The sequence below is a fragment of the Commensalibacter sp. M0268 genome (genome assembly GCF_016101925.1).
Lineage (GTDB): Bacteria > Pseudomonadota > Alphaproteobacteria > Acetobacterales > Acetobacteraceae > Commensalibacter > Commensalibacter melissae.
In genome coordinates this window covers 346,029-403,699 of the sequence record NZ_JACFPQ010000002.1, presented here as the reverse complement: position 1 = coordinate 403,699, position 57,671 = coordinate 346,029, and the positions used below count along the sequence as shown (strand labels likewise).

Below are 57,671 nucleotides of genomic sequence, written 5' to 3'. Positions count from 1 at the left end.
TTAAAAAAAGAAACTGAAGATAAATAACATTATTATTTATCTTCAGTTAAAATTTAAACCGATATAAATTTCAGAACATATTCAAGGTTAGTCGAGCTTCATCGCTCATTCTTGAAGGATCCCAGGGAGGGTCCCAGACAATTTCCACCTTTACTTCGGTCACCCCTTTAACTTTTTCAATAGCTTGCTGAACCATGAGGGGTAATTCTTGCGCACTTGGGCAATTGGGCGCTGTTAAAGTCATTTCAACTTGCACCTTTCCATCATCATGTAAATCGATAGCGTAAATTAATCCCAAGTCATATACATTAACTGGAATTTCTGGATCATAAATTGTTGAAACAGCATCAATAATTGCATTTTCATCAATTTCTTCCTTAGGATTGTTAATCTGTGGGTTTGAATTATCCTCAGGTTTCCAAGCCTCAATATTTTCTTGATTAACATCAGATTCAGATGTAGATACTGCTTTTCCAATATTATCTGACCTTTTTTGATCAACATTATCCATAAAAAACTCTGCCATTCATATAATTATGGGTAAAAAATCTTTATCAATGATTAGATCTTTGAAAAAAATCAATAATCATATTCAATCCATCCACAAATTTATCGATCTCATCAAAAGTTGTATAAACTGCAAAACTAGCCCGCGATACGCTTGTATAACCAAATTTTTTCACTAACGGTTCAGCACAATGCTGACCTGCACGAATGGCGATACCATTTTGATCCAACAGGGTTGCAATATCATGAGCATGAATATCCTTTATCGAAAAAGAGATTACTCCTCCCCTTACAGATGGTGATCCCAATATAGATAAACCAGGAATATTCCTCATTTTAATCAGCGCATATTCAACCAGATTTTTATCATGCTGCATTAAAATATCATATCCGATAGATAAAACATAATCTATTGCAGCCCCCAAACCGATCACCTCAAGTATGGGTTGTGTACCGGCTTCAAATTTAGTAGGAATTTTTGCCCAGGTTGACCGTTCAAAAGTCACATTCTCAATCATGTCCCCTCCTCCCATAAAGGGAGGCATTTGATCCAGACATTCTTTTTTTCCCCATAAAATGCCAATACCCGTAGGACCGTAAAGTTTGTGTCCTGTAAAAGTGTAAAAATCTATATCAAGATCCTGAACATTAACCGATTGATGAACAATTCCTTGACTGCCATCAACAAGAATTTTGGCACCATTCTTGTGTGCCATCTCAGCCAGCATTTTGATTGGATTAATCGTTCCCAACACATTGGACATATGGGTTACAGCAACCAATGCAATATCATTTTCAATTAAAATTTGTTCAAATGCCAATATATCGATATCACCATTTTCCAATATCGGTGCAATGTATAAATGGATCCCTAATCTGTCACGCAACATTTGCCAGGGAACAAGATTGGCATGATGCTCCATTTCAGTTATTAAAACACCCTGCCCCTTTTTTATCAGACCTCCATAGGAAAAAGCTACAAGATTGATCGCTTCAGTACTATTTTTAGTAAAAATCACTTCATCGGACGTAAATGCATTTAAAAAACCGGCAATTTTTTTTCGGACTGATTCATATTGATCTGTAACAGCCTCACTCATGGCATAAATGCCTCGATGCACATTTGCATATTGCGTATATGCGGCGTTTTGCATTGCTTCAATAACCTGTATTGGTTTTTGGGCTGATGCGCCACTATCCAAGAATACAAAATCTTTACCGTGAATTTTTTGTTTTAAAATTGGAAAATCATTTCTAATTTGCTCAATATTAAAAGAATAGACAGGGTTAGACATCGCAATCACTTTTCAAGTTGAGGCGGTTACGTAATAATATAATAAATTCTGCAATAGGGTATCTTCGATCTTTTCAATAGACTCGTTAACAAATGCATTAATCAACATTTCTCTGGCCAATTCATAAGAAATTCCACGAGACATTAAAAAAAACAATTGTTCTTGGTCCAATGCCCCTATTGCTGCACCATGGGAACATTTAACATCATCTGCATAGATTTCAAGCTCAGGTTTAGTATCTATTTCCGCTTTATCTGACAATAATAGGGCCTGGTTTTGCTGCTGTGCATCCGTTTTCTGGGCTAAACGATTGACTAGCACCTTGCCCTGATAAACCCCATGACTATTATCAGACAGGATATTTTTAACATTCTGATTGGATTGACAATGTGGAACACTATGAACCACTTTTGATGCAATATCGGCATGCTGTTGACCTGACAAAATCTGGACAGCATCGAAATCTGCCTTACTCCATTCTCCGGCCAAATCAATATTCAGTTCATAACGTGAAAATCTGGAACCTTTATTTAACAAAAATTGCTGATAACATGCATGATCAGACAATTTAACATAATTACTAGAACAATTATAGCTTTCTGATAATGTATGGTTGATAATGGTATAGTTTAGTTTAGACTTTCTTCCCAGTTCTATTTCATGAACGGAATTTGCAAAATAAACACCTTTCCCATAATTTATTTCAATCACAGTACATTTATTTTCTTTCTCAATATAAAATGAATACTTTGGTGAAAAAAACAGTTTTTCAGTTGTTTCAGCTTTCCCTAGATTAATACATAAAATTGTCTGATCATTGAAATTTTTATTACATTTAAATTGTAAAACGGGATTTTCAACAATTTTGTTCAATGCCGTCAAAAAATCATCGTTTGGAATTGACCAACCACTTTTGAGATTCTTGTTTAAAGAAAATTCGTTTGAATGAAGACTGATTGTTGAAAAAGTCTCTAGATATTGACCATTATAGGTGATTATTCTAGGTAAATTTTGCAAATCTACGGTTAATATTTCTTCTAAGGCCCTATGAACAAACGCTTCATCAATAACAAAATCACGCGAAAAATCTGTTTTTTGCAACCATTTCAAATCGCTGTATTTCCAAGCTTCAGTTTTACGTGTCGGGAATTGAAGAGTCAGCAATTTATCAACAATATTTCTCTTGTCTCGTAAATATTCAGATAAAGACAACCTATTTAATATTTCCAACCAATTTTCACGCTTGTTCATCGCGGTGACATTATTCATCAATTTCATCCAAAAACCGTCCGTAACCTTCTTTTTCAAGCTGAAGTGACAAATCAGCCCCTCCAGTATGGATAATGCGACCCCTTGCTAAAATATGGATATAATCAGGCTTGATATAATCCAATAAACGCTGATGATGAGTGATAATTAAAGAGGAAAATTCTGGAGATTGAAGAGTATTAACTCCTTCTGCGACAATACGCAGCGCGTCAATATCTAACCCACTGTCAGTTTCATCCAATATTGCAAAAGATGGTTGCAATAAGGACATTTGCAGAACCTCATTTCGTTTTTTCTCACCTCCAGAAAAACCGACATTTACATTGCGTTTAAGCATGTCTGTTGGAAATGAAAGCTTTTTTGCCAACTGACGGGCCAGTTTAAGAAATGACACCGCGTCAAGTTCTTCCTGTCCTCGTGCTTTACGAACGGAATTGGTTGCTGTACGTAAAAAATTGGCATTATTGACCCCAGGCAGCTCCACGGGAGACTGAAAGGCAAGAAACAATCCCGCCACGGCTCTATCATCAGGAGACATTTCCAGAAGATTCTCCCCTTTAAACCATACCTGACCAGATGTCACTTTATAACTGGGATGACCAGACAAGACATAGGAAAGCGTTGACTTACCAGAACCGTTAGGTCCCATAATAACATGAGTTTCACCAGCGGGAATTGATAAATTGACACCTTTTAAAATTTGCTTTGATCCATTTTCAACAGTGTCATCAATAACGGATGCATGTAAATTTTTTATTTCTAATAACATATTCATAGTTTAAACTAACCCACACTTCCTTCAAGACTTATCTGTAAAAGCTGTTGCGCTTCTACAGCGAATTCCATTGGAAGCTCTTTTAAAACATCTTTACAAAACCCGTTCACAATCAATCCGATTGCCGCTTCCTTGGTTAATCCACGCTGTTGACAGTAAAATAACTGTTCTTCGGAAATCTTCGAAGTTGTCGCTTCATGTTCAATTTTGGCGGAAATATTTTTACTTTCAATATAGGGAACTGTATGTGCACCGCAATTATTTCCGATCAGTAAACTGTCACATTCAGTGAAATTGCGACTGTTTCGGGCTTTTGGCATCATTCTAACCAATCCACGATATGTACTGTCAGATTTTCCTGCACTAATGGTTTTTGCCAAAATGGTGGAACGTGAATTGGCTCCTATATGAATCATTTTTGTACCGGTATCAGCCTGCTGATATCCATTTGTTACCGCTACAGAATAAAATTCCCCGATTGATCCTTCCCCTTGTAAAATGCAGGAAGGATATTTCCAGGTAATTGCCGATCCGGTTTCAACCTGTGTCCATGAGATACGTGATCGTACACCACGGCAAGCACCACGCTTGGTAACAAAATTGTAAATTCCCCCCTTACCATTTTTATCACCCGGATACCAGTTTTGGACTGTGGAATATTTTATAAAAGCCTCACTCATGGCCACAAGTTCTACAACAGCAGCATGCAATTGATTTTCATCCCGTTGAGGAGCTGTGCATCCCTCCAAATATGATACGGTAGAAGCATCATCAGCAATAATGAGCGTACGTTCAAATTGTCCGGTATTTTTTGCATTTATACGAAAATAGGTTGAAAGTTCCATAGGGCATTTCACACCTTTCGGAACATATACAAATGAACCATCCGTAAAAACAGCGGAATTCAAGGCTGAATAAAAATTATCTCCCTGTGGCACCACACTACCAAGGTATTTTTTAACCAAATCTGGATAAGATTGTATAGCTTCTGAAATTGGACAAAAAATCACTCCCGCTTTCGCAAGAGTTTCTTTAAACGTCGTGGCAACAGAGACACTATCAAAAACTGCATCAATGGCAACAGGTACAATCTCTCCATTTTCCGGTTTTTCAACCCCCGCCAAAATTTCCTGTTCTTTTAAGGGTATACCCAATTTAGCATATGTTTTTAACAATTCGGGATCGACCTCATCCAGAGACTTTGGTCCTTTTTTCTTTTTTGGCGCTGCATAATAATGCAAGTCCTGGAAATCAATTTCAGGATATTTGAACTTACCCCATGTTGGAGCCTCCATGGTCATCCACATCCGATAGGCTTTCAAACGCCATTCCAGCATCCAATCAGGCTCATTCTTGCGAGCAGAAATTGAACGGATAACATTTTCATCAAGTCCCTTGGGTAGGATATCCATTTCAATATCCGTTTCGAACCCCCACTTGTAAGTATCTGTCTTAAGCTGCTTCAACAAGGCCTCATCTTGGACATGTTTATTCATAATATGCTCTGTTTCTAAATGTTTGTTTCTTGAATTTGTTAATTCTTATTTAAGTCAAATCTGGCAGAACTCTTTTTTAAATCTGCCAAAGTTAAAGTTTCAAAAACATTTTTTATTTGATAATTCAATATTTCCCATTTTCCATATAAAATACACTCTTCATTCTCAATACGACAATCATCCTTTTTACAATCAACCAACTTAATGGGTCCCTCAATAATTCTAACAACCGTAGCAAGAGAAATTTCACTAAGCTCATTCAATAGATAATATCCACTTCCCGGTCCTCGCGAAGATTTTGTCAAGGAAGCCCTGGTCAGCATTTTCAGTATCTTGGCCACAGTAGGTTCAGGAATATGTGTTCTCGCAGCAAGTGTGGATGAAGAGACAACAGTTTTATATTGATCAAGGCTTATGATAATAATCGTTGCATAATCAATAAGTTTGGATAGTTTCAACATAATTTATCAATTCGATCAAATAAAACATATTATATAGGACTATATAAGTCCATTTTTATCGATTTAAAAGTTTTTTTTATTTTTTTATAATACAACAGTTTAAGGATTAAAAAACAGTTTAACAAATAAAAAAAAGATTATTCCGATTGAAAAACCTACAATAGAACCATTTATCCGTATATATTGCAAATCCTTGCCTATTCGACATTCAAGTCGATCAACCAACGCTTGACTGTCCCATTGTGAAACAGCAGTTTCAGTAAAACGGATCAACCCTTCCTTAAAATTTGGTAATGATCTTGAAATAAGTTTCAATATCGCCTTGTTTATTTTTTTTCTGATTTTGGGATCTTTTTGTAGCAGTTCAGAAAAATAATGAATTGAATCAATAATCACGTTCCTAAACCATCCATCCTCATTCCTGACATCATCGTGAATAAATTTTCTAATTTTTTTCCAAAGATTTTCACGCCATTCCTGTATACTTTCATGATTTACAATTTGTCTAAAAGCATCAGATATATTATTAACACGTTCAGGGTCATTCTCAATTTTATCAATTTCATCCTTTATCCACTGGCCGATTTTTTCTCTTACAGCATCATTATGTGGATCTATCCGATCCATTTCCTTATTTACAGCGATCAAAACTTTTGTCGCAATTGAATCACCGATCATCCATCCCAGAAAACGACCACCCTGTTCTTCCACTCGATTATGAATCATTTCCCTGAGGCTTGATTCCTTTTCTTTAAGCGTTTTCTTAAGAATTTCCAAAATGAATGAAATTATGTCTTGATGCTGATCGATATCAAGCATTATTCTTATGATTCTACCGATAAAAGGTGAGATTGATTCTCCACTCAAAAGACGATTTATAATTTTTGTTATTAAGTTGCTGATACGACCATCTTCAATCCGATCAAGAAAATCAGGAAGAGATTTCAACAAAATACTGCTCAGATATTCAATATTCTCTGTTTTATCCAAATATTTTCCCAAAAAACTTGGAAGATCCATTTTTTTCAAAATCAGAGTGATGTCTTTCTCAGTAAAAATATACTGAGCTATAAACCATCCCAACCCGTATCCTAGACGTTTTTTTTGTTTTGGTAGAATTGCGGTATGAGGAATGGGCAAACCCATGGGATGTCGAAATAATGCTGTCACCGCAAACCAATCAGCACATCCACCGATAAATCCAGCCTGACTACCAGCCAAAATCAATTCAACCCAGAAATTATGTTTAATTCCTGTATAAGTCGTCAGATAATAGCCTAATAAAGTTATACATCCCATGATTAACAGCAAAAAAGTTGCCAATCGATGATAGCGTAGGAAAATTATTTTTACGTGGTCATCTGGACTTGAAACTTTATTCATCGCCTTCAACATTTTTTCGTGTAATTATTGTTATCGTGAATTTATACCTTTTATTTCTCTTTATAATAATTAATCATATTAAAACAGATTTATTTATATGAAACTAGTAATGGATAATTTTGGATCATGACGGAATCAACGAACTCCTCTTCCCAGATACTTGATGAGCTGCTACAGTTAACTAATCAATTGAGATCAAAAAAAGATCACCAACCAACAGAAAATCCTGTCCTGACCTTAGCACAGAAAATTAATCAAAAATTAGAGTCAAATGATCTTACTACAGAAAATCTCAAAGAAATAATCCAGAAATTGAGAGATTCCGCTTTTTTGTCACATGCCAAACATCTGCAAAAATACCTTTACAATCCCACTAAAGATAATATTCGGCAACGTATCGAAACCGTCATAAAAAAATTGATCCAGCAATCCGATTACGCAAACGAAAAAAATAAGGAAGCAAGTTTTGAAAATTTCAAGAAATTAGTTGAAACTACCAAATTCGCCGCAATTTTTACGGCACATCCAACCTTTTCCCTCGCCAATCCAGTTTACACAGCCTTGGCAGATATGGCCAGTCATCCTATAGATGATGACACAGATATTCCCTTTTTTACGACTCACAGACGATCTGCCCCCCCTGATTTGAAAGAGGAACTTCAACTTGCCAATAATGCTATTGTTAGGGGACGAAACGCTTTGGATCTATTCAATTATACCCTTTTTGAGACAGCGAAGGAATATTGGCCTGACCATTGGACCAATCTGAATCCCAGTCCAATTTTACTGAGCAGTTGGGTAGGATATGATACGGATGGCCGAAGCGACATAGGCTGGTGGGATAGTTTACTCATACGCCTACAGATGAAAAAACTACAATTGGAACGTCTATATCAGCAATTAGACAACATCCCAAATGGTGTCGACCAATTAAAAAATACTGTTGCAATTGCCCTAAACCATGTCAAGGATCAAATCCATAACTGTCCTTTAAAGCCTGACCCTGATCAATTTTCAAATTTTTCCCGATTATTGATTGAAAACCGTCATGAATCAATTCTTTCAACCGATCAGCTTCTTCCTCTTTTTGATCAAGCCATGAACGATGTTGATGATAATTTCATTATTGATTTATTGATCGCGAAGGCGGGTTTTGTCACTCATGGTTTAAGTCTTTCACATTCTCATGTTAGACTTAATTCCACCCAAATTCACAATATGGCCCGTCAACGATTGGGAATAACCAGTAATCCTGAAAATCCTTCTCATACAAGAACGCTTTTTAATACGATAAATACAGCCTTGGATAAAATTGACCCTGTTCCTGTGGATTTCGGTGCTTTGCTAACAGAAAAGGCCTCGGCAAGCATATTAATGATGCTGTTAACCCAGATATTCAAACATATTGATAGCAAAACCCCTATTCGCTTTTTAATTGCCGAAACAGAAAGCGGTTTTACATTACTTATGGCCCTTTGGCTTGCAAGATTATTTGGGATTGAGAAAAATATCGAGATTTCGCCATTATTTGAAACAGATTATGCTCTCAATCATGGCGACAAGATTATTGAACAAGCCCTGAGATCACCGCATTGGCGTAATTACTTGAAAAAAACGGGCAAGTTATGCCTGCAATTTGGGTATTCTGATTCCGGCAGATTTATTGGTCAAATTGCAGCCACATATCAGATTGAAAAATTACGCAAAAAAATTGCTAAACTTTTGGCTAAATATCAATTATCAAATATTCAACTTATTCTATTCGATACACATGGCGAAAGTATCGGTCGTGGTGGTCATCCATTCAGCATGCAAGATCGTCTGGAATATCTATCCCCAAAAATTACTGAGCAATATTTTCATAAACTTGGTATACGAAGCAGACAAGAAACGGCTTTTCAAGGTGGAGACGGATATTTACTTTTTGGCACACAATTGCTGGCCAATGCCACAATCAGTATCATAGCAGAGCATATCTACGATTTTGATAAGGTTGACCATGATCCCATCTATGATGAAAAAGATTTTAATGCAGATTTTTTTTCAACGATCAATGCATCCATGAATGAATTGATTAATGACAAGGGATATGGAACCTTGTTAAGCACATTTGGTCCCTCCCTCATTGATCAAACGGGGTCAAGACCGGCAGTTCGCCAAAATGATACAGCAGCAGGAAGAAGTTACATAAAACATCCAAGGGAATTGCGTGCTATTCCTAACAATGCAATTCTACAACAATTGGGTTGGTGTGCTAATGTACTTCAAGGTTTGGGAACCGCAATGTCGGCCAACCCCGATACATTTGAAGAAATGTTGACAAACAGCAAACGGTTCAGGCAATCCCTCGATTTTGCCTTTCATGCCCTTAAGCACTCCGATGCATCTGTCTTGAGAGCCGGAATCTATATGCTTGATCCCGGCATCTGGCTAGATCGGGCTGCAACTGAAAAAAATCCTGTGATACAGGAATCCTATATGGCGCTGGCAAACGGATTGCAACGGCTGGATTGCTGGTCGAGTACCCAGGCAACTTTTCATCGCATACAGAAAGATCATATTATTCTTCTGTCAATTTGGAAAAATACGCCAATCATGGATGATAAGGAAATCCTATTACATGCTATCCGATTGGCATTAATTGAAAAAATCTGGATGTTATCAACCAAGATTCCATATTTCTCTCCATTTAACGGTTATAACAGAGAACATTTGGATATTAAAATCTTGTGTTTGGAAATACCCTCGGTTTTGCATATGCTCGTCAATCATATCTTTCCACAAGCATCTGAACATGTATCCGATCTATATTTTTATGAACCAAAAGGTCCAAGAAATGAAGGTGCATATGCAATGGATGACCGTCAAATATTTAAACCCATGCAATATAATTTCGATTTGGTCAGGGAAATTTCAATCGCTCTCATCCATCGATTACATGCATTCGGATAAATAAAAAAAAATAATAAATCTATTGTTTTAGTAAAAAATCGTTTACACTATACAACAAGATAGTTTTGTTCAAGGGAGTAACTTATGTTTTCTTTAATTGGCGCTATTATTGTTGGGTTTATTATTGGTGGTATTGCAAAATTACTTATGCCTGGAAAACAGCCGGGCGGATTTATTATCACCGTTCTTTTAGGAATTGCCGGTTCCGCTTTGGCAACTTGGTTAGGTGAGCTTCTTCACTTCTATCGTGATGGAGAAAAAGCTGGAATATTATTTTCAATTGTAGGAGCTGTTATCATTCTTTTTATTTATAAAAAAATTATGGAACATAAAGGGAATACCAGTTATTAAAAATATTATTTGACATGAGGCAATATTTAACTCTCATATCAATATTGCCTCTCACTTATTTTTATCTGATTTAAAATACTTCTAATATGTGAATATTCATTAATATAACTTATTTAACAAAGCGGATATATGTACTTTGACGTTTGTCCATTCACTTGAAATTATGGTGTAAATAATGGTATCGCGCTAAAGTACCATCCTGTCTAAGAATATGACCACGTAGAATTCCATCTTTTTTGCACCAAGTCGTTCAATTGCTCTTTGACTTTTGAAATTAAAAATATCAATTCGTAAAACGACGGTATTGGCTTGCAATTTTTCAAAAGCATATTCTAGCAATAAATATTTACAATTTGTGTTTACATGAGTTCTTTGAAAAGATTTTGCATACCATGTATAGCCAATTTCCAAACATCGCACATCAAGGGCAATTTCAAAAAAGCTAGTTGTACCCAAAACTTTCCCTGTATTTTCATCAATAACGGCAAAAGGGTAACGCTCTTGACGTTCCTTTGCCTCCAAAGCTTCATTAATATAATTTTTAACTTTAGAAGGATGAGGAATAACAGTAACACGAAGTTTCCATAAATCACCTTCTTGACTTGCCGCCTGCAATCCTTTTGTATGAAAATAAGTCAACGGTTCTAATCAAATCCCATTTTGACCAATTTTGATATCTTGATTTGAAAAAAGAGAAAGAAAATTCACTTTAATAAATTCCCATGAAATTTCAAAAATTATTTGATAGAAATCAATCATGTAAAACCGAAGATATTTATTTCATTACATACAATTCATAAAAAAACAGCCTTTTATATAAAAGGCTGTTTTGAATCGTATCAAATTGTTATTTAAAATCAGGCAGATTGACTAATAATTTCATCCGCAACATTACGGGGAACTGGATCATAATGGTGGAATTGCATTGTAAAGGATGCACGACCTTTGGTCATTGAACGAAGATCAGAAATATAGCCAAACATTTCTTTCAATGGAACGAAAGCGCGAACCATGACAGTGCTTCCAGAAGTTTCTTGACTTTGAATCATTCCGCGACGACGGTTCAAGTCACCAACAACATCACCAACATGATCATTGGGTGTAGTGATTTCGACATCCATGATAGGTTCAAGAATGACTGGACCAGCTTTTTTCATTCCTTCACGGAAACAGGCTTTACCGGCAATCTCGAACGCCAATGCAGAAGAGTCAACGTCATGATATTTACCATCAACAAGCGTAAATTTAAAGTCTACAGTTGGAAATCCCGCTAATACACCGGTAGATGCCTGGTTTCTGATACCCTTGTCAACAGCTGGAATATATTCCTTGGGAACCGCACCGCCAACAATTTTATTTTCGAATATAATTCCCTCATTTCGTTCGGTAGGTTCGAAAATAATTTTGACTTCAGCAAACTGACCCGCACCACCAGACTGTTTTTTATGGGTGTAGGTTTCTGTATGAGACTGAGTAATGGTTTCACGATATGCAACCTGTGGCGCGCCAATATTCGCATCAACACCATATTCACGACGTAAACGATCAATGATGATATCAAGATGCAACTCACCCATACCTGAAAGAATTGTTTGCCCCGTTTCCTGATCTGTCTTTAACTGTAGAGATGGATCTTCTGCCGCCAATTTCTGAAGCGCAAGGGTCATTTTTTCGACCGCTTCCTTGGTTTTTGGTTCGACAGAAATATCGATAACAGGTACTGGAAATTGCATGCGTTCCAAAACAACCGGATCTGCCGGATCTGCCAAAGTATCCCCTGTTTTCGTATCCTTCAATCCAACAAAAGCTGCAATATCACCAGCATGCACTTCTTTGATTTCTATACGTTTATCAGCGTGCATTTGGAAAATACGTCCAATACGCTCTTTATGACCATGGGTTGTGTTCAAAACCGTGTCACCAGAACGTAAGATACCACGATAAACACGCACGAAAGTTAGAGAACCATATTTATCATTGATGATTTTGAAAGCCAAACCGGCAAATTTGCCATTTGGATCAACGGGAATGATTGGTAATTTATTTTCATCAACCTCTTCATCTTCAGGAGGTGCAATACGAATTCCTTCCACATCATCAGGAGCAGGAAGGTAATCAACAATTGCATCCAACAAAGGCTGAACACCTTTGTTCTTGAAAGAAGAACCACAAAGAACCGGACGAAATTCACCAGAAATGGTACCTTTTTTAATACATTTCTTTAAAACCTCGACAGAAACATCACCTTTGTCAAAATATTCTTCCATAGCCGCATCATCAACAGCCAAAACGGTGTCCAGAAGATTTTGACGTGCCTCTTCTGCCTTTTCCTTTAATTCAGCAGGGATTTCAACAATATTGTATTTGGCACCAAGATCATCACCTTCCCATATAATGGCATTCATATTGACAAGGTCGATAACACCCTTTAAATTTTCTTCCGCACCAATCGGAAGCTGTAGAGGGATAGCGACAATATCCAGCTTATCTTTTAAAGTGCTGAAAGCATATTCAAAATTTGCACCTGTACGATCCAACTTGTTAATGAAAATAATGCGAGGGACATTGTAACGGTCAGCCAAACGCCAATTCGTTTCAGACTGAGGTTGGACACCAGCAACACCCTCGATAATGAAAACCGCACCATCGAGTACGCGCAATGAACGGTTAACTTCAATGTTAAAGTCAATATGGCCCGGAGTATCAATAATATTGATACGATGCTTGTTCCATTCACAGGTAACGGCAGCGGAAGTAATGGTAATCCCTCTTTCGCGTTCCTGTGCCATATAGTCAGTAGTGGTGTTCCCTTCGTGGACCTCACCAATCTTATGGGAGACACCTGTATAATATAGAATACGTTCAGTTGTCGTTGTTTTACCCGCATCGATATGCGCGGTAATACCTATATTACGGATTTTAGAAAGATCAGAATGGTCGGACAAAAGTAAAACCTCCACAAACGATAGAAAAATATTCAGAAAATATATTCATTAAATCATAAGATTAAAAGAATAATTTCCTTTTTTAACTCAAAATAACTCCCTTAAGATTAAATCAAGGAAGTTATTTAATTACTAGATAATCAATTTTTTAAAAATTTAAGCAGCTACTGCTGATTTTTTTTCCTGAGCCTGAAGAATACGGCGTTTAATCACTAAAGCCTCTTCTGTAAGCTTACGATTCGGTGTATTTAGCAGAAAATTGTCTAAACCGCCATTATGTTCAATGGTACGGAGACCATGCGTTGTGACGCGCAAATGTATTTGTTGACCCAAAATATCGGACCTTAAGGAATAATCCTGCAGATTAGGCAGGAAACGGCGACGGTTTTTGTTATTGGCGTGACTGACATTATTTCCTGTCAACACACCTTTGCCTGTGATTTGGCAACGGCGAGACATTTGTTTTCATCCTCGGATTGTGAAAGCCAAGACTTAATGTTTGGCAAATAAAAAATACTTAGTTTAGCCCTATGACTAAAATTCACGAAATAGTCAAGTAAAAATCCAAATTTTAAACCTCAAAATTAAAAATTTTCACTATTTCTAGCCTATTTATCAGAATGTTGACTCTGTATAGACCACATATTGGCATAAAAACCATTTTTTGCAAGCAGGAATTCATGAGTTCCCTGTTCGCATATTTTCCCATCCATCATAACCAGAATCATGTCCGAATGAATAATTGTTGATAAACGATGAGCTATTGTAATCACGGTTCTACCCTGAGAAACCTGGAAAAGAGCCTGCTGTATTTCTTTTTCTGTCTGACTATCCAACGCGCTTGTTGCCTCATCCAGGATTAAAATCCTTGGATTTTTCAATATCGTTCTTGCAATAGCTATCCTTTGTTTTTCGCCACCGGAAAGTTTTAAGCCTCTTTCTCCCACCTGAGTATGATATCCCTTGGGCAAACCAACAATAAAATCATGGATTTGAGCCAGCCTTGCTGCTTTTTCAATTTCTGCTTGTGAGCTTCCCAATTTACCATAAGAAATATTGTAACCGATTGAATCATTAAACAAAACCGTATCTTGAGGTACAACTCCAATGGCCTTTCTCAAATCATCCTGTTTATAAGACCGTATATCCTCATTATCGATCAATACAGCGCCGGATGTAACATCATAAAAACGGAACAGCAAACGGCTAATTGTTGATTTCCCGGCCCCTGTTGGACCAACAATGGCAATTTGCTGGGCTGGTTCCGCCAAAAAGCTTACATGATGCAAAATTTCCCGAGAGGGATCATAACCAAAAAAAACATCTTTAAATTCAATTTTGGCAGGCCCCGCATTCACCAATTCAGTTGGAAGTGATTTGGCGCATTCTTGATTATTGATATCCATTGGCTGTGCCAAAAGAGAAAACATATTTTCCAAATCAACAATTGATTTTCGCAAATTAGAATAGATACTGCCAAGAAAATTCAAGGGCTGATAAAGCTGCATCAAATAGGTGTTAATCAAGACAAATTTTCCGACAGTAAAATGATAACTGACAATGTCACGTGCTGCCATTAACATAATAAATGTCAATGCAATGGCTATAATGAAAGATTGACCAAAATTCAGGATATTGAGCGTTATTTGTGTTTTAATGGAAGCTTTTTCATAATGTGCCAATGCTTCATCATATCGTCTTATTTCATGGGTTTCATTACAAAAATATTTAACAGTTTCATAATTCAGCAAACTGTCCAAGGCACGATTATTGGCTTCATTATTAATTTCATTCATTTTTCGACGAATCTTGATACGCCGAGATGTAAACCAAATCGTAAAGAAAAAATAGGCTAATATTGCAAGACAGACAACAAGTGTATAATATCCATTATACAAATGAGCAATCACACCGAGAACCATCAAGGTTTCAATCACAGTTGGAACGATACTGAATATACCCACTCTCAAAATTGTTTCAATTCCCTCACCACCCCGCTCAATAGCCCGTGTAATTGCTCCGGTTCGTCGATTTAAATGAAATTTTAGTGAAAGTCTTTGAACATGCTCGAAGCATTGTAGGGTTATTATACGCATCACCCGAAATCGCAATGGCGCAAAAACCGTGTCTTTCAATTCCGAACATAAGCTGGAAAAAATCCTAACCAATCCATATCCAACAATAAGATAAATCGGTACATAAATTATTTCATGATTATTCTGGGAAAAATAATCCACAATCTTGCTATAAAGATAAGGAACACCCAAGGCTATGATTTTGGCAACAATCATCAAAACCATCGCAAAGATAAAGCGAATTTTCAACGTCATATGCTGACGAGGCCACAAATAGGTCAAGAGCTCTAGTAAAGTTGACCATCCTGAACGAGTGCTTTCTTTGTCGACATAGGAAAATTTAGAATATCGTGACATGTTATTTTCAAAAGATTGTAATTGTTTTATCAATATACATGAAGTGTTTACCCCAAAAATGAAAAAATACAAAAATAGATAACTTTGAAATAAAAAAACTATTAAAGCAATATAAGAGATTTTTAATGCAACATATTGAATTTAAAAATTTATTTCGTCATATAAAAAAATGTAACACCGCCAAGTTACAAAAAGATTTTTTACCTTTCAAGGCGCATAATCAGATCATAGGATGGGTTCGACCTTCATTTATGGATACTCTCCAAAAACATCATGTTGTTATGGAAGAAAATAATATTTGTACTTTACCAGCACAATATTCAATCGAGATGCTGGGTAATCAACTAATTGAAAATAATGTGGTTCGCTCCATGAATGAACTTTTTGATGTCTATCCCTCACCATATGCTAAACCGGTTGGAAAAATTGATCGTGCCGTTATTCCTGATCTTGGACTGATTGGAACTGGAGTTCATCTCAATGGTTTGGTTAAGAAAAGAAATCAAATTTATTTGTGGATCGCGAAACGGGCAAAGTATAAACGGCTTGATCCTGAAAAACTGGATCATATCGTCGCGGGAGGTATACCAGCAGGATTTACCCATAACAACACTCTAGAAAAAGAAGCACGTGAAGAAGCAAGCATTCCGCACGCCCTCATGATAAATGCGGAATATAAATCACTGATTACTTATAGCATGATCAGACCTGAAGGGTTACGGCGAGATGTTTTATATTGCTATGATCTATGGTTGCCGGAAGATTTTCAACCGGTTCCCAATGATGGAGAGGTTGAATCTTTCCAATTAAAAAAATTAGATGATGTTTACCATCAAGTGTGCGAAACAGATGATTTCAAATTTAATGTCAATCTTGTATTAATCGATCTTTTTATCCGCATGGGCATCATCGCAAAGAATTCTCAGTATGCCCATCGCATAAAAACTGGATTGAGAGGGAAATTGTTTCCCTGATCAATCCGAAAATACAACGGTTTTGTGACCATTTAAAAGAACACGGTCTTCAATATGATAACGCACGGCTTTTGCCAGAACTCGTCTTTCAATATCCCTTCCTTTACGGATAAGGTCATGAGGGGTGTCATTGTGACTGACCCGTTCAACGTCCTGTTCTATAATTGGACCTTCATCAAGATCCTCGGTTACATAATGTGCTGTTGCACCAATCAATTTAACCCCTCGTTCATAAGCCTGATGATAGGCTTTTGCACCCTTAAAGCCGGGTAAAAAGGAATGATGTATATTTATACATTGACCCGCCAATTTTTTTACCATTTCAGGAGACAGAATTTGCATATAGCGCGCAAGAACAACAAGCTCTGTCCGGGTTTCCTTAATAATATCCCACAATTTCGTTTCTTGTTCCCTTTTGGTATCCTTAAGAATAGGAAGATAATAAAATGGTACATCTTGCATATCAATATGACCATAATCTTCATATGGATAATTTGCAACAATTGCACTGGGTTCGATTGCCAGTTCCCCTATTCTCCATCGATATAAAAGATCAACCAGACAATGATCAAATCTTGATACCATCAACAACACACGTTTTTTACGTTCCCGATCATGCAAGAACCATGTCATTTTAAATTGGGCAGCAATAGCCTCCAATCTGGAATATAACCATTGATAATTTTTTTTATTGCTCTCTAGGGTGAACACAACACGCATAAAAAAATAACCCGAAAGAGCATCATGCTGCTGCGACTCAACAATATTGGCTTGAGCTTCAAATAATCCTGTGGAAATTGCGGAAACAATACCTGGTTTATCAGGACAAGAAAGTGTTAAAACATATTGATTTTGTTTTGATTTTATTGAATCACTCATCGATTTTAAAACTATATAGTTAATGTATGTCTTCATAAGAACCTATATAGAGCACTTTAAAAAATCAAACAAAAGCTGTTACGAATTCTTCAAAATTTTTTAAATTCTAAAAAATTATGAATCTAGACAATTTTACGTAAATTTTATAAATAACGAAAGATATCGTAAATTACGAATTATTATAAAAAAATTTGATAAACTATTGCCGTTGACCATAAATATTTTTGATTAGAATAATTTATAATCGCTAAAATTAAAGCAAGTCGATTTAACATTGAAATAGCGATTATTTTTTAGATAGATTTAGGCAATATGAATATGAATTACTTCATACTGACTGTAAATACTGGCATTTTTTCATTATTTTCAATGGATTTCAAAAATAATCTTGCTGTTTTCATTGCTTCTGCAATGGTTACATCCATATCAAGATAACGATAGGTTCCCAGTCGTCCAACAAATGTAATATCAGGTTCCTTTTCGGCCAATTCTATATATTGATCCAACTGATTCATTTCACCTACAAGACGTATTGGATAGTAAGGCAAATCTTTTTCTGTACATAAACGGCTATACTCTCTATAACAAACCGAGCCTTCATGACTTTCCCAAGGAGCAAAATATTTATGCTCTGTTATACGGGTATATGGAACGCTTTCCTCTCCATAATTCATTACAGCAGTTCCCTGGAAATCACCCTGATATGTGAATCTTTCGAAATCCAGGGTGCGGTATGCTAAACGACCATATTGATGATGAAAATAACCATCCAATGGACCACTATAAAATACATGTTTATAATTTTTTGCTTTTTCCTTATCAAAAACTGTATTCAAAGAAATTTTAATTCCAGGATGATCAAGAATATTATCTACCAAATCTGTATAGCCCCTTTTTGGCATTCCCTGAAATTTGTGACTGAAATAGTTATCGTCATAATTGAAACGAACAGGTAAACGCTTTAAGATAGATGCTGGCAATTCAGAGGGATGCAGTCCCCATTGCTTAAGGGTATAACCCTTGAAAAAAGCTTCATATAATTCCTTACCAACAAATTTCAAAGCCTGTTCTTCAAATGTCTCAGGCTCTTTAATTGACTTATCACCTTTTTCGGCAATAAGTTCTTTTGCTTGATCAGGAGATAATGCTTTCTGGAAAAATTGGTTAATCGTGTGCAGATTAATCGGTAATGAAAAAACCTGTCCCTTAACTGTGGTCTTCACACGATTGACATAGGGCATCATTTCTGAATATTTATTTACAAACTTCCATACGTCTTCATTATCTGTATGAAATATATGGGGACCGTAAATATGTACCATGACTCCTGTATCTTTGTCCCGTTTAGAGTATGAGTTTCCAGCAGTATGGGATCGTTCATCAATAATATGCACATTCCAGCCATTTTCTGCAAGAATACGACCAATCACAGCACCGGAAAAACCGGCACCAACAATTAAAACTCTTTTTTCAGACATTCATACCACCTTCAAAACTATTTATCAAAATATACAGAATTTACATTATCAATCTGAAATTATCAATTTTCTAATAATTAATTTTTTCATTAATCCAGATAAAATATGATAGTCTTAACTCTTATGCAAATTATTTGAAAAAGAGGAAATGTTCTAGCTTATGTCATCAATTCTTCCGCCAAAAGCACCTAAAAAAGAGAAAATCATAAAACAACTGGGATTTACAAGAACTGATCCTTATGCCTGGTTAAAAGATGATAATTGGCAGGAAGTCTTGTCCAATCCTTCAAAACTAAAAAAAGAGATAAAACAATATCTTGAACAGGAAAATAATTATGCTAATAAAATAATGCAGCAGACTAAACCGTTGCAAAACAAGCTTTTTCTTTCCTTGAAATCAAAATTGGCTGATAAAGAAAGCAGCCCTGAACTTCCTGACGGTAGCTGGATATATTATTCACGATTTGAAGAGGGAAAAGAGCATAAGTGTTTTTATCGAAAATCAATTCATGATTTTGGAGAACAATTGCTTATTGATCCAAATATTCAGGCAAGTACTATTGATTATTATAAAATAGGCTCGGTTTCACACAGCCCTAACCATAAATACTTTGCCTATATTGAAGATACCCAAGGCTCAGAAATTTGGTATTTAAAAATTAAAAATCTGGAGACAGGAGATATATTACCACAATCCATTTCACCCTGTTCTGGATCTTACTGTTTTTCACCATGCAGTCAGTATATATTTTGGGTCTATCGCGATGATCAAGGCAGACCTACCGCAATTTACAGACATCATATAGCCACTTCTCAAGATACTCTAGTTTATAAAGAGAAAGATTCAGGCTTTTTTATTAATATTGAGCGCAGTCTTTCCAATCAGTGGATTTATATAACAGCCAATAATCATGATACCAGCGAGGTCTGGATCATATCGGGACAACATCCCACACATGCAGCAATATGTTTTAAAAAAAGACGAACAGGTGTTTTTTACAAAATAACAGATTGGAACAATCATTTTATTATCTATACAAATGAAGATAATGCATACAATTTTAAACTCATGCGATTGCCCATACCAAATAATTTGATACAGGATAAAATAGAAAAAAAAATTTGGCAAAATTGGATTAATCATAATCCTGATATTTACCTAATGGAATTCAAGGCGTTTAAAAATTATTTTATAAGATTGGAACGTCATGAGGTTAATACAAAAATAATCATCACCAATACAAACGATGAAAATAAAATTATCTCAGGTGATGAAGATGCATACCTTCTTTCCCTGGATGAAACGCTTGAATATGATACAGAATTGTTACGATATAGTTATCAGTCTCCTACAACTCCACGTTGCTGGAATTGTTTTCATATTCCAACTGGTAAAAAAGAAATCATTAAACAGCAAAAAATTCCTTGCGGTTATAATTCAAGCCTTTACAAATCAAAAAGGATATGGGCTATTGCAAACGACGGTGAAAAAATTCCCATGACCTTGACCTATCGTAAAGATATTGAATTAAACGGTAAAAACCCAACCCTTCTTTATGGTTACGGATCATACGGATATGCCATTGACCCTGTTTTTTCCATAACAGCACTGAATTATATCGAACAAGGGTGGATTTATGCCATAGCCCATATTCGTGGCGGATCAGAAAAAGGTTGGAATTGGTTTTTGGAGGGGCGTCGCTTCAACAAAATAAACACTTTTACCGATTTTATTTGCTGTGCCGATTATCTTGTTGAACAAAATTATACACAGCCAAAAAAAATCGTTGCTGACGGAAGATCAGCAGGCGGTATGGTAATGGGATATATAGCCAATGAACGCCCTGATCTTTTTGCGGCAATCATTGCTGTCGTTCCTTTTGTAGACATATTAAACACAATGTCAGACATTACTTTACCTCTCACACCTCCAGAATGGCCAGAATGGGGCAATCCTCTCAAAGATTCAAAAGCATATCAATATATAGCCAGTTATTCACCTTATGATAATATAAAAGAACAAGACTATCCTGCCATACTTGCAATGGGAGGCCTGACTGATCCGCGTGTTACCTATTGGGAACCATCAAAATGGATTGCAAAACTAAGAGATCACAATATATCGTCCAATCCCTTGCTTTTGAAAATAAATATGGATTCAGGGCACGGGGGAGCTGCAGGTCGATATACAGCCTTAAAAGAGGCCGCCTTCATTCAGGCCTTCGCCATTTCCATTATCAAAAAAGAATTATAACGGATATTGGGGAATAATTAACATGTCCCAAGATGATCATATAATCAATAGAAAAATTTCGCGCCAATTATCACTGGCAGAGCAAATCCATAATCAAACTATAGCCCACAGTTGTTTAAGTATCGTATTGATACTATTTGGTCTATATACCATTAAAGCCTTTTTGTTTTCCCTGATTTGGGGAATTATCTTTGCCATAGCATGCTGGCCATTTTACAAAACTGTCAAGCAAGAATGGCCCTATGAACGATTTAATTTTATACTACCCTTTATTTTTTCCTGTTTTATTACCCTGGTTTTTCTTCTTCCCCTGGGTTTTATAGCACTTGAAGCAACAAAAGATTTGCAAACAGGCATAAGTTGGGTCATTAAAATTAGTCGTGAGGGTTTACCACCACCCGAGTGGCTTAATAAAATCCCAGTTATAAACAATAATATCATTCACTGGTGGAAAGAAAACCTTGAAGATCCATCTTCTGCCTCGACACTAATTTCCAATTTGCATCTAAGTCATGGAGTATATGTTACACAAAAAATAGGATCACAAATCCTTCATAGAGGTTTACTGTTTTTCTTTTCAATTTTAACCTTATTTTTTATTTTTAAAGATGGTGAATCAATTATTCATCAATGCAAATCAGGTTCGAGACGGTTGTTTGGCAAACAAGGGGAAACAATTGCTCAACAAATGATCTCATCAGTTCATGGAACAGTTTCGGGACTAGTTCTGGTCGGGCTAGGACAGGGTATCATTCTTGGAACTTTATACTATTTCCTGCATATACCGCATGCTGCATTGTTGGGCGTATTGACAGCCTTGGCTGCAATGATCCCCTTTTGCCCCCTGATTGCCATTGGTATAGTTGCATTTATCGCTTTTTTTCAAGTTTCCTATTTGATAGCTTTAACTATACTGATTGTTGGCTGCATCATTATTTTTATTGCAGATCATTTTATCAGACCAGCTTTGATTGGTGGCTCAACAAAATTACCATTTATATGGGTATTAATCGGTATCTTGGGAGGGCTGGAATCTTGGGGTATGATTGGTTTATTTATCGGTCCAGCGATAATGGCCGCCATAATTATGTTATGGAACAATTGGACAGCTGAAAAAAGAAAATATTAACGAATCGGGCAGGCGGGATTCGAACCCACGACCCCCAGTCCCCCAGACTGATGCGCTACCAGACTGCGCTACTGCCCGTTAAATCTATACAGCCATATAGCAGTCAATTTTATTTGGATCAATATAAAATTAAGCCTCAGCTATTATTTTTCTTAATTCTTGCAACTCAACCAAAACATTTTTTAATGAATCAATCAGCATTGATTTTTCATTTTTCAATTTTTCCAATTCCTTACGTAAATCTTGCTGATTATTTTCATCTATATTTGTCAGATCATCATTTGAGGATTGAGATTCATTTGTTATCGATATATCAGATTCCGATTTAAAATTTAATTGTTCATTATCCGAAACTTTATTATTCAATAATTCTTCTTGTAAAAGACGCTGAACACCTTTTATCGTATATCCTTGGATATATAAAAGTTCAGATATATACTTTAGAAGCGTTATATCTTCAACACGGTAATAACGACGACCACCACTTCGTTTTATTGGTTGAACCTGAGGGAAACGCGTTTCCCAAAAACGCAGAACATGCTGGGGTACATGAATTTCATCAGCCACTTCACTAATAGTACGGAAAGCCCCAGGTTCCTTTTTGGTAACTCCATTATCTTCTGAATCAGGATCTACTTTTTCATTCGATTGACTAATAATCTGAGCAGAGTTACCTTGGGTCATTATTTATCCTTTCAAGAAGATTTTTTAATCATACCCTCATTAACATTTTTTTTCAATTTCTGACTGGAGCGAAAACTCAAAACATATCTGGGTTCAATTTCAACCTCGACACCTGTTTTAGGATTACGCCCAATTCTGTTTCCTTTTCTTCGGACAGAAAAAGTACCAAATCCACTGATTTTAACCGAATCACCCTTTTCCAAGGTTGTAACGATTTTTTCCAAAACCGTTTCTAGCAATTGAGCTGATTCACTACGGGACAAGCCAATATGACTATAAAGTTTTTCAATTAATCCTGCACGAGTTAAAGTTTGCATAGTCTAAAATAATTACAATCCGTTACTGAAATGACAAGTCTAACACCATTCATTCAATAGTGTTACCAAATAAATTCTGTATTATTTTTAAATTAATTTTTTAAAAATATATTTACAATCTTACCAATGCAGACCCCCAACTTAAACCGCCTCCTATTGCTTCAATTACGATTAAATCACCTTTTTTCATACGATTATCTCTCACTGCTTCATTCAAGGCCAACGGTATGGATGCCGCAGACGTATTGGCATGCCGATCAACAGTTACAATCACCCTTTCAGGGGGTAATTTGATTTTTGCACCCATACGTGAAATAATCCGTAAATTTGCTTGATGTGGAACCAACCAATCAATATCACGATATATTAGATTGTGATCATTTAGCGCCTCTTCAATAACCTCGGATAGTTTTGTTATTGCATGACGAAAAACTTCCTGCCCTTTCATACGTAAAAAGCATTGATCTTGAAATTTTGCTGGTGTGCCTTCCACATATAATAAATCCGCATATTGACCATCCGTATGAAGATAGCATCCAAGAATTCCTCTCTCGGTCTCCGTGTTAACAGCACCTAAAACAACAGCACCCGCTCCATCACCAAACAAAACGCAGGTCCTTCTATCCTTCCAATCAAGAATTCGAGAATACACCTCACTACCTATCAGCAATACATTTTTTGCCTGTCCACAACGAATAAAATTGTCTGCAACTGATAATCCGAATACAAATCCAGCACAGGCAGATGAAACATCAAATCCAAAAGCCTTTTTTATTCCAAGCGCTTTTTGAATTTCAACCGCAGTGCTTGGAAATATTTTGTCAGGTGTACAAGTTGCGACAACAATTGCATCAATATCCTGCACACTCATCCCTGCATATTCAATTGCCTGTCTTGCGGCCTCAACAGCCATGGAAACACATGTCTCACCTTCCGAGACAATATGACGTTCGCGAATACCTGTACGTTCACGAATCCACTCATCAGATGTATCTACCATCAATGTCAAATCATCATTTGTTAAGATACGCTTAGGTAAATATCCACCAAATCCAACAAGTTGTGAACGATAAATCATTCCTATAGAAACCCTTTAATTTAATATAACCGCTATTACTGTGGATTTACCTGTGATAAACCCGTAAGGATTTCTTCATAAAATCCGTGCTTGATCATATCCATCGCAACATCCACGGCATATGCAAAACCTTCTTCATCCGTACCTCCATGAGATTTCACAACAACCCCGTTTAGACCTACGAAAATTGCCCCATTATAACGTTTGGGATCCAGCCACTCGCGCATACGTTCCAATCCGGGTCGAACAAACAGATAACCCAACTTTCCCCGCAAGCCAGAACTGTAAACTTGTTTTAAAAGGTGAAAAACGAGTTTGAGGGCACCCTCACCTGTTTTTAAGGCAATATTTCCAGTGAATCCATCTGTAACAACAACATCTGTTGTACCTGCCGTTATATCATGTCCTTCTACAAACCCATAAAATTGTCCGGACAAAGGACTATTCCGCAACACTTCGGCTGCATTTCTAAGACGATCATCACCCTTCAATTCTTCTGAACCAACATTTAAAAGTCCAATCGTGGGTTTAGGTAAACCAAGCACAGCTTTTGCAAAAGCGTTACCCATTATGGCAAAATCAACCAAATTTCGACTGTCACAGGAAACATTCGCCCCCAGATCTAACATTACAATATCACCTTTAGCTGTTGGAGTAATCGCAGCCATTGCCGGGCGTGCAATACCAGGCATCGTTTTAACGATAACCTGTGCCAGTGCTAACATTGCACCACTGTTTCCGGCAGAAACAACCCCTTTGGCTTGTTGCGATGCAACACTTTGCATGGCAAGACGCATTGATGAATTTCGTAATTTCAAAGCGGAAGTAGGTTTCATTTCCATTGGAACAGCCACGTCTGTATGCTGAACATCGCATATTTGGGCAGCCTTGGAATATGTTTTCAGTAACGGAGACAATTTTTCTTTATCTCCGATTAACAGTATTTTTGCTTCTGGATGTCTAACGGCTGTAATCTCAAGACCCTTGATAACAATTTCAGGGGCATGATCCCCCCCCATTGCATCAATCGCAAGATCATATTGAGGCTTCGTTTGAATATCTGATTCTGCAGTCATAAATACAGTTACAATTTATAAAAACCATTAAACTTAACATCAAAATGTTGTTATCGGTATTTATAATACGCTTTCCAGTTTTATTGATGTACTGCGGTCTTCAAAGCATCTCCGGCAGCGACGACTTCACGACCATCATAATAGCCACAGTGGCTACATACATGATGTGGACGTTTCAGTTCACCACAATTTGCACATTCACCATAAGCCTCAGTGCGTAAAGCATGATGACTACGACGCATTCCACGACGTGATGGTGACGTTTTCTTCTTTGGAACAGCCATGGGATCCCTCCTATCCTAATTTATCTAATAATTTAACCAGTATAACCAATTTCATTCGACATGATTGAACATTCAAATTGAAGCAACCTGTCTAACAGAATATCGGCTTTTAAGCAAGCTTGAAAAAGCGTGTCAAGGTTTCCCTAACACTTTTGAAAAACAATATACTTTAATTGATTAAAATAACAAGAATATTAATATACAAATATATTATGAAAAAACAATTTTTAACCCTTTTTCAATTTTTCCAAAATTTTAAATGGACTGTCCTTTTTACGTTTTATCCCTTGTATTTCCAAATCTTTCTCTTTAATTATCAGTTTTTTTTCAACATTAGGCTTATGAGGATAAGGATCCAGCAATAATGCCAGTTGCTGTGCAGTCACCTCTCCAATGTCAATATAGTCATTATCATAAGGAATAATATCTGGATCATCCAGCTCCTCCAGTTCACTTGAAACTTGAGACAAAGGTATAAAAATCAACTCAAATCCATCTTCGATATCAACCGGAAAATCCTCTAGGGAAACAACACAATTTTGTATTATGCTGCTTTTTAGTATTCCCTGCGCCCTTATATGACCACCATGAAAATAAGCCAATTTATAAAAACATGACAAAGAAAGAATTTCAGGAATTGAAAACCGCTCAGCCAAAGCCTTTCTTTCTGATTTATCTGCTTCAATGGTAACCCTGAATTCTTTTTTTTGTATTTGATTGATAAATATTTTTTTTGAAAACTCGCAACAGCTATTCATTTTTTTCTTTCTAATGTTTTTTTTTGTTGCAGTTTAATTTAAACTACAATACCTCTTTAATTATAAGATTAATTTTTCGTTTAACTTGAGGATCATGTATTCATTATGCCTTCCAGCTTCAACAAAAAACCTCTTGTATACCTTCTTAAAAGTAAATCCTGTCCTCAATTTAAGCAAAAAACAAGCAAGAATATTATTTTAGGTTCCTTAATCTCTTGCAGTCTATTATTTTCCGCCTGCTCAGTTCTCTCTCCCCCTCCAATGCCAAGAGGAACAATAATTGAAAAAAATGACCTTTCTGCATTAAAAGTTGGTAGTACCAGTAAATCAGATGTTATCGACATTTTGGGATCTCCTACAACCTACGCGACATTTAATAATAATAACTGGATTTACATATCGATGATGACTCATCTTGTCCCGCTTTCCTATCCAGGAATAAAAAAACAAAAAGTGCTTTCCTTGTATTTTAATGAGAGTGGGACATTAACAAAAATACAAGAATTGGGTAAAAGAGACGCTAAAAATGTCAGCATGGTATCAGAGGTAACTCCAACTCCTGGAACAAAAACTAATTTTTTCCAGCAATTATTAGGAAATATTGGCAAATACTCTCCACTAAGTGCAATGGGACTTGGAAGTACCTTCGGACCGAACAGTAACGGTGGTCCTTTCTCAAGCAATCCACTTACAACGGGTGGACCTGGCAGCTCAGGAAATACATTGCCATAAACCTATCTGGGTATAAATATCATTACTCTCAGCCCTCCCAATGGGCTGGTTTCTAATTTTATATCACCACCATGTCCCTGAATTATATTTTTCGCAATAGACAGTCCCAATCCAGTGCCTTTTTGTCTATTACCTGTTTCAAATGGCGTGAATACACTTTCTCTTCTTTCGATTTCTATTCCAGGACCGTCATCATCGATGATGAATTGTATTCCTTTTCCTTTCATATGAACCTTTAATTTTACATCCCCCCCATATCTTTTAGCATTATCTAAAATATTGGAAAAAACTCGACGTATGCTATGAGGTCTAATAATCAAATCTGGCAGGTCATGATCAATTTCAACTGACAAAAATCGCGTATCGGCCCGAGATGCTGCTGCAACACAATCTTTAATTAACTGAGAAACATCTGTTAAAACCGGTTCTTCCGTTCCTTCACCCCTTGCAAAGGAAAGGTAAGCAGAAATCATTTGTTCCATTTCCTCAATGTCGGTAATCATTTCCAAGATATCTTGAACCTGTTCCTCAGCATTAAACATTCCTTTTTGAGGGAGCATGGCTAAACTGAGCCTTAATCGGGTCAAAGGCGTTCTCAAATCATGGGAAACGCTTGCCAATATAACAGTACGTTGCTTGACATATCTTAAAATTCTTTCACGCATGACATTAAAGGCAATTGCTGCATTCCTTAGTTCTCTTGAACCATCAGGATGTAAATTACCTGGATCAATCCCTTTACCAAATTTTTCAACAGATCTGGATAATCTTCGAATGGCCCTGAACTGTATCCACGCAAAAACAGAAGTCATTATAAACAAAACCAACGCACTTCCCACAATCCAGAAAATAAAAAGCCAAACACTACCAGCCGTTAATTTTTTTTTGGGTATTAGAATGTCCACTACACTTTGTTTTAATTCTATGGATATCTTGACCTGATCTTTTATACTGAACCAGTCAACAACAAACCGTTCATCAAGTCGATCCGCCAGGGTTTGATTGAGAAGCTCATCAACAGGTCCGATAATATTCGATTTTTTTCTTGAGTTTCCAAGGAATATTTGACCTTTGCGCCAGGTAATCGAGTATTGAAAATATTTTTGTGCATCCTCAATAATCTGATTATATTTTACTCTCGAATTAGTTTGGTTAAACTGATTGACGATGAACTCAACCTCACTGCCAACAGTATCTGTCAAACGACGAGAAACAGTACTAAGATAATTACCATAAAACAATTCCAGTGAAATTGTTTGCGTAACAATCAATGGAATTAAAATCATCAAAAGTGAACGACTAAATAAGGAGCGCGGCAAAATTCGTCGTACAGTGCGTTCAACAATAAATTTACGATTTATAAAATAATTTGGAATTTTTAAATTCGTGTATGAATTTTTCACAATTATATTTTCTGTTATTAATTAATTTTTCAATATCCAGGTTTTAAAACATAGCCTTTACCCCTTACGGTATGTAAAAATTGCGGTTGTCGAGGGTCCGTCTCAATACGTCTTCGCAACCTTGTTACTTGAACATCAACGGCACGCTCACCAATTTCCTCCATTCCAATTTTTTGAACGATTTCCTCACGGGATAAAATCTCATTAGGTTGCGTCGCCAATACCCTTAACAAGGCTATCTCCCCCCCTGTTAAATGAATAATGCCATTTTTATCGCATAACAAATTTCGAACAGGGTCAAACTCCATATTTCCAAGACGAATTAAACGTATATTTTCCGCTGCAATGGGTTGCGTCAATCGGCGAAACTGAATTTTCAGCCGAAGCAACAACTCTTTGGGTTCGAAAGGTTTTCCCAAATAATCATCTGCACCAGCTTCCAATCCAGCTATGCGATCTTCCGGTTCTCCCCTGGCTGTCAAAAGGATGATCGGCATATCCTTGCCTTCCTCCCGAAGGGAATGTGTCAATTGCAAACCATCCTCACCTGGCATTGTAACATCCAGTACCAATGCATCAGGTTGCAAAAACTTTAACATTTGACGCGCTTCATATGCTGATTCCGCTCCACTGATCCGGAAACCATTTTCACTTAAATACCGCTGTAACAACCGGCGTAAACGCGGATCATCATCAATAACTAAAATATGTAAAATATCTTTTTCGTTTGATGATTTGTTATTTTCCGACATTATTTTTATCTTTGATTTTACGAATGGTAAGATTTTCTAGCATTTTTTTGGATTTTTTACTGATCATACCATATAATATACGCTGAAATCCTTCTATATATGTATTATTGGAAACCTCTCTGAAAGCGCGAACAAATTGTTTGCGTTGAAGACTAAAAAGTTCCTCCTCCAGTTTTTTCCCTTTTTTTGTCAAGAATAACACTTTTTTCCTGCGATCTATTGGAGTTTGCTGAAAATAGACAAAATCTTGTTCAAGCGTCTCTCTTAATACGCGATTCAAACTTTGTTTTGTAATTCCAAGCATTGAACATAGCTCACCTACCGAAATCCCAGGATAATGACAGATAAATTGCATCAATCGAAAATGAGCCAATCCAATTCTATATTCATCTAATATTGGTTCAACAATAGACATGGCTTCATAATGGATAAAAAAAAATATATCCTGCATAAATCGAATTTTATCTTCATGCAGAAATAATAACTCTTCACCAGCTTTGTATAAAGGTAAATCAAAATTTATAGAACGAGACAAATAAAAAACTTTATATAAGTTGAAAACCGTGAGACAATAATAATCTATTTTCTTTTTAAATAAAATAGAGTATGTTTGCGGTAAACTTATAACAATTATATACACTATATATCTTACTACTTAACTTTTAACTTTAACAGGAGATGATGGCCAAGTGCAGGTTTTGGTTAGAGACAATAATGTTGATCAAGCTTTGAAAGCTTTAAAAAAGAAAATGCAACGCGAGGGAATTTTCCGTGAAATGAAACTTCGTCGCCATTATGAAAAACCCTCTGAGCGACGTGCCCGAGAGGCTGCAGAAGCTGTAAGACGTGCACGTAAAATGGAACGTAAACGTTTGGAACGTGAAGGTTTTTAAACCGCAAAAGTTTTACTCTTATAAAAGAAATTAAATGATATTTCTTTTATAAGATATATTCTAAAGTAAATTTACATTTTACAATATAAGTTTTTATTACCAAAAATCCATTAATCTAAATTGAGCAAATAATATTAGATACGAATTAAATTTGCCCAAAATATTATATTGATAATGTTGATTACCAGCATTTCCTATGCTGAACATAACCTTACATATCGTTGTAATTGATCTTATTCATCCAATGAATAATAATTTTTCAAAAGTTATGTTAAAAACTTTATATTCAATATTTTTAATTTTTTCCATTTAAATGATCAAGAATAAGTTTTCCCATCTCTTGCGTGTTTACCTCTTTTTTTCCCATACTCATAATATCCGGTGTACGATAATTTTGGTTTAATACCAATTTACATGCATTTACGATTTTCTGTGAATTTTGTTGTTCATTAAATGAATATTTCAACATCATCGCCAAAGAAAGAATTTGTGCCAATGGGTTGGCTTTTCCTTGTCCAGCTATGTCTGGAGCACTGCCATGAATTGGTTCATACAATGCTGGAATAACCCCATTTGACTGTTTCTCCCCTAGTGTAGCTGAAGGCAACATACCCAAACTTCCCGTCAGCATTGCAGCCAAATCTGACAGAATATCCCCAAAAAGATTGCTGGTCAAAATAACATCAAATTGTGAGGGTTGACGGACCAATTGCATTGCACAATTATCTGCTAACATATGAGATAAATTAACATCTGGATACTCTTTTTGGTGAATCTCTGTCACCACTTCCTTCCATAAAAGACCGCTTTCCATCACATTACATTTATCAACAGAACAAACATGATTTTGGCGTTGACGAGCCAACTCAAAAGCTACACGGGCAATTCTTTCGATTTCTTTACTTGTATAAACTTCTGTATTGATTCCCTTACGAGTTCCGTCAGGTAATGTTTCAATTCCTCTGGGAGAACCAAAATAAACGCCTCCTGTGCTTTCGCGAACAATCATTAAATCCAAACCCTTAATGATCTCAGGTTTAACTGAACTGGCCTCAATCAGAGAATCAAAAACAATCGCTGAACGTAAATTGGCAAATAAACCAAGTTCTTTACGTAAACCAATAATCCCTAATTCAGGTCGATTATTAAAATCAATATTATTCCACTTCGGTCCACCAACAGCTCCAAAAAGAACCGCATCAGCTTTTTTTGCTTTTTCAATAACCTTTTGAGTTAATGGTATTCCATTTTGATCTATGGATGCACCTCCAACCACTTCATATTCAAGCTTGAAAGATAACGTCGAGTTTTTATCTACCCACTCAAGTACTTTTACAGCCTGTTCCATGATTTCTGGACCAATCCCGTCCCCTGGCAAAACCAAAATTTTTTTTTCTTTTGTCATAAAAATTCTCGCAATAATAAAAATAATTAAAAATATTTTTTTTTAACTTTATTAGTTTTAACAAAGAAAATGTAATTATCTATTACATAACCTAATTAAAAAAGCTTTAATTTTGAAAAAATAATTTTTGACCTGATTTATACATTGGTTTTTATTGTTAAGAATGAGTTTGCAAAAAAATTGTATAATTAATTTTAGACAAATATTTTTTCTTATAAAATAATTCAATCTAAAGACTAATGCCTAGTTTTGTGATTAATTAAATATAAAAAATGGCTCAGTTAAATAAATGAACCATTTATGAATAGAATTAATTATATATTATGTTCATCAATTATTATCTCAGGAAACCAGGGTTGCTTTTCCTTTCTGTTTTTTTCAAAATTTTTAATTGATTCAACATGTTGCATGGTTTGACCAATATCATCCAAACCTTCCAAAAGCAATTGACGGCGTAATGGGTCAATTTCAAATTTAATTTTTTTACCATCAGGTCGTATAATTTCTTGATGTACCAAATCAACCGTTATACGAGCATTTGCTCCCATTTTGGTATCCTCAACCAATTGTTCACAAATTTCCCTGGACACCTTTATCGGCAATATTCCGTTTTTAAATGCATTATTAAAAAAAATATCCGCAAAGGAAGGTGCAATTACACATCGTATTCCAAAATCAAGCAAAGCCCAAGGCGCGTGTTCCCTAGACGAACCACAACCAAAATTTTCATAACTGATTAAAATTTTCGCCTGACGATACGGGTCACGATTAAGTATAAAATCATTTCGTTCATTTCCATTATCATCATAACGCCAAGAATAGAAAGCGAATTTACCCAAACCACTTCTTTTGGTCGTTTTGAGAAAACGAGCCGGTATTATTTTATCAGTATCAATATTTTCTTCGGGTAATGGAGCTGCAATTGCTGTCAAACTGTCAAATTTTTCCATCACATCATATCCCTTACATCCGTTAATTCACCTTTGATTGCAGCAGCGGCAGCCATGGCTGGAGATACTAAATGTGTTCTACTGCCAGGACCTTGACGACCTTCAAAATTACGATTGGAAGTGGAGGCACACCTTTGTCCTGGTTCCAAACGATCTGGATTCATTGCCAAACACATGGAACAACCAGCTTCACGCCATTCAAAACCTGCCTCTTTGAATATTTTATCCAATCCTTCGGATTCAGCTTGTTTCTTAATTAATCCAGACCCGGGTACAGCCAGTCCCCAGACATGATCTGCAATTTTATGCCCTTTAAGAATATATGCCGCAGCCCGAAAATCTTCTATACGACTATTTGTACAAGAGCCTATAAAAACAGCGTCAATTTTTGTACCGGCAATCGGTTGACCAACTTTCAGATCCATATAGTTCAACATACGTTTTTTTCTTTTACGTTGAGATTCATCCTTCAATTTTTCTGGATCTGGCACTTTATCTTTAATAGATATCACATCTTCTGGACTTGTTCCCCATGTTACCATAGGATCAAGATTGTTGACGTCTATATCTACAACTTTATCATAATACGCCCCATCATCAGAAACCAAACTTTTCCAGTAAGCTACAGCGTCATCAAAATTTTTCCCTTTTGGTGCAAATGGACGCCCCTTAATATATTCAAAAGTAACTTCATCAGGTGCTATGATCCCGGCTCTGGCACCAGCTTCAATAGCCATGTTGCACAAGGTCATCCGCCCCGCCATATCAAGATTTCTTACCGCTGAACCAGTAAATTCTATTACATGTTCTGTTCCACCAGCTGTACCAATTCTTCCTATAACAGCAAGAATAATATCTTTCGCACTTACACCTGGTTTTAATTTACCTTCAATATTAATCTTAAAATTTTTGGCTGGTTTCTGTAGCAAGGTTTGAGTTGCCATCACATGTTCAACTTCTGAAGTTCCGATACCAAAAGCAAGCGAACCAAATGCACCATGGGTAGAAGTATGACTGTCACCACAAACAATAGTCATACCTGGTAATGTTATCCCTTCCTCGGGTCCAACAACATGGACGATCCCCTGACGGGCAGATTTTAATGGAATGAATGGGACATCAAATTCCCTAACATTTTTCTCTAAAACTTCTATCTGATGACGACTTTCTCCTTCCTCCATCGGTTTATCCCGATCTGTTGTGGGAACATTGTGATCAATAACTGCCATCATCGCTTCCGGACTGTGAATTTTACGTCCAGCCAACCGTAACCCTTCAAATGCCTGCGGGCTAGTAACCTCATGAATTAAGTGACGGTCAATATAAAGGAGTGCCGTACCATTTGGAAGTTGTTTTACCACGTGACTATCCCACAACTTATCAAACAAAGTACGAGCTTTCATTTTTTTATCCTTTTAAAATTTTATATTCAATAAGTTTATATATCCAAAATATCAAGAAACTAAAATAATTTATTCTGATAATTTTTATAAATTATCAGAATATAAAATAAAAAATCAGTTCAACCTGTTAAACAGATTCTGTTTTTTTATTAACATCGCGATTACGTTCTGCAATACGGGCTGACTTACCGCTACGACCACGCAAATAATATAGTTTTGCGCGACGAACATGACCATGACGGACAACCGTAATCGCAGAAATTGTTGGAGAATAAAGAGGAAACACACGTTCCACTCCTTCACCATTTGAAATTTTACGAACGGTAAAATTACTATTTAGTCCCTTATTTGAACGTGCAATTACGACACCCTCATAAGCCTGAACACGTTTACGTTCCCCTTCAACAACACGAACATCAACTCGTACTGTATCCCCAGGGAAAAATTCAGGAATGGCACGATCTGCTGTTAAACGAGCAATTTCGTCAACCTCATATTTTTGAATAATATCCATCATCTTTTCCTTTAACAATATATAAATTCAGTCATTATTTTTAAGGTTACTGTTACGCTGGTAACTGTCCCACAAATCTGGTCTGCGCATTCTGGTCACCATTTCAGCCTGTTCTTGACGCCATGCAGCAATTGCCCCATGATGTCCTGAAAGTAAAATCTCGGGCACGTCATATCCCTGCCACTTGGCAGGTTTCGTATAATGCGGATATTCCAAAAGACCTTCAGAAAAACTTTCTTCTTCCCCACTGGTATCAGATCCCATAACACCAGGTAACAGACGTATGCAGGCATCCATTAAAACAAGTGCGGCAGGCTCACCACCAGAAAGAATGTAGTCTCCAATAGAAATCTCCTCTATTGAATATTTTTGAAATATCCGATCATCAATCCCCTCATAGCGACCACAAATACAATATAAACCACTCCCTGATACAAACCGCAGAATATCTTTTTGTTGCAATACACGTCCTCGCGGCGAAAAATAAACAACTGGACGATCATCCTGCGGTAAAGTAGCCTGTAAGGCAGCATCAAGTATATCCACTCGAATAACCATTCCTGCCCCACCACCAAACGGCGTATCATCAACAGCCTTATGTTTGCCATGACCAAACTGACGCAAATCATGCGTTTTCAAAGTCCATTTTTCCTCTTTTAATGCTTTGCCCGCCAGGGAAAATTCCAAAAAGCCGGGGAACATCTCAGGAAATAAAGTCAACAATTCAATCTGCCAACACATTTCCCTTATTACCTTCATTAGGTGAAACCTCAATAAAATGAGGTAAACAGATTTTTACCCATCCCGCTTCAAGATCAATTACCGGTACACATTGCTTTGTAAAAGGAACAATAATGATTTCTTTGGAATCCAGTTTGATTTCAAGACTGGTACCCGCACCATAATCATGGACATGATCAATGATACCAAACGCTTCCTTTTGCTGATTGATTTTCTGAACACGAGCCTGCAAACCAATTAAATCTACCAAATAGAATTCCTCTTCTTCCAAATCTGAAAAAGAATCTCTTGTTACGTATAATTTACGGTTTGTCAGATGTTCGGCATTTGTTCTGGAATCAACAGGATTTTTATTTCCATCATAAAGGATGGCAATTGGTTCATTTTTCCAGATTAAAGACCAGCGCTCCCCATGATTATCAATCAGTTCCTTGTAATTTTGTAGATCTGTTGCCTTTTCCAGATACGAATAAACCCTTACCAGCCCGTTAACGCCATGGGGTTTCCCGATCGTTGCAACATGAACCAACTGTTTTTTCATCAAAGGGGCAACCTTATTCAATAATCAACAATTAAGCCTCAGCTTCAGCTTCTTCTTTTTTCTTAGCTGCGGCTTCAGCACGTTCCTGGGCCTTTTTCTTCGGCGCAGACTTCTGAGGCTGTTCGTTATAGACAAATTTTTCCGCCAAACCAGCATTTGCCAAAAAACGTGCAACACGATCGGTTGCCTGTGCCCCTTTTGTCAACCAATAACTAATCCGTTCATTAAACAAACGAACTCTTTCAGCATGATCGGAAGGAAGCATGGGGTTATAAGAACCCACTTTTTCAATAAAACGTCCATCCCGAGGTGAACGGCTATCAGCAATAACTATGTGATAGTATGGACGTTTTTTTGACCCTGAACGGGATAAACGGATTTTAAGGCTCATTGATTCTTTTTCTCCAGATTCTAGCCATTAATGAAAGAAACTAACGCATCATCCCACCACCAGGTGGAGGCGTCATTCCTTTAGGTAAAAGAGCAGATAACCCCTGTCGCATTAAACCTTTAACGCCCAGCTTGTTAAACCGCTTCATCATGGAAGCCATCTGATCATATTGTTTTAACAACCGATTGACTTCCTGAACTGTTGTCCCCGATCCTGCCGCAATCCTTTTTTTACGAGATGCCTTAATAATATCAGGCTTTTTGCGTTCGGCCTTAGTCATTGATGAAATAATGGCCTGATGACGTTTAAGAATCGAAGTGTCTATCTCTTTATTGCCAAGTTTTTCTTTAACTTTTCCCATACCTGGGATCATGTCCATAATGTTGGAAATTGATCCCATTTTATTTATCTGTGAAATTTGAGTCGAATAATCATTCAAATCAAATTTCCCCTTGAGCATCTTCTTGGCAAGACGTTCATTTTCCTCTGTATCGAGAGTTTCAGAAGCTTTTTCAACCAGCCCCGCTATATCTCCCAATCCCAGAATACGGCTGGCGACACGTTCGGGATAGAATTCCTGCAACGCATCAACCTTTTCACCCATACCAACCAGCTTGATTGGGGCGCCAGTAATTGCCCGCATTGATAATGCGGCACCACCTCGTGCATCCCCATCCATACGGGTCATAACAACACCCGTAATCCCAACTTTCTCATTGAAATGCTTGGCTGTGTTAACCGCATCTTGCCCTGTCATAGCATCAACGACAAGAAGGGTTTCAACAGGCTGAACCGCATCTCTGATATTTTGAACCTCCTGCATCAAAACATCATCAATCGCCAAACGTCCAGCTGTATCCAGGATAACAATATCATATCCCTCTAAACGACCGATCTCCATGGCCCGTTTGGCAATTTGCAATGGATTTTGTCCCTCGATAATTGGTAATGCGGTTACGCGTATCTGATTGGCCAATTGCTGCAATTGCAATTGGGCGGCAGGACGATAGGTATCCAAACTGGCAAGCAATATTTTCTTGCGTTCACGACGATTTAGGAAATATGCAATCTTTGCCGAAGTCGTGGTTTTACCAGATCCTTGCAAACCCACCATCAAATAAGGAACAGGTGGCGCAGCATTCAATGCAAGAGGTACAGCACCTGATCCACCCAATGCATCAATCAATGCATCATTTACAATTTTGGCAATTGCCTGACCAGGTGAAATATTGTGCAAGACTTCCTGACCAACAGATTTTTCCTGAACCTTTTTAACAAATTCCTTGACGACAGGCAAAGCAACGTCGGCATCAAGCATTGCCAAACGGATCTCACGCATGGCCTCATTAACGTCTTCCTGAGACAATGCCCCCCGTTTCGAAAGTCCGTCAAATACACCAGAAAGTTTACCAGATAAACGGTTAAACACGTTTTTTTCCTACATTTACACAATAAATAACGCGTTACTGCACGAGCCTTCGTGAGGTAACGTTTCTTAATCTAGAAAATAGAATTAACCTGATTTTTAATTGGTTGTCAATTGAATAATTGTTTAATAAGAAGCATGTTGTTCAATTCTATCTGTCACCATGCTTCTTATAAAAAGCTTCAGCTAATTATTGATTATTATTGAGCTTGGTTAGGCGCAACCATTGGTGCTGCGGTTCCATTTGTTGCTGTTTGACGCATCTGTCCACGCAATAACTGCATTTGACCATGAATGTCCTTCATCTTGATGATACGCGCTTTTAACTGAACCAACTGGTCTGGCGTCAAAATGTTACGAAGGGCAAGTAATGTCTTGGTATGATTTTCAGCAGTTTCTCTGTGAAGTTTTTCCAATTTATCCACAAATGGATCAAGATTTCCTTTTGTTACTTTACCAGGTGCCAATAAAGCATTTGCCATATCTCTATGTACAGCCTCAACTTGCTGACGAGTGGTTTCTTCCTTTAATCGAGCACTATCGACGATTACCTTGGCTTTTGCCTGTTGTTCGGCGCTAAGATTAAGATTTTCGAACATGTATCCCAATGGACCAACCGCAGGTCCAAATATGCCACCGGGAGGTGGAGGTGGAGGTGTCATTCCAACAGGTTGGGCCATTGCAGATACCATACTGCCAAGGCTTAGACCGCCGGCAACAACCAAAGAGGTTAACATTTTCTTATTAAACATAAAAAGCCATCCTTTCTTTATTGAAAAGCAATAAAAGGTTTGGACTCTTTTATCACTTAGTTCAATTTTATCAAAGTTTTAGGCAAAAGTATGAAGATTTTTTATATTTATTACAAAATAATTTTAAAAATGTGTTTTTTGAGTTTCATTGTTTTTCATGAATATATGGATTCTTGCTATCTCTGAATTGCAAACGGATTGGCGTTCCAGGCATATCAAAAATTTCACGCAAACCGTTCATCAAATATCTCTGATAATCCAGGGGAAGTTTTGAAGTTCTAGTTCCAAATAATATGAAGGTTGGTGGTCGGGCCTTGGCTTGCGTGATGTAACGTAATTTTAATCTGCGTCCATCAATCATGGGAGGGGCATGCCTCAAAATAACCTCTTCAAACCAACGGTTCAATTCCCCTGTCGGAATACGTTTGTTCCAAATATCATAGGCTTTTCGAACCGCGGGTATTAATTTATGAACCCCTCGACCTGTAAGAGCTGAAAAAGCAATGATAGGAATGCCATGCATTTGTGAAAGCGACATCTCAATTCTATCTCTTATAATCTGGCGGGTAGCCACCCTATCCTTTAAAATATCCCACTTATTAAGCGCAATAACGCAACAGCGTCCTTCTCTTTCAATTAGACGGGCAATTTGTAAATCCTGTTCATGAATGCCCAATTCAGCATCAATAACCAATACAACCACTTCGGCCATTTTAAGAGCTTCAATACTGGCAGAGACAGACATTTTTTCAAGTGTCTCATCAATTCTGGCTTTTCTCCTCAATCCGGCGGTATCAACCAATTCAATTTCCCCTTTTTCATCATGAAAGGATACTGAAATTGAATCCCGCGTTAATCCAGCTTCCGGCCCGGTAATTACACGCTGCTCCCCTATCAATTGATTGATCAGAGTTGATTTGCCGGCATTGGGACGTCCCACAATTGCCAATCTCAATGGTTTATCTTCAGAATTTTCCAATGATATATTTAATGCCGAATTATCCTGGAACTTTTCAATTGGAAGCTCCGCCTCAATCCGGTCTACAAGATCCATGATACCTTCACCATGCTCTGCAGAAACAGGAATGGGTTCCCCCAAACCAAATTTATACATTTCCAAGGCGGCTACATTTCCGGAATGACCTTCGGCCTTATTCACAACCAAAAGAATTTTACGCCCCTGTTTTCTCAACCATTGCGCAAAATGTTCATCAACAGGTGTTATACCCATTCTGGCATCAACACAAAAAAGAATCACATCTGCCATATCAACCGCCCGTTCAGAGGATATACGCATACGACCATGTACAGTTTCGGGATCATCCTCTTCCCATCCAGCCGTATCAATTAAGGTAACGGGGCAATCGTTTAAAAGAATGTCAACTGATTTCCGATCTCGTGTCACCCCCGGCTGATCGCTTACAATTGCAAAGCGTCTTCCCGCCAGCCGATTGAATAATGTCGATTTACCGACATTAGGACGACCCGCGATCACAATAACAGGCAATTTGTGTTTAGCCAATGTCACGTATTTTATTTCCTAACCAAAAGCAGTTAATTTACCATCTTGCCCTAGGATCAGCAAACGCTCATTTACAACCACCGGAGCTAGAGCGGGAGTTATACCTGTTTTAACAATATTGGTTATTTTACCTGATGCCGGACTGAAGGTTACCAGTCCAATATCGTTAAAATCACTGATACAGATAAGTTGTCCGCCTGCTAATACAGGACCATACCAAGCAATGGGATCTTTATATTTTTCCATATTCTTGAAACGTCTCAGTTGAGTGACCCAACGAACCCGACCCGTTACACGGTCAAGACAAGCCAGTTGCTGATCAAGGGAAAGAACAAATAACCAATCGCCAATAACAACCATTGAATTTTGACCTGAAACTTCACGTTCCCAAATACGTCGACCAGACCTTAAATCCAGTGCCACCAAGATTGAGCCGATACTTATAGCATATACCGTACCATCAGCAATTACAGGAAGCGCACTGATTGCCGCAAAATCCACAAAAGCATTACGGCCATTTCGACCCAGCGTATCAGTCCAAATCTGCTCCCCGGTATTTGCCCGCAACGCAATCAAATCTCCTGATCCAAAGCCTGCGACAAGAATGCCTTCTGAATAGGCTGGTGCTGGCTGACCAAATAATTTTGTTTGAACACTGCCTGTACTATAGGACCATAACTGATTTCCCGTTTTTGTATCCAAACAAAATAACCGTCCATCTATGGTGCCAAAAAACAATAACTGGTTTACGATTGTTGGTGCGGAACGACCAGGTGTACCAACATCCACACGCCATACAACCTTTCCCGTTTCCCGATCCACCCTCAAAGTTTCGGCCACGCCATCCACAATATATAAAGCATCCTCGGTTAATCCAATACCACCTCCCAAATTACTTGATCTTGATTTTTTCTTTTTGGGATTTAGTCGCCATAGCAACTTACGTGATTGCCAATCAAACGCAGTTACCTTACCCACAGCATCCATTGTGAAAAAATGATTGCCATCTATAACCGGAGTTGTATTGATGATGCCCTGGCCTTTTGATCCCAGCGCAATATAGGATAAAGGGCTTGGTTCGGAATTTCCTGATCCGATACTGCAACTCCACATTCTACGCACGCCACCCATCGCACTGTGAATTGAGGCATGATCAGCCGTTCTTCCCTCAAGCATCCATTTCTCGTCAATAACAGGTGCTGGAATAGTGATTGGAGTTTTATCACTATGATCGACCATCAGTCCGGCACCAGTACTAAAAACGTCTATACGTTTACCAATAATAACAGGTTTATTATCCTTATGCCCGCAAGCTGCCAAGGCCATTCCAGTTGCGGTTGTCGCAAGAATCGATCGACGTGAAAATTTCTTTTTTATAGGTAGAATATCTTGCATCGTTAAACCCTTTTATTCGCTGCAATAACCTGCAACATCACATTTGCCCTTTTCCGTAGTTCTGGACTGGCATTCATATCCGTAGATAAACGTCCAAAAACCTGTTTCGCCTCTATAACTTTACCAGTTTTAAGATCCAAAATCGCCTCACACTCTCGTGCCAAAGCATACCAAGGAGTCTTGTGATCCAACAATTCTCTGATACGATTATGTAATTCACCTGGATCTACATTATCAAGATGGTTTTCAATCCACAATAAATTAGCCAGATTACGAAAATCAGGCGATGCAGTTTTATCAAATCTCAAAGCTTCCCAAATTGCGGATGCCTCTTTAAGCTTTCCCTGATCCAGTAGTAATGATGCTTGTTTTAATTGTGCCAATGCCCGTATAGATTGGGGAGAATGATTGGATATATGGTTGAATTCACCAATGATCTGGTCAACCATCTTATCATCTTTGGATTGAGGAGATAACTGTACTGTTTTTTGCATGACCTGCATATAAGAATTTGATGCATTTACAATTTTCTTATGCTTTTGCCAATGATTAAACTGTAAAAGACCAAATACGGCCAGACCAGCAATAATAACAACTATTGCCAATTTAGCATAACGTCTCATGAAATAATGCAGTTTTTCTGTCCGTAATTCTTCATCTATTTCTTTAAACAGGTCTTCTGACACTTACAGTTTCTCCTTTGTGCGTTTATTATGACTTGAATTTGGCAGTTTTTTTATTTTCCACCTGTTGCATTTTTTAATTTTTTACTTCCATCGACAATCGTGGCACGCATTTTATTAAGATTGGCAGTAATTCTAGCATTCATTTCAGCGCTAACTTTTTGGATCGATTCCATTTCATTTCTTGCTTTTTGGCTAATGGCAACCTGTTTTGCATGCGCCTGTTTTGAAATACATGCATAATACACATGAACAGCCTTGTTATAATTATTAAACTGCTCAACACTGGCATTGTATTTGGTAACATTGCTTACGTTTATCACTGGTGACTTGGGTTCATTGCCACAGGATGCAGTCCAATCCTGTGCAAAAGCAGCCACGCCGGGTATTGGAGAAAATCCAATCATAGCGGTCAAAATGAATTTTTTCATCGGATATTTCCTTTCGATGATAAAGTTAGATATGATGCAGACTCATGGTAGAAAATCTACCAAATCTCCGTCAGGTTTCCCACAAATTTCATTATCCTGCATCACGATTTTACCTTTTACGATTGTTGCAACAGGCCATCCTGTCACTTCCATTTGATTATAAGGTGTCCAACCTGCAGGTGAAACGATCCAGTCATTGGTGATACGACGATTTGTTTTCATATCAACCAGGGTGAAATCCGCATCATAACCGACCTGAATTCGTCCTTTTGTAGGCATGCCATATATTCTTGCCGGATTAGATGCCATTAAATCGACCAAACGACCAAGCGATAATCGTCCCTCACTTACATGATTCAACATGAGTGGCACGAGAGTCTGTACACCCAGCATTCCTGATGGACAGCATAGCCATGGTTTTGCCTTGGCTTCTGGATCATGGGGCGCATGATCCGAGGAAACGATATCAACCACACCATTCTCAATCGCTCTCCAGCACGCATCATAGTGTCTTTTATCACGGATAGGAGGATTCATCACCGCCAAACCTCCTAACCGTTCATAACATTCCGGTGCGATTTGGGTTAGATGATTTCCTAGCACTTCAACGGTTGCGATATCTTTATAATCAACCAACCATTCAAGTTCTTCCTGGGTCGTTGTATGCAAGATATGCGCGGGTCGACCTGTTTTACGGGCTAATTTTATGATACGTCGTGTTCCAAGAAATGCACATTCCTCATCACGCCACAAACGATGATTTTCATAAGGCATACCCTCACAGAATAACTTTTTCCTAGTCTGTAAACGATATTCATCCTCGGCATGATAACATACTCGGCGATGACCATACCGCATGATATTTTCAAGGCTTTCATCATCTTCCACCATTAAGGAACCGGTTGAAGAGCCGGCGTAAACCTTGATACCACACACCCCTTTCATTGTTTCGAGCTTGGGTAGGTTTTGCGTATTTTCCCTTGTGGCACCAACGTAAAATCCAAAATTAACCCAGCTTGTCTCCCTTGCCCTTTCTTGTTTCCATATGATCATTTCCTTATCCGCTGTGGGAGGATTTGTATTGGGCATATCAAAAACAGTGGTCAATCCACCCATCGCTGCCGCTTTTGTCCCGGTTTCAATTGTTTCAACCATATCATTTCCCGGTTCGCGAAAATGCACATGACAATCCATCAAACCTGGAAGAACATAAAGACCCTTCGCATCAATAATCTTTTCAGCAGCATCACTTGATTGAACAGACAGGGATTGAATACGCCCTTTGATTACACCAATACCGGTTTCATATTGTCCCCATGGTAAAACACAATTACCATTTTTAATTATCAGATCGTAATGCACAAGCAAAATCCTTTATCAATCCATTAAAACTTCTAAAACATTTCCCAGCGGATTTTTCCCAACAATATGCACCTGATGCCATATTGCATAAAATAGAATATTCCAAGCCATAAATCGTTCCTTGCGTCCAGATGCCTTTTCAAATAAAGATCTCACATTTGATAAGGAAATTTTGTTACCAATATCTGTCTGACAAAAAACCGCCTGAGCCAATTCATTGGCGTGCTGTTCGATCCACAAACCAATTGGAACACTAAATCCAGATTTTTTGGCAAAAGGTTGTGCTAGAGGAAACTGCCATTCAAGCCATTTGCGTAATATCCATTTCCCTTGGCCATTTCTTATTTTCAAATGATCTTCAAGATTGAAGGCGAATGCTGCAATTTTTTTATCCAGAAATGGGACTCTTCCCTCAATAGAATGAGCCATGAGACAACGATCAAGCTTGATTAGAAGATCATTAGGTAACCAATCATTCATATCAATTTTTTGAGCATTTTTCAGGCGTGAATCATTTTTATCCTGCAATTTATATTGTAATCTGAAATAATCTTGCCATTCGCTGGAAACGGAATGAAGGAAAAAATTGTCTCGTTCAAAAATACCCTTGCGATAAAGTCTTTTACCGCCTAGCCAAACAGATTTTGCTGCTTTACGATATCGTCCATAACCTGCAAATAATTCATCACCACCCTCACCAGATAAAATAACCTTAACTATGGATCTGGCCTCATTTGCAAGAAACCATGTCGGAATAATTGCATAATCAGCAACAGGATCATCCATACATGCAATAATTTTAGGTAAATGTCTGAAAACATCCTGCTGATTTATGGTGACGCAATGATGTTGAATACCTATTTCCTTTGCCAATAATGCCGCCTGTAATGCTTCATCCTTAACATAGCCAGAATCATTATTTATCTCAAAACGGGCTGTCCAGGCATGAAGACGATTAATTCGTCCCAGACGCTGCATCATTTTCAATATAATTGAGCTATCGACACCACTTGATAGAAAAAGTCCGAATGGCACATCAGAACGTTCATGAACACGAATCGAATCTTCCAAAAGACTATCAAGCTGATTTAAAGCTTTTTTCTCATCTGTAATCATAGACCTTGTTTTTGGAAAACAAGACTGTGTTTGCCGATGAATAATTTCACCATTTCGGATTATCAAGGTTTCACCAGGTAAAATCCGATAAATATTATTATAGATTGTTTTATAGCCCGGTATGAATTGCAATTGCAACAATGTATCGACTGCAGACTGATTTATATCATCATGCCTAACAAAACCTGCCTTGATAATTGCTTGCGCTTCAGAAGCAAAAACAACACCCTGTTCTACACTAGCATAGTATAAAGGTTTTATACCAAAGGGATCACGGCTTAAAACAAGCGTTTTTTCATCTATGTCAACCATGGCAACTCCATACATGCCACGTAGGGAATTCACATAATCGGCATGAAATTTCTGCCATAAGGGAAGGATTACCTCACAATCGCTTCCCGTTTTAAAAATATAATTCTTAAAAAGATGGCGTAATTCGGGACTGTTATATATTTCACCATTTGCAATCAAAACCTGTTGACTGTCATTGGATAGAGGTTGTTTTCCTCCTTCTATATCAATAATGGAAAGACGCGAATGCAACAAAACAACATGACTATTTTCCCATGATCCGTTTCCATCAGGACCCCGGTGATGCAAAGCCTCCAATAAGATCTTTTTTTGATGTTCAGAAATGCTGTGGCCATCTTTCAAGGCAATTCCTGCTATTCCGCACATCAGATTTTCTCAATTCTCGTTAAAAATTCATACCATTTTTGTAAAACAGTCGCCTGACTAAATTCCCTTTCGAATTTTTGACGTCCTGCAATTGCAATTCTTTGAGATAATGCCGCATCATTTGTCAAGGACGCGATAGCCTTTGATAAGGCTGTTTCATCTTCCAGAGGGGTTAGGAGACCATTTTTCCCATTGTCTATCAATTCCACAGGTCCTTGCGAAGCCAATGCAACCACCGGTTTAGTCGCGGAAAAACCTTCTAGAACTATATTACCCAAAGGTTCATGACGAGAGGAGCAAACCAGAATATCGCAAGCCTGGATAATACCTGATATATCCCCAATCCATCCAGGCATATGGACACGATCTTGAACCTTTAAGAATCTTGCCAAATTTTCAAGCTTCTGACGCTCCTCACCTTCCCCAGCTATAAGCAAATGGGTATTTGCAAGATTAGGCATCGCCTTTATAAGGATATCAAATCCTTTATTAACGTGCAGTCTACCCAACGCCAGTAAAAATGATACATTATTGGGAATATAAAAGGGACGTCTTGCACATGCATCGGGAAATGTTCTTGCAAAATTGGGAACATGATGAACGCGATTTTCCGGCCATCCTTGGTTTTTGATCCATTCTACAATTCCTTTGGTATTTCCAACTAGATGATCACATTGCCTGTAATATTTTAAATCATAAAACCCGCCTAAACGTCCCACGTTTATCCAATCACCCCTTGGCATAAAAGAGGCCGCCCTGTTCATCCAAGCCACCGCTACTGTTGGTGAAAAATCCTTTAGAATTCTTTTTAGTTCATACTTCGTTGACAAATCCAACATCCCACCGAATCGTAATTCATGGGAGAATAAACCAACCTCGGTAAATTTCCGTTTACGATCGGAATTTTTCCGTATAATAGGTAATACAGACAATTTTTGAAGATGCTGGGCAATACATAATCGCTCGAAAAACAATTCTGCCCCACCATTAACCGCTCCCGCCATAATGTGTGCAATACGGAAATTTGATGGATTGCTCATATTTACAAAACTTATTCCTAAATTACATTTTAATCATTTTGCCTATCTTGTTTATTATAGGTTTCCAAAAGATTCTGAAAAGCATTATAAACTTCATCAACAGTTAAGTTTTCCATATTTGCCACTCCATTTCCACTCGACGCTGACAACCCTTGAGCATGGTTCCCGGCTGGCTCATATTCAGACAATTTACTTGGTCCAAACAAACCAAGTACTGGAATTTGACAAGCGGCGGCCAAATGCATCAAACCTGAATCATTACCTATAAAACCTTTACAACGTGATAATAAAGCGGCAACTTCTGTTAAAGTATTTTGACCACCACTATCTATAACTGGCAGACTGGTCCTTTTCATGGGATCCACAAGATTAAACTCTTGACTTCCTGGCCCATAAAAAAGAACGAATTCATAATCCTTATTATAAACCAAAAGTTTTTTTGCCACTTGAATAAACCGTTCGATTGGCCAAATCTTGCCAATCCAATTTGCGGTTGGTGCCAAGGCAATATAATGGTCGGCAGGCAATTTTTCTGCAGCCATTTTTTTATTTTTTTCATCAATCCATACTACTGGTAAAGGTGTATAGGGCAGTGATAATGACCTAGCCAAATAATGCACGCGATGTTCCTTAATCCTTCCACCACGTACAATGCATTTTTTTCTTGTTCTTAAAAAATAGCCTATTCCTGAACCACGAAGATCAATTACCAAATCCCAGGATTGCATCACACATTGTGACCATAATAATAACCAATGAAAATCAAAGCGGTATTTATTCATAACCAATGTCTTGTCACGCCTTGGCATTGCATCGAAAAGACCAGCTGCCACTGGTCCGCAAGCGATTGTAAACTTTGCTTGTGGATAGGTTTGTAACAAATAATCAAGTATTCCCGTTGAAATTACGGCGTCTCCCAATCGGGTAGAGGTGATAAACAGAATTTTCCTGATTGAAGATACCGTCATGCAAACCCTTATTCTTTCAATCCAAATTAAATAATATATAAGTTGGCAATTTAAAACAGTTTAATTCAAAGCTATTTATCATTTAATTAATTAAATGATAATTAAGATGGATATTCTCAATGAACAAACTGTATTCTAACAATATGGTTTTAACAACGAAAAAAAATTATAATGCACAGTTCCAATTTCAATGAATTATTGGCCAAGATAAAATTCAATCAGGATGGTTTGGTTCCAGCTATTGCCCAACAATTTGATAGTAAGGAAGTTTTAATGATGGCATGGATGAATCAGGAAGCAATTATTGAAACTATTTCCACTGGTCAGGTCTGTTATTATTCTCGCAGCCGAAAAAAATTATGGCATAAAGGTGAGACTTCAGGTCAGACACAAAAATTGGTGAATTTCCTTTTTGATTGTGATGGCGACACACTGCTGCTTTTTGTCGATCAGAAAGGCGTGGCATGCCATACCGGTCGTAAAAGTTGCTTCTATAATACATGGCAAAACGGATCGATCAAAGAAATAAGCCGCCCCCTGATTAATCCTGAAAAATTATATCAAAATAAACATAAATAATGAACAAATCAGAAAATCCACCAATAATATGGATCTTGGCTGGTGAAACCAGTGGTGATGAATTGGGAGCAAAACTAATTAAAGCTTTGCGTCATTTTAACCCCGATCTGCAGTTTTTAGGTGTTGGGGGGCCAAGAATGCAAGAACAGGGAATGAAAATCCTTTTTCCCATGCAGGATCTTGCCGTGATGGGATTGGTTGAAGTCCTTCCCAAAATATGGACCTTGTCAAAACGCCTTAGTCAAGCTGTCAAACATATTGAAACAATTCATCCAGATATCATTGTAACAATTGATAGTCCCGGTTTTTCTTTACGATTATTAAAAAAAGTCCAATCTTTATCAATTCCCAGAGTTCATTATGTTGCGCCCCAGGTTTGGGCATGGCATGAAAATAGAGTAAAAAAATTTCCTGGACTATGGGAAAAACTTCTTTGCCTTTTTCCTTTCGAAGAAAATTTTTTTTTAAAACATGGAATAAAAGCCCAATTTGTTGGCAATCCCATTATCGAGACAGAAATTCATCATGCAAATGCCGATGATTTTCGCTCTGAACATCATATAGATCCACTTCAACCGATTTTACTTTTAATGCCTGGCAGTCGTCGGTCAGAATTGCCGAAGCTTATGCCCGTATTCAAAAAAACTTTAATTTTATTAAAACAAACAAAACCAGAACTCATTGCCGTGTTACCCACCTCTCCGCTCGCCAGACATTATGTTGAAAGAATCATTGAAGACTGGCCTGTAAAACCACTGGTTATTCATGAAAAAAAGGATAAATATAATGCCTATGCAGCAGCACAAATCGCCCTGACAAAATCCGGAACCACAACCTTGGAACTTGCATTGGCCCATATACCCATGATCGTAACCTATAGAGTCCATCCCATCACGGCAATGATTGCCAGACACATGATTCAGGTTCCTTTTGTAGCAATGGTTAATCTTCTAGCCCAAAAAGAGGTTGTACCTGAACTCTTGCAAGAAAACTGTAATCCCGTAAAATTGGCTGAGAAGGTTATCGAATTTTTAGATGATAAAAATATGGTTCAAAAACAAAAAGAAGCTTTTATTCAAATTCTAAACGCTTTAAAAGCACCACATCATCAACCACCCTCTTATGAAGCAGCTAAAGAGATATTAAAATTAATGAATAAAAATGAATAATGTTTTAGTTTACACTATTTATTCTTTATTTAACAGTGCCCTTTCTTTTCTAACCTGTTCAGCAGTTACATGCCCGTTTCTTCCCCCGAAACGGGAAATAACATAATTGGCAATATCTGCAATATCCTGATCATTGAAAATATCCTTGAAAGAAGGCATCATATAATTACCCAGCTTAGGATCTTTAAGGTTTGATCCTTCTAAAATAACCTTAACAAGGTTATTACCACCCGTTATCGTTGCTGTTCTCGAACCCCAAAGGCTTTCATATTCCCCTTGTCTTCCTTGACCATTTTCCAGATGGCAATTTGAACAAACAGAAGAATAAAGATGGCTTCCATGACTATGACTTTGTTCAGCAACCTCCAATTCTTCAACAGATATCTTGGCTGCCCCTTGTTGCTTTTCCACGGGACGTAAAGAACGTAGATAAATTACAATTGCATGAATGTCTTGGGGTGTTAAATAAGATAGTTGCGTATTTATAACATCTGCCATGGGACCGGATGCAGCTCCATGACCTGAAACATATCCCCGAGATAAATATTTTTCCAAATCAGTGTCACTCCATGAACCAATTCCCGTATCCTCATCAGCAGTAATATTATATGCTGTCCATCCCTTATGACCGCCCCCTGCATAATCTTTTACAACAAAGCGACCATTGGACCAATTTTCAGGAGTATGACAATATGAACAATGACCTGGTCCTTCAGTCAAAAATTTTCCCCGGTTCCATGATTGTGATTTCTGATTGTTATACTCGAAATGCTTGCCCGTATAATTTATGATCTGCCAAAAACGAATGGCCCATCGCATATTATAGGGAAAAGCCATTTCTTTATCAGGAACTTTATTTTCAATGGCAGGTTGTTTTTCAAGATAACGTCTGATTGCCAATATTTCATCACGACTCATGGCACGATAGGCAGTATAGGGCATTATGGGATACAAATATTTTCCTTTATGACCAATTCCTTTTTGTAATGCACTTATAAATTCATCATCTGTATAACGCTGAATTCCTGTTTTCACATCTGAGGTAATATTTGAAGAATAAACAGTTCCCTGTTTGGATATATAAAAAGGTTTTCCCCCTGCCAGTCTTGGTCCATGATCAGCTGTATGACAACTTTCACAACCTGATGCGTGAAAAAGATACTCTCCTTTATCCATTTGGTCCCTCTTCACATCAGCTGCCTGACCGATCAATATGCCAAATGATGAGCTGGAAAAATTAATAAATAAAATTATGAATAAACGATAATTTTTCTTAAAAAAAATTAAGGAATTGATGAATTTAATCATGAAAATTCTTATTTATGCTGAAATACCTGCTTCGCCAAAGGCAATGAATGAAAAAATTTACCCTGAATCAATCCCAAGGCATGGCCCAGTGCTGGTGCTGCCACTATTGTTCCCAATTCACCTACCCCTGACGGCGATTCATTACTGTTAACCATATGAACCTTGACATTAGGCATATCATTCATTCTCAATACTCGATATTGATTATAATTCCGCTGTTTAATTTGTCCGTTTTCTATTTGCACTTCACCATACAAGGCGTCACTTAATCCAAAAACAACTGAACCCTCAATTTGAGCGCAAACTTGTTCTGGATTTACAATCAAACCACAATCAACCGCCACATCAGCACGATGTATAAGAATGACTGAACTGGTTGTAATTTCAGCTTCTATAATTAGAGCGATATAACTGCCAAATACATGTGCCATGGCGAAACCTTGCCGAATGTCTCCAAATTGAAATTTATTCCATTCGACATTTTGCAATAACAAATCAACAACTGCTTTTGCACGATCATCAAGACCCAAAGTTTTACGGTATTCGATCGGATCCATACGTGTATATAATGCCAGATTGTTAATCATGTTTTCCAATACAAAAACATTACGAGTTGCCTCTCTACCCTGTCCAGATCCGAAATTCAATTTCGGAGCATCACATACAGAATATTCAAACTTATAGTCATGAATATGATAAGGCATTGTATCCAACCCCAAAAGGTAATTCGGACTGGATGGATTCCTCTTGTCTGTATCGTCAATAAAAGTCATCATTTTATGATGAACAGAGGTAATCGCCAATTTGTTATTTACGCCTATCTTTAACTGGTCATAATATGGAGGACGTAACGCATCATTTTGAAAGTCGGCCTCCCTTGACCATATAAAATTTACCGGATATGAAACCTGTCGTGCGAATTCAGCTGCATCAAGAATGTATTTTTGGTCCAATCTACGACCAAAGCTACCGCCAATTTCATTATAATGAAGAATTACATTTTCTTTACAAAGATGAAATTTTTCAGCAATATGCTCCTTTAACATTGATGGAGCTTGGGAACCTATCCATAACTCACATTGATTGTCATGAAAATATATTGTGCAATTTATAGGTTCCAATGCCGCATGCAAAAGCATAGGCTGAAAAAAATCCCATTGAAACAGTTTTTTTTCATTTTCCATTTCAACTGATACTGAAGCAGTTTTATTATGAAAAAGCATAGTGGAAGGTTTTGATATACCCTTTTTTAATTTCTCATAAATCATTGATGTATTCAGTTGAATATTTTCATCACCCTGCCATTTTATTACAAGACGTTCAGCCGCTTTCAGGGCACGCCAAAAATTATCAGCAATAATACATATTGACTTTTCATTTTTTAAAATATCCTGAATTCCAGGAACATTTTTGGCCTGTCTATCATCAATTTGATGGATTTGATCCCCTTCAATAGGAGAGCTGACAATATAACCCGTTTTCATCCCGGAAAGTTTAATATCCATACCATAAACAGACTGACCTTTAATTTTTTTATCCGTATCAATCCTTGATTGTGGTTTGCCAATAATTTTATAATCTAATCTATTTTTAAATTGAACAGATTCTGGAATATCAAGTGTCATAATTTTTGAAATTAACATTCCGTACGAGAATGTTTGATTATCAGGGCAAATAACATATCCATTTTCAGTATGACATCGTCCTTTATCTATATTCAATTCCGCAGCTGCTGTTTGTAAAAGCATCATTCGTAATTCGGCCGCACTCTGTCTGAGAGGAAACCAATCTTTCGCAACAGAACCTGAACCATAGGTCAGATTTAAATCCTCATTTGGTTTCATATTTTTTATTTGTTCATTTTCAATCATTTTGGTTTCAATTGAAACCGATTTTAAATCAACATCCAATTCCTCGGCCAAAATCATTGAGGCAGCCGTTAAAATCCCTTGCCCTATTTCAATATCGGGTATGAAAAAAGTGATTTCATTATTTGCTTTTATTTTTATGAAAGCATTTAAATATTGTTGTTTTTTGTTTTTTCGCTCGGAAAAATCTGGATCTTTCTCTAACTGATCATTTTGTGCATTGCCCCCTACAGGTAACATGAACCCAAAAAGCAAAGTACCCGTTTTTCCCAAAAAAACACGACGGGAAATTTTTTTATGCTTCATCCATTATACCTGCAGCAATTTGAATAGCTTTATAAATACGTTGATATGTTCCACATCGACAGATATGACCTGTCATAGCTTCTATAATCTCGTTTTTATCAGGTTTATCATTTTCTTTTAACAAGGCTAAAGCCGTCATGATCTGACCAGGTTGACAATAACCACACTGCGTTGGTTCCGTCTCTTTCCAGGCCGCCAATAATTTTTGAAATATTGAGTCTTCCCCAACCCCCTCGATAGTAACTATCTCCCTATTCCCGATATCACCAACAGGAATGGAGCAAGATCTTACAGCTTTACCATCTAGATGAACGGTGCATGATCCGCATAAACCAATACCACATCCATATTTCGTACCCGTTAATCCAACAATATCCCGCAAAACCCAAAGTAATGGCATATCTAATGGAACATCCAGTTCTATTTTCTTTTTATTAACTGTGATGGAAATCATATCTGGTTCTGATTGCTGTTCTATTTTTAATTCAAAAAGAATAAATTATCAGTTTTTATTTTGTTTATCATTATTTTCAATGTTATCCTCATTTTTTAAATTATTGATTTCCTTGGACTCATACCCCAACATCAACTGTTTTTCCTTATTGGCTATACGTCGTGTATATCCCAACATCATGAAATCGTCATCCTGGGAATTGTGGCGATCTTTTGCCTCGTCAATTTTTGAAAGATTATAGGCCACAATAGGATAATCTTGAATTAACCGTTTAAATACATCGGCTGGCATCACCAATAAATATCCAAACCTCAATGCACGATAATTTGCATAAATTCTTTTACCCGCAATAAATTCTGATGCACCAAGGATATCACCAATCCCATATGTTAGACTTTTACTTGCAGAATGGGTTTCAAATAATCCGCTACTGACAAAATAGACATTTTTAACCTTCTGTTTACGATGAAGGATTTTTTCACTCGGAAATACAAAATAGACCGACATAGACATACTTATATCATATAAAACAGCCTGTGGCACACCGCGTAAACATGGCAATTCCTTCACGCGCTCTTCCAATCCACTTTTGAGATTGAATTTTAGGCGGCGATTATAACGTTCAAAACGCTTTTCAACATTTTTTTCCAATTCGGAATAAAGCTCATCACTAACCAAAGACTCAGCCCAAAGACTGTTATATTCATCACTTTCTAATCTGAGAGTGACCAATTTCAAAAACCTTGATTCAAGAGCTTCAATATATCCCTGGTAATGAATGCGCATAATTTCCAGCGCATCATCCAACATACGATTTTGCCTATCCAGAACTTCTGAAACAATTTCGGCAATTCGCACACCCAATGTCGGCTCTATACGCCTTTTCATAAAACGTGTTAAGGAAATCGATACAAATCGGGATACCAGCAATATTTCAAACCGTTCCATCATGCAGTACATCAAGGGACGATCGATATGCAATTTTCGATGTATATATTGCGCAACACGAAATCGAAAAGGAGGATGCAATCTTTTCTGCATCGCTTTTACGTATCCATACCTTCCCTCGGTCCATGCACCATCCAACGTAGCTTCCGCTGAACGCAAAAGAGTTTCCATCACTCTTCGTGGCAAACCCTGCATACGGAAAAGATCCAGTAAAATTGACCGCTCTTGTGCAGCTATTGTAATCAAAGCCAGTGAAATACGTTGACGATCAGTCAACATTGTATCAAAACTATTTGCTTCTCTTTCCTCATTAATACGACGGTCAATCTCTTCAAGCGTATAATTGGTAATGACATTTGAAAATCCAAATTCATTTGCCACGCGACGAGCCTTGTCCTTAACATTACCCAATCCAATTCCTAGGATCTGGTGGCGCACAGCCTGGTCAATGGGTGTAAGTTCATTTAGCCGGAAATAAATTACCACCGCTCTTAACGTTGTTCCGTTAACCAACAAGGTAAACAATACAAAACCCGTTGCAACAATACCTACAAACTGGGAAATCGGTGTTGGTATCAATTCATTTTCCGTTACCGCCAATGCAAGGGCCAGTGTAATGGCACCTCTTAATCCACCCCATACCATTGTCGCTTTAAATGGCGTCGGCACTGGAGGTGAAAGTTTTGTAGCTGCAAGTAAAGGCAACATCCCAAAAATAACCATTGCGCGTGCCAGCAACCCGGCAATTGTCGCCAATAAAATAAGAATAAAATCCCATTTTGTCATACCAATCAATAAACGGGGGACAAGCATAGAAGCCAACACAAATAATAGCGATCCTGCCCAAAATATTATTTGTTGCCATAACTCATTCAAAAATCGCCATGTTTGAGGCCTAAATGTCGAGGGACCATAAGCGGATAAGGTCAATCCCGCCGCTGCCGCTGCCACAACACCGGAACAGTGCAACAAGTCATCACAGACAATATAGGAAATATATGGTAAGGCAACCGTTAAAGTAATTTCCGCAGATCGACCTGTATTTGAACCCAAACTTACAATCATCCACAAAGCGCAACGTGCAAAGAAAAATCCTGCAATCAATGCCCCGACAAAAGAAAGAAAAATTGCTAGAGCTGAACTAAATAAATGTACCTCTTTATGCGCAATAATAGCGGCAACCAAAGTCGAAAAAATGGAAATTGCTGCAGCATCATTCAATAAAGCTTCGCCTTCAACCAAACGGGTAAGACGAGTTGCCGCCCCAATTTCTCTGAATATGCCAGCAACAGCAGAGGGATCCGTCGTTGCAACGATCGCTCCAACCAGCAGACAAACCGTCAGAGGCATACCCGAAAAGGGATATAAGGCCAGACCTATAGTGGCAGTAGAGACAATGACCGCAACAATGGCCAATAAAAGAACCGTGCCGATTTCATGGGCCAAACGACGCACATCAATAGCCAATGCCGCCTGAAAAACCAATATGGGCAGAAATATTAACAAAAAACCTTCGCTGTTTATTGGAAAATCAAGTAATATTTCAGCGGCTGTATCAAAAACATGTATGTGGGAGCTGTGTAAAATCAAATCAGCTGTTCCACCAAGAACAACCCCAACAATAGCCAGTATTACAGTTTCAGATAATTCCAACCGTTTTGCCAATGGCTGAACGGCGCTTACAATGACCAATAATATAGCTGTCGCTAATAAAACAGTGGCCAGGCCTGTAACTGGCATATTGATGTCTCTCCGCTATAAACAAAATTAGAATTATTTTATATATCAAGCCTAATACGGATGGGATATCAACTTAAGTCAATATAACTAAAAAAATTCCTCGTAAAAAAATATAGAATTCATCTTAGACCGTTATGAAAGCTTTACTGCATTATAATTAACATATTTTCATTAAAATAAAATGATAAAATCTTTGAAAATAGGATAAATTTTTATGAAATTGATCCTATTGCCCATCCATAATTTGATGTAATACCGTTCTAAATTATGCAGTTTCTTTTAAAATATCTTCATTAAATTCAAAATTTATAACTCGAGCATATTCTGTGGGAACAATATGCCAGAAATGTTTTATTGTATTCTGCCATTCATGTAAAAGATGCGCAGCATATCGGCTTTTTGTTTCTTCAATATGCTTTTCAATAAGATTTTTTACCCTGTCTTCCCATTTTTTATCAATCACACGCTGCCATCGCAAAGTTGACGCATTGACACGACGTTCAAACTGTTGGTGGGGATCGTAGACAAAGGCCATTCCACCTGTGAAACCGGCCCCGAAATTAGGACCTATTTCACCCAGAATGATCACTGTTCCCCCAGTCATATATTCACATCCGTTGGCACCGCATCCCTCAACCACAGCCGTGGCACCCGAATTGCGAACCGCAAAACGCTCACCTGCCTTTCCGGCCGCAAACAGATATCCGGCCGTTGCACCATATAAGACTGTATTGCCAACAATCACATTATGGTTTGAAACAAGTTTTGTTTCTGGTACAGGACGCACAATAATGGTGGCTCCTGACAACCCTTTCCCGACATAATCATTGGAATCCCCAAAAACCTCAAGTTTTAAACCCTGAACTGCAAACGCACCCAACGATTGGCCTGCTGATCCATTAAGACGAACAGTCAGATGATCCGGCGCCAATCCTTTCATACCAAACCGACGGGTTATCATTGATGAAATTTTTGTTCCAATTGCTCGATATGTATTATAAACATTATATCGCAATTGCATTTTTTCACCATGTTCGAATAATGGCTGAGCATCAACAATCATTTGTGCATCCAATGTTTCAGGCACCTCATTACGCCCTTCACGAACACAATAACCAGCATGCATCCCCGGATCCACTCGTGCCAATAATGGATTCAGATCCAAATCATCCAGATAAGATGCACCACGTAAAACCTGACGTAACAGATCTGTTCGCCCGATTATGTCTGTCAAAGATGTAAATCCAAGTGTGGCGAGAATGTTTCTTACATCTTCAGCAATGAAAGAAAACAGATTGATCACACGTTCAGCCCCATCCTGAACAAAGTTTGCACGCAATTTTTCATCCTGGGTACAAACCCCAACGGGGCAGGTATTGGAATGACATTGACGAACCATGATACAACCCATTGCTATAAGACTG

54 protein-coding genes and 1 tRNA gene (2 of these 55 cut by a window edge) are annotated in these 57,671 nt (G+C 37.6%); 10 read left to right on the top strand and 45 right to left on the bottom strand.

The features are described from left to right. Window positions 1–4, top strand: the final stretch of a protein-coding gene (locus tag H3R28_RS05210; protein ID WP_232351226.1) for a DEAD/DEAH box helicase. Its footprint begins 1,412 nt before the window's first position; the window shows 4 of its 1,416 coding nt (coding positions 1,413–1,416); the start codon falls outside the window, past its left edge; its stop codon occupies window positions 2–4. Between the two features lie 66 nt (window positions 5–70). Here the strand turns inward: H3R28_RS05210 and H3R28_RS05205 are convergent, their stop codons facing one another. From H3R28_RS05205 to H3R28_RS05175, 7 genes are all read right to left on the bottom strand, one after another. Then, window positions 71–511 carry an SUF system Fe-S cluster assembly protein gene (locus H3R28_RS05205; protein ID WP_198209951.1) on the bottom strand — a complete coding sequence of 147 codons (441 nt, stop codon included), beginning with the start codon at window positions 509–511 and terminating at the stop codon, window positions 71–73. Between the two features lie 43 nt (window positions 512–554). Then, window positions 555–1,802 (bottom strand): aminotransferase class V-fold PLP-dependent enzyme, encoded by a 1,248-nt coding sequence (locus H3R28_RS05200; RefSeq protein ID WP_198209949.1) that lies wholly within the window; start codon window positions 1,800–1,802, stop codon window positions 555–557. Between the two features lie 12 nt (window positions 1,803–1,814). Continuing rightward, window positions 1,815–3,071, bottom strand: coding sequence for a Fe-S cluster assembly protein SufD (gene sufD / locus H3R28_RS05195; protein ID WP_198209947.1), 1,257 nt, complete (start codon window positions 3,069–3,071; stop codon window positions 1,815–1,817). Continuing rightward, window positions 3,064–3,846 carry a Fe-S cluster assembly ATPase SufC gene (gene sufC, locus H3R28_RS05190; protein WP_122123487.1) on the bottom strand — a complete coding sequence of 261 codons (783 nt, stop codon included), beginning with the start codon at window positions 3,844–3,846 and terminating at the stop codon, window positions 3,064–3,066. The genes sufD and sufC overlap by 8 nt, the downstream gene beginning before the upstream one ends. An 8-nt stretch (window positions 3,847–3,854) precedes the next feature. After that, window positions 3,855–5,342, bottom strand: a complete 1,488-nt coding sequence (gene sufB / locus H3R28_RS05185) for a Fe-S cluster assembly protein SufB (RefSeq protein ID WP_198209945.1) — start codon at window positions 5,340–5,342, stop codon at window positions 3,855–3,857. Window positions 5,343–5,380: 38 nt separating this feature from the next. Then, window positions 5,381–5,803 carry an Rrf2 family transcriptional regulator gene (locus H3R28_RS05180; RefSeq protein ID WP_110438929.1) on the bottom strand — a complete coding sequence of 141 codons (423 nt, stop codon included), beginning with the start codon at window positions 5,801–5,803 and terminating at the stop codon, window positions 5,381–5,383. Window positions 5,804–5,902: 99 nt separating this feature from the next. Continuing rightward, on the bottom strand, window positions 5,903–7,186 hold the full coding sequence (locus H3R28_RS05175) for a DUF445 domain-containing protein (protein WP_198209944.1): 1,284 nt from the start codon (window positions 7,184–7,186) through the stop codon (window positions 5,903–5,905). Window positions 7,187–7,312: 126 nt separating this feature from the next. Between H3R28_RS05175 and H3R28_RS05170 the strand changes: the two genes are divergently transcribed. Together H3R28_RS05170 and H3R28_RS05165 are read left to right on the top strand one after the other, a co-directional pair. Continuing rightward, window positions 7,313–10,138 carry a phosphoenolpyruvate carboxylase gene (locus tag H3R28_RS05170; RefSeq protein ID WP_198209942.1) on the top strand — a complete coding sequence of 942 codons (2,826 nt, stop codon included), beginning with the start codon at window positions 7,313–7,315 and terminating at the stop codon, window positions 10,136–10,138. A gap of 84 nt (window positions 10,139–10,222) precedes the next feature. Next, window positions 10,223–10,489 (top strand): GlsB/YeaQ/YmgE family stress response membrane protein, encoded by a 267-nt coding sequence (locus H3R28_RS05165; protein WP_110438926.1) that lies wholly within the window; start codon window positions 10,223–10,225, stop codon window positions 10,487–10,489. A gap of 186 nt (window positions 10,490–10,675) precedes the next feature. Here the strand turns inward: H3R28_RS05165 and H3R28_RS05160 are convergent, their stop codons facing one another. The 4 genes from H3R28_RS05160 to H3R28_RS05145 form a co-directional block, all read right to left on the bottom strand. After that, window positions 10,676–11,128: a GNAT family N-acetyltransferase gene (locus H3R28_RS05160; RefSeq protein ID WP_198209940.1), complete on the bottom strand. Its 453-nt coding sequence runs from the start codon at window positions 11,126–11,128 to the stop codon at window positions 10,676–10,678. A gap of 218 nt (window positions 11,129–11,346) precedes the next feature. Beyond that, window positions 11,347–13,434, bottom strand: a complete 2,088-nt coding sequence (fusA, locus tag H3R28_RS05155; RefSeq protein ID WP_110439017.1) for an elongation factor G — start codon at window positions 13,432–13,434, stop codon at window positions 11,347–11,349. A 156-nt stretch (window positions 13,435–13,590) separates the two neighbouring features. Then, window positions 13,591–13,893, bottom strand: a complete 303-nt coding sequence (gene rpmB, locus H3R28_RS05150) for a 50S ribosomal protein L28 (protein WP_110438924.1) — start codon at window positions 13,891–13,893, stop codon at window positions 13,591–13,593. A gap of 149 nt (window positions 13,894–14,042) precedes the next feature. Then, window positions 14,043–15,866 (bottom strand): ABC transporter ATP-binding protein/permease, encoded by a 1,824-nt coding sequence (locus tag H3R28_RS05145; RefSeq protein ID WP_198209938.1) that lies wholly within the window; start codon window positions 15,864–15,866, stop codon window positions 14,043–14,045. Between the two features lie 125 nt (window positions 15,867–15,991). Here H3R28_RS05145 and H3R28_RS05140 point away from each other — a divergent pair, with 125 nt between their 5' ends. Then, window positions 15,992–16,840, top strand: coding sequence for an NUDIX hydrolase family protein (locus H3R28_RS05140; RefSeq protein ID WP_198209936.1), 849 nt, complete (start codon window positions 15,992–15,994; stop codon window positions 16,838–16,840). On the opposite strand, the gene purU is transcribed toward H3R28_RS05140, so the two are convergent. Both purU and glf read right to left on the bottom strand, forming a co-directional pair. Then, complete coding sequence (gene purU, locus H3R28_RS05135) at window positions 16,841–17,719, bottom strand: formyltetrahydrofolate deformylase (RefSeq protein ID WP_122123480.1); 879 nt, start codon at window positions 17,717–17,719, stop codon at window positions 16,841–16,843. A 323-nt stretch (window positions 17,720–18,042) separates the two neighbouring features. Beyond that, window positions 18,043–19,197: a UDP-galactopyranose mutase gene (gene glf / locus H3R28_RS05130; protein ID WP_198209934.1), complete on the bottom strand. Its 1,155-nt coding sequence runs from the start codon at window positions 19,195–19,197 to the stop codon at window positions 18,043–18,045. A 160-nt stretch (window positions 19,198–19,357) separates the two neighbouring features. Between glf and H3R28_RS05125 the strand changes: the two genes are divergently transcribed. Both H3R28_RS05125 and H3R28_RS05120 read left to right on the top strand, forming a co-directional pair. Then, the gene (locus tag H3R28_RS05125; RefSeq protein WP_198209933.1) at window positions 19,358–21,451 is read left to right on the top strand and encodes a S9 family peptidase; all 2,094 of its coding nucleotides are present in this window, start codon (window positions 19,358–19,360) and stop codon (window positions 21,449–21,451) included. Window positions 21,452–21,473: 22 nt separating this feature from the next. Continuing rightward, entirely contained in the window at window positions 21,474–22,580 is a 1,107-nt protein-coding gene (locus H3R28_RS05120; RefSeq protein WP_198209931.1) for an AI-2E family transporter, read from the top strand. A 4-nt stretch (window positions 22,581–22,584) separates the two neighbouring features. On the opposite strand, the gene H3R28_RS05115 is transcribed toward H3R28_RS05120, so the two are convergent. From H3R28_RS05115 to H3R28_RS05085, 7 genes are all read right to left on the bottom strand, one after another. Then, window positions 22,585–22,658: transfer RNA gene (locus H3R28_RS05115), tRNA-Pro, on the bottom strand. A 51-nt stretch (window positions 22,659–22,709) separates the two neighbouring features. Continuing rightward, window positions 22,710–23,264 (bottom strand): MerR family transcriptional regulator, encoded by a 555-nt coding sequence (locus H3R28_RS09065; RefSeq protein WP_198209929.1) that lies wholly within the window; start codon window positions 23,262–23,264, stop codon window positions 22,710–22,712. A gap of 11 nt (window positions 23,265–23,275) precedes the next feature. Continuing rightward, a complete protein-coding gene (locus tag H3R28_RS05105) occupies window positions 23,276–23,581 on the bottom strand; it encodes an integration host factor subunit alpha (protein WP_155565340.1) in 306 nt (101 codons plus the stop codon). Window positions 23,582–23,693: 112 nt separating this feature from the next. Continuing rightward, on the bottom strand, window positions 23,694–24,659 hold the full coding sequence (locus H3R28_RS05100) for a beta-ketoacyl-ACP synthase III (protein ID WP_198209927.1): 966 nt from the start codon (window positions 24,657–24,659) through the stop codon (window positions 23,694–23,696). A gap of 35 nt (window positions 24,660–24,694) precedes the next feature. After that, complete coding sequence (gene plsX / locus H3R28_RS05095) at window positions 24,695–25,735, bottom strand: phosphate acyltransferase PlsX (protein WP_198209925.1); 1,041 nt, start codon at window positions 25,733–25,735, stop codon at window positions 24,695–24,697. A gap of 80 nt (window positions 25,736–25,815) precedes the next feature. Then, a complete protein-coding gene (gene rpmF, locus H3R28_RS05090) occupies window positions 25,816–26,019 on the bottom strand; it encodes a 50S ribosomal protein L32 (RefSeq protein ID WP_155565337.1) in 204 nt (67 codons plus the stop codon). 227 nt (window positions 26,020–26,246) lie between these two features. Beyond that, complete coding sequence (locus H3R28_RS05085; RefSeq protein ID WP_198209923.1) at window positions 26,247–26,777, bottom strand: DUF177 domain-containing protein; 531 nt, start codon at window positions 26,775–26,777, stop codon at window positions 26,247–26,249. A gap of 105 nt (window positions 26,778–26,882) precedes the next feature. On the opposite strand from H3R28_RS05085, the gene H3R28_RS05080 reads away from it, so the two are divergent. Then, complete coding sequence (locus H3R28_RS05080) at window positions 26,883–27,509, top strand: outer membrane protein assembly factor BamE (protein WP_198209921.1); 627 nt, start codon at window positions 26,883–26,885, stop codon at window positions 27,507–27,509. A 2-nt stretch (window positions 27,510–27,511) separates the two neighbouring features. Here H3R28_RS05080 and H3R28_RS09060 read toward each other — a convergent pair whose 3' ends face one another. The 3 genes from H3R28_RS09060 to H3R28_RS05065 are packed head-to-tail and all read right to left on the bottom strand — an operon-like array spanning window position 27,512 to window position 30,199. Beyond that, window positions 27,512–28,912, bottom strand: coding sequence for an ATP-binding protein (locus H3R28_RS09060; RefSeq protein ID WP_198209919.1), 1,401 nt, complete (start codon window positions 28,910–28,912; stop codon window positions 27,512–27,514). Between the two features lie 29 nt (window positions 28,913–28,941). Further along, the gene (locus tag H3R28_RS05070) at window positions 28,942–29,664 is read right to left on the bottom strand and encodes a response regulator transcription factor (protein WP_198209917.1); all 723 of its coding nucleotides are present in this window, start codon (window positions 29,662–29,664) and stop codon (window positions 28,942–28,944) included. Beyond that, a complete protein-coding gene (locus H3R28_RS05065) occupies window positions 29,651–30,199 on the bottom strand; it encodes a MarR family winged helix-turn-helix transcriptional regulator (protein WP_198209915.1) in 549 nt (182 codons plus the stop codon). Before H3R28_RS05065 ends, H3R28_RS05070 begins: the two co-directional genes overlap by 14 nt. A 154-nt stretch (window positions 30,200–30,353) precedes the next feature. Here H3R28_RS05065 and rpsU point away from each other — a divergent pair, with 154 nt between their 5' ends. Then, entirely contained in the window at window positions 30,354–30,557 is a 204-nt protein-coding gene (gene rpsU, locus H3R28_RS05060; protein WP_084440514.1) for a 30S ribosomal protein S21, read from the top strand. A 295-nt stretch (window positions 30,558–30,852) separates the two neighbouring features. On the opposite strand, the gene leuB is transcribed toward rpsU, so the two are convergent. From leuB to H3R28_RS04975, 17 genes are all read right to left on the bottom strand, one after another. Further along, window positions 30,853–31,962 (bottom strand): 3-isopropylmalate dehydrogenase, encoded by a 1,110-nt coding sequence (gene leuB, locus H3R28_RS05055; protein ID WP_198209913.1) that lies wholly within the window; start codon window positions 31,960–31,962, stop codon window positions 30,853–30,855. A 314-nt stretch (window positions 31,963–32,276) separates the two neighbouring features. Continuing rightward, window positions 32,277–32,912: a 3-isopropylmalate dehydratase small subunit gene (gene leuD, locus H3R28_RS05050; RefSeq protein WP_198209911.1), complete on the bottom strand. Its 636-nt coding sequence runs from the start codon at window positions 32,910–32,912 to the stop codon at window positions 32,277–32,279. After that, window positions 32,912–34,315 (bottom strand): 3-isopropylmalate dehydratase large subunit, encoded by a 1,404-nt coding sequence (gene leuC / locus H3R28_RS05045; RefSeq protein WP_198209909.1) that lies wholly within the window; start codon window positions 34,313–34,315, stop codon window positions 32,912–32,914. The genes leuD and leuC overlap by 1 nt, the downstream gene beginning before the upstream one ends. Window positions 34,316–34,442: 127 nt before the next feature. Continuing rightward, on the bottom strand, window positions 34,443–34,829 hold the full coding sequence (rplS, locus tag H3R28_RS05040) for a 50S ribosomal protein L19 (protein WP_110438906.1): 387 nt from the start codon (window positions 34,827–34,829) through the stop codon (window positions 34,443–34,445). Between the two features lie 27 nt (window positions 34,830–34,856). Beyond that, window positions 34,857–35,570, bottom strand: coding sequence for a tRNA (guanosine(37)-N1)-methyltransferase TrmD (gene trmD / locus H3R28_RS05035; protein WP_110438905.1), 714 nt, complete (start codon window positions 35,568–35,570; stop codon window positions 34,857–34,859). Continuing rightward, the gene (rimM, locus tag H3R28_RS05030; protein ID WP_155569145.1) at window positions 35,554–36,111 is read right to left on the bottom strand and encodes a ribosome maturation factor RimM; all 558 of its coding nucleotides are present in this window, start codon (window positions 36,109–36,111) and stop codon (window positions 35,554–35,556) included. The genes trmD and rimM overlap by 17 nt, the downstream gene beginning before the upstream one ends. Window positions 36,112–36,142: 31 nt before the next feature. Then, on the bottom strand, window positions 36,143–36,502 hold the full coding sequence (rpsP, locus tag H3R28_RS05025) for a 30S ribosomal protein S16 (RefSeq protein WP_110438903.1): 360 nt from the start codon (window positions 36,500–36,502) through the stop codon (window positions 36,143–36,145). A 40-nt stretch (window positions 36,503–36,542) separates the two neighbouring features. Further along, window positions 36,543–37,931 (bottom strand): signal recognition particle protein, encoded by a 1,389-nt coding sequence (ffh, locus tag H3R28_RS05020; protein ID WP_198209907.1) that lies wholly within the window; start codon window positions 37,929–37,931, stop codon window positions 36,543–36,545. A gap of 197 nt (window positions 37,932–38,128) precedes the next feature. Then, complete coding sequence (locus tag H3R28_RS05015; protein ID WP_155566700.1) at window positions 38,129–38,680, bottom strand: Spy/CpxP family protein refolding chaperone; 552 nt, start codon at window positions 38,678–38,680, stop codon at window positions 38,129–38,131. A 145-nt stretch (window positions 38,681–38,825) separates the two neighbouring features. Beyond that, a complete protein-coding gene (der, locus tag H3R28_RS05010; RefSeq protein ID WP_408869244.1) occupies window positions 38,826–40,208 on the bottom strand; it encodes a ribosome biogenesis GTPase Der in 1,383 nt (460 codons plus the stop codon). Window positions 40,209–40,220: 12 nt separating this feature from the next. Continuing rightward, window positions 40,221–41,597 carry a PQQ-binding-like beta-propeller repeat protein gene (locus H3R28_RS05005; protein ID WP_198209905.1) on the bottom strand — a complete coding sequence of 459 codons (1,377 nt, stop codon included), beginning with the start codon at window positions 41,595–41,597 and terminating at the stop codon, window positions 40,221–40,223. Window positions 41,598–41,599: 2 nt separating this feature from the next. Then, window positions 41,600–42,283 carry a tetratricopeptide repeat protein gene (locus H3R28_RS05000; protein ID WP_155565325.1) on the bottom strand — a complete coding sequence of 228 codons (684 nt, stop codon included), beginning with the start codon at window positions 42,281–42,283 and terminating at the stop codon, window positions 41,600–41,602. Between the two features lie 50 nt (window positions 42,284–42,333). Then, the gene (locus H3R28_RS04995; protein ID WP_198209903.1) at window positions 42,334–42,711 is read right to left on the bottom strand and encodes a hypothetical protein; all 378 of its coding nucleotides are present in this window, start codon (window positions 42,709–42,711) and stop codon (window positions 42,334–42,336) included. Between the two features lie 42 nt (window positions 42,712–42,753). Then, on the bottom strand, window positions 42,754–44,073 hold the full coding sequence (locus H3R28_RS04990; protein WP_198209901.1) for a dihydroorotase: 1,320 nt from the start codon (window positions 44,071–44,073) through the stop codon (window positions 42,754–42,756). 15 nt (window positions 44,074–44,088) lie between these two features. Beyond that, entirely contained in the window at window positions 44,089–45,867 is a 1,779-nt protein-coding gene (gene asnB, locus H3R28_RS04985; RefSeq protein ID WP_198209899.1) for an asparagine synthase (glutamine-hydrolyzing), read from the bottom strand. Beyond that, the gene (locus tag H3R28_RS04980) at window positions 45,867–46,907 is read right to left on the bottom strand and encodes a glycosyltransferase (RefSeq protein ID WP_198209897.1); all 1,041 of its coding nucleotides are present in this window, start codon (window positions 46,905–46,907) and stop codon (window positions 45,867–45,869) included. The genes asnB and H3R28_RS04980 overlap by 1 nt, the downstream gene beginning before the upstream one ends. Before the next feature lie 29 nt (window positions 46,908–46,936). After that, window positions 46,937–47,875, bottom strand: coding sequence for a glycosyltransferase family 9 protein (locus H3R28_RS04975; protein WP_198209895.1), 939 nt, complete (start codon window positions 47,873–47,875; stop codon window positions 46,937–46,939). 171 nt (window positions 47,876–48,046) lie between these two features. Here H3R28_RS04975 and hisI point away from each other — a divergent pair, with 171 nt between their 5' ends. Continuing rightward, entirely contained in the window at window positions 48,047–48,454 is a 408-nt protein-coding gene (gene hisI, locus H3R28_RS04970; RefSeq protein ID WP_198209894.1) for a phosphoribosyl-AMP cyclohydrolase, read from the top strand. Next, on the top strand, window positions 48,454–49,623 hold the full coding sequence (lpxB, locus tag H3R28_RS04965; RefSeq protein ID WP_198209893.1) for a lipid-A-disaccharide synthase: 1,170 nt from the start codon (window positions 48,454–48,456) through the stop codon (window positions 49,621–49,623). Before hisI ends, lpxB begins: the two co-directional genes overlap by 1 nt. Window positions 49,624–49,641: 18 nt before the next feature. On the opposite strand, the gene H3R28_RS04960 is transcribed toward lpxB, so the two are convergent. The 5 genes from H3R28_RS04960 to gltB all read right to left on the bottom strand — a co-directional run. Then, on the bottom strand, window positions 49,642–50,799 hold the full coding sequence (locus H3R28_RS04960) for a cytochrome c (protein ID WP_198210981.1): 1,158 nt from the start codon (window positions 50,797–50,799) through the stop codon (window positions 49,642–49,644). 140 nt (window positions 50,800–50,939) lie between these two features. Beyond that, window positions 50,940–53,105, bottom strand: coding sequence for a xanthine dehydrogenase family protein molybdopterin-binding subunit (locus tag H3R28_RS04955; protein WP_198209891.1), 2,166 nt, complete (start codon window positions 53,103–53,105; stop codon window positions 50,940–50,942). Beyond that, window positions 53,095–53,559: a (2Fe-2S)-binding protein gene (locus H3R28_RS04950; protein ID WP_110438888.1), complete on the bottom strand. Its 465-nt coding sequence runs from the start codon at window positions 53,557–53,559 to the stop codon at window positions 53,095–53,097. The genes H3R28_RS04955 and H3R28_RS04950 overlap by 11 nt, the downstream gene beginning before the upstream one ends. Window positions 53,560–53,607: 48 nt before the next feature. Then, window positions 53,608–56,247 carry a cation:proton antiporter gene (locus H3R28_RS04945; protein WP_198209890.1) on the bottom strand — a complete coding sequence of 880 codons (2,640 nt, stop codon included), beginning with the start codon at window positions 56,245–56,247 and terminating at the stop codon, window positions 53,608–53,610. Window positions 56,248–56,512: 265 nt separating this feature from the next. Continuing rightward, window positions 56,513–57,671, bottom strand: partial view of a glutamate synthase large subunit gene (gene gltB, locus H3R28_RS04940; RefSeq protein ID WP_198209889.1) — the 3' portion only. Its footprint extends 3,362 nt past the window's final position; the window shows 1,159 of its 4,521 coding nt (coding positions 3,363–4,521); its start codon lies off the right edge, out of view; its stop codon occupies window positions 56,513–56,515.

What these genes read in the sequence shown, in the direction of transcription:
- H3R28_RS05165 (WP_110438926.1), top strand. Translation starts at nt 10,223, where the DNA reads ATGTTTTCTTTAATTGGCGCTATTATTGTTGGGTTTATTATTGGTGGT.
- H3R28_RS05100 (WP_198209927.1), bottom strand. Translation starts at nt 24,659, where the DNA reads ATGATTTATCGTTCACAACTTGTTGGATTTGGTGGATATTTACCTAAG.
- rpmF (WP_155565337.1), bottom strand. Translation starts at nt 26,019, where the DNA reads ATGGCTGTTCCAAAGAAGAAAACGTCACCATCACGTCGTGGAATGCGT.
- H3R28_RS05145 (WP_198209938.1), bottom strand. Translation starts at nt 15,866, where the DNA reads ATGTCACGATATTCTAAATTTTCCTATGTCGACAAAGAAAGCACTCGT.
- H3R28_RS05105 (WP_155565340.1), bottom strand. Translation starts at nt 23,581, where the DNA reads ATGCAAACTTTAACTCGTGCAGGATTAATTGAAAAACTTTATAGTCAT.
- H3R28_RS09065 (WP_198209929.1), bottom strand. Translation starts at nt 23,264, where the DNA reads ATGACCCAAGGTAACTCTGCTCAGATTATTAGTCAATCGAATGAAAAA.
- rpmB (WP_110438924.1), bottom strand. Translation starts at nt 13,893, where the DNA reads ATGTCTCGCCGTTGCCAAATCACAGGCAAAGGTGTGTTGACAGGAAAT.
- H3R28_RS04960 (WP_198210981.1), bottom strand. Translation starts at nt 50,799, where the DNA reads ATGGATAAAGGAGAGTATCTTTTTCACGCATCAGGTTGTGAAAGTTGT.
- H3R28_RS05140 (WP_198209936.1), top strand. Translation starts at nt 15,992, where the DNA reads ATGCAACATATTGAATTTAAAAATTTATTTCGTCATATAAAAAAATGT.
- sufD (WP_198209947.1), bottom strand. Translation starts at nt 3,071, where the DNA reads ATGAATAATGTCACCGCGATGAACAAGCGTGAAAATTGGTTGGAAATA.
- rimM (WP_155569145.1), bottom strand. Translation starts at nt 36,111, where the DNA reads ATGAAAAAACAGTTGGTTCATGTTGCAACGATCGGGAAACCCCATGGC.
- purU (WP_122123480.1), bottom strand. Translation starts at nt 17,719, where the DNA reads ATGAGTGATTCAATAAAATCAAAACAAAATCAATATGTTTTAACACTT.
- sufC (WP_122123487.1), bottom strand. Translation starts at nt 3,846, where the DNA reads ATGAATATGTTATTAGAAATAAAAAATTTACATGCATCCGTTATTGAT.
- H3R28_RS04995 (WP_198209903.1), bottom strand. Translation starts at nt 42,711, where the DNA reads ATGAAAAAATTCATTTTGACCGCTATGATTGGATTTTCTCCAATACCC.
- leuC (WP_198209909.1), bottom strand. Translation starts at nt 34,315, where the DNA reads ATGAAAGCTCGTACTTTGTTTGATAAGTTGTGGGATAGTCACGTGGTA.
- H3R28_RS05175 (WP_198209944.1), bottom strand. Translation starts at nt 7,186, where the DNA reads ATGAATAAAGTTTCAAGTCCAGATGACCACGTAAAAATAATTTTCCTA.
- H3R28_RS05170 (WP_198209942.1), top strand. Translation starts at nt 7,313, where the DNA reads ATGACGGAATCAACGAACTCCTCTTCCCAGATACTTGATGAGCTGCTA.
- H3R28_RS05080 (WP_198209921.1), top strand. Translation starts at nt 26,883, where the DNA reads ATGCCTTCCAGCTTCAACAAAAAACCTCTTGTATACCTTCTTAAAAGT.
- lpxB (WP_198209893.1), top strand. Translation starts at nt 48,454, where the DNA reads ATGAACAAATCAGAAAATCCACCAATAATATGGATCTTGGCTGGTGAA.
- asnB (WP_198209899.1), bottom strand. Translation starts at nt 45,867, where the DNA reads ATGTGCGGAATAGCAGGAATTGCCTTGAAAGATGGCCACAGCATTTCT.
- H3R28_RS05180 (WP_110438929.1), bottom strand. Translation starts at nt 5,803, where the DNA reads ATGTTGAAACTATCCAAACTTATTGATTATGCAACGATTATTATCATA.
- H3R28_RS05005 (WP_198209905.1), bottom strand. Translation starts at nt 41,597, where the DNA reads ATGCAAGATATTCTACCTATAAAAAAGAAATTTTCACGTCGATCGATT.
- plsX (WP_198209925.1), bottom strand. Translation starts at nt 25,735, where the DNA reads ATGACTGCAGAATCAGATATTCAAACGAAGCCTCAATATGATCTTGCG.
- H3R28_RS04975 (WP_198209895.1), bottom strand. Translation starts at nt 47,875, where the DNA reads ATGACGGTATCTTCAATCAGGAAAATTCTGTTTATCACCTCTACCCGA.
- H3R28_RS04955 (WP_198209891.1), bottom strand. Translation starts at nt 53,105, where the DNA reads ATGAAGCATAAAAAAATTTCCCGTCGTGTTTTTTTGGGAAAAACGGGT.
- H3R28_RS05085 (WP_198209923.1), bottom strand. Translation starts at nt 26,777, where the DNA reads ATGAATAGCTGTTGCGAGTTTTCAAAAAAAATATTTATCAATCAAATA.
- H3R28_RS04950 (WP_110438888.1), bottom strand. Translation starts at nt 53,559, where the DNA reads ATGATTTCCATCACAGTTAATAAAAAGAAAATAGAACTGGATGTTCCA.
- H3R28_RS05120 (WP_198209931.1), top strand. Translation starts at nt 21,474, where the DNA reads ATGTCCCAAGATGATCATATAATCAATAGAAAAATTTCGCGCCAATTA.
- leuB (WP_198209913.1), bottom strand. Translation starts at nt 31,962, where the DNA reads ATGACAAAAGAAAAAAAAATTTTGGTTTTGCCAGGGGACGGGATTGGT.
- leuD (WP_198209911.1), bottom strand. Translation starts at nt 32,912, where the DNA reads ATGGAAAAATTTGACAGTTTGACAGCAATTGCAGCTCCATTACCCGAA.
- sufB (WP_198209945.1), bottom strand. Translation starts at nt 5,342, where the DNA reads ATGAATAAACATGTCCAAGATGAGGCCTTGTTGAAGCAGCTTAAGACA.
- H3R28_RS05070 (WP_198209917.1), bottom strand. Translation starts at nt 29,664, where the DNA reads ATGTCGGAAAATAACAAATCATCAAACGAAAAAGATATTTTACATATT.
- rpsP (WP_110438903.1), bottom strand. Translation starts at nt 36,502, where the DNA reads ATGAGCCTTAAAATCCGTTTATCCCGTTCAGGGTCAAAAAAACGTCCA.
- H3R28_RS05015 (WP_155566700.1), bottom strand. Translation starts at nt 38,680, where the DNA reads ATGTTTAATAAGAAAATGTTAACCTCTTTGGTTGTTGCCGGCGGTCTA.
- H3R28_RS04980 (WP_198209897.1), bottom strand. Translation starts at nt 46,907, where the DNA reads ATGAGCAATCCATCAAATTTCCGTATTGCACACATTATGGCGGGAGCG.
- H3R28_RS05205 (WP_198209951.1), bottom strand. Translation starts at nt 511, where the DNA reads ATGGATAATGTTGATCAAAAAAGGTCAGATAATATTGGAAAAGCAGTA.
- trmD (WP_110438905.1), bottom strand. Translation starts at nt 35,570, where the DNA reads ATGTGTTGGCAGATTGAATTGTTGACTTTATTTCCTGAGATGTTCCCC.
- H3R28_RS05200 (WP_198209949.1), bottom strand. Translation starts at nt 1,802, where the DNA reads ATGTCTAACCCTGTCTATTCTTTTAATATTGAGCAAATTAGAAATGAT.
- glf (WP_198209934.1), bottom strand. Translation starts at nt 19,197, where the DNA reads ATGTCTGAAAAAAGAGTTTTAATTGTTGGTGCCGGTTTTTCCGGTGCT.
- H3R28_RS05125 (WP_198209933.1), top strand. Translation starts at nt 19,358, where the DNA reads ATGTCATCAATTCTTCCGCCAAAAGCACCTAAAAAAGAGAAAATCATA.
- hisI (WP_198209894.1), top strand. Translation starts at nt 48,047, where the DNA reads ATGCACAGTTCCAATTTCAATGAATTATTGGCCAAGATAAAATTCAAT.
- rplS (WP_110438906.1), bottom strand. Translation starts at nt 34,829, where the DNA reads ATGGATATTATTCAAAAATATGAGGTTGACGAAATTGCTCGTTTAACA.
- H3R28_RS04945 (WP_198209890.1), bottom strand. Translation starts at nt 56,247, where the DNA reads ATGCCAGTTACAGGCCTGGCCACTGTTTTATTAGCGACAGCTATATTA.